The sequence below is a fragment of the Rhizobium sp. 16-488-2b genome (assembly GCF_017741815.1).
Taxonomy (GTDB): domain Bacteria; phylum Pseudomonadota; class Alphaproteobacteria; order Rhizobiales; family Rhizobiaceae; genus Rhizobium.
Window position 1 is genome coordinate 57,672 of sequence record NZ_JAGHMF010000045.1, and the last position, 49,847, is coordinate 107,518.

The window sequence follows — 49,847 nt, forward strand, 5'->3', positions numbered from 1 at the left end:
TCCAGAATTGTCGAAAGCGGTTGCTCGGTCGTCATCATCTCGAAGGACCGCTTCTCCCCCGCCAGAAGGATTTCAGCTCTCTTCAGGTCGTCGATATCACTTTCGGCGCCATAGCACCTCACGATCCGCCCCGTGGCGTCGCAATGAGGCTTCGCTCGTACGATGAACCAGCGGTACTCGCCATCATGCCGGCGCTTGCGTGCTTCAAGCCCGCTTACCTCGCGCTTGGTAACGATCCGATGCCATGTGGCTGCGGATTCAGCGCGGTCGTCCGGATGAAACACATACTTCCAGCCGCCGTTGCAAGCTTGCTCGGGAGTGAGCCCGGTATATTCGTACCATTCCTTGTTGAACCATTCATTGGCGCCGTTGGCGTCGGCACTCCAAGTCATTGAGGGCATGGTATCGTTCGCCATCCGGAACTCGTGCTCGCGCTCGGCCAGATTGGCTTTCTCCATCTCCAGTTCCGCGAACAGCTTTGCATTATCGAGCGCGATCGCGGCATGTGGCGCGATGGCCATTAGGGTGGCAATAGAATTTTCTTCCTTCCGTACGCTCGAAAGATGGAGAATGCCGATTAGTCGCGATTTCTTCACGAGCGGGAAAAAGTGTCCACCATGTTGGCGAAGACCATTCCCCTGGTCAGCAGTCCCAGCAGGTGCGCCATCCGCTGCGTTCACGGGCTCGAGCGTCCGGGTTACCTCGAGAATAGCGGCTCTGGAGAACTCTTGCCCACTATCCTGCTTGCGCTCGACAACGAGAGTTACTTGGTCGTCGTGGCGGGATGCGGTAGCGGTGGTCGAGACGTCGTGGTTGTCCACATCGATCAACGTCGCCCGTTCCGCTCCAGATAAATCCATCGCCATTTTGAGGATGACCTCGAGTAGAGGACCATAGCCGATTGTTGAGGACATGCTCTGCGAAATCTCGAGAACTGTTTCTAACCGACCGCGCTCGCCGGCTATTGGCGGCCGGTTCTGGACTTTGCTGGCCAAGAGGTCTGGATAGGCACCTTCAAGCTGCGCAACTTTGCCTTTGGCGTCCCATCGGAGGTAGCAATCTCTTGCCCTCAGTAGGTGGGATTTTGCCGACTGCTCCATGCCGGATGCGTGATAGAACCGCGCGGCCACTTCGCATGCTAGTGCCTCGTCCGCCAGCAATCCGAACCGCGCCGCAGCATCGATTGCCTGCTCGTAGAAACGCTCAGCTCTCTTCGCATCTCCATCGATGCGAGCGATCTCAGCTAGGCCAAGTAAATGCTTGCTCTTAAAGGTTTCGGGGCACGTATCAGCCCAACGGGCGAGCCAATCGACATGTCCCACGATGACGGCCCGGTCCGCCTCAGAACCGTGATCGTACATCGCTGCGAGAGCTAGCGCTGAGAAGAAATGGAAACCGACGAGTTGCAGGTGTCCCGTGCATGACCAGACAAGATCTGAAATGCGGCTTACCGCATCCACTGCCCCAGCGAAATCACCGTAGGTATATGAAGCTTGAGCCTTCAGTATCCAGTAGAAGCAGATGTAGGTCGGGGTCTGTTCTGGCACGAACCGGGCTTCGAAGCTGCGAACATCGAACCCACTGTTATCGAACACATCTGAGGTCCCTCTCCCGAACATCATCGTGGAGACGAAAGCCCTCTGTGAGTGGAGCGCCATCAGCGGCGCGGCGAAGCTCGCTTTTTCGACGAAGCGCACGGAGTTGTCGAGTTCCTTCGATACGTTACGAAGGCCATCTCCTTGAGCTAACATGTAGGCGATAATGCGCACGTGGGCGTAGCAGGAATACGGGATATCGTGGCTCGTAGCCGCTGCCGCGATGCACGACTTGGTCAGTTCCATGACCGTTCGCAAGGGACGGGCCCATACCGCTACAAGTTCGATGTAGCTGATCGCCTTGACTTCGTGCTCACGGAAGCCGTGAAGGTTCACGAGGCTTCGCGCAGCCTCACAAAACTTCAGGCCATCCTGGTAGCGACCGAAGTGGTTGCTGAGAAAAAAGCCGAACAGACCGAAAGCCAGTACGGCCGCTTTCGTGATGCCATGGTCAAAAGTCAGGTTGACCATGTGGCTGAGCGTGACGCCCAGCAGTCTTTCGTCAGTCAGTTGCGCGGAATTCGTCATGGCAGAGAGGACGCTGATTACCGCCTCCACCTCGGGGTTCTCCATCTTGGGGAGATAGACGAGCTCTTCTACCGACCTTCCATACAGTCGCTCCCACACGCTGATGGTGGCGGCCTCCAGTTCAAGCTGATCTGGCCGCAATGGGATTACCAGACCGAATTCGCTCAGGCAGGACAGAGCAACGGAAACGCTTTCCGGGACCTCCGATCTACGAAGATGCCAGTCTATTTGCAGGCAGCAGACCGCGGCCCTTTCAACCCTGGTGTTCGCCAGCGTCAATGCAGCTAGAATATCTCGCTGCGATGCCGGAAGATCCGCGGAAGCCAGGCTGGACACGGCGTTCGCCAATGCCTCGGCGAACTTTTGTCGACCCTCGGCGTCGACGATCAACGTTTCACGATCTTCGGGTTGACTGGGGAATTCGATCTGAGATGACATCCGTTCGCCCTGGGGCCGCGCCTCTCGGGCGCAGCTGACTCTAGTTGTGGCACTAATAGCAGCGATTACGAGCTGTACCTATCTCCATTGCGAAGAAAATGCCCGCGCGGCACTGCCCATCTGGATGACCCATCATTTCCCAATAGCCATCTGGACCCGCGAGGTGCAAGTCGAAGAAGCTCAACGCACACAGAGCCCTTTCCAAGCCTATGGGATGAAAGGGACGCACAGTCTTGTACGAAACGGGTACGCATCTATGTTGTCGGCTGAACCGTACGACGAATAGGACGATGCGATCGTCAAATACTGATGACGGCAATCCCCTTAACGATGTCCCGAGCTGCCGAGCGCACATTCGACCGGCAGAGATCGCTTCCGTTCCATAGACTATCTATGACCATCCTGGCATCCTACACCTACCGTAATGGCAAGCGAGCAGACGAGGTCCTGCTCAATTCCACAAGCTTTAAGTCGGTAAACGGCGAGTTCGTTTGGATTGCGCTCTCTTCACCGACGCCGGATGAGCTCGAAGCCTTAAAGACGATGTTTGCTCTTCATCCCCTTGCAGTAGAGGATGCTTTTGCTGGCAAGCAGGTGCCCAAGATCGACGTCTACGGTGATCAGCTATTCGTCGTGGTCAAGACCACCTACCTCGAGGGCGACCGGATTGCCTATGGCGAAGTGTGCATCTTCGTCGGCAAGGGGCATGTCATCTCGGTCCGACATGGCCCCGAAAAATCTCATCGGTCACTGCGTGAACAACTCGAGCAGTCGCCTCAGCTTCTTTCGCACGGTCCGGACTATGTGCTGCACGGCATCATCGATTTCGCGGTCGATGGCTACCTTCCTATCATGGAGACGATCGAGGACCGGGTTTTGGAACTCGAAAAGCATATCCTTTCCTCGTTGCTCGATCCTGACCAGATCAGGCGCATCTTCCGGATGAGACGCCAAGTGATCAAGTTCCAGCGAGTACTCGGTCCAATGGGTGAGCTCGCCGGGAAGCTCACCCACCTGGACCTACCGTGCGTCAACATCAACGCCCGTCCGTTCTTTAGTGACGTTCACGACCATATCAGACGCGTCGAGGGCCTTGTCGGAGGGCTGCGAGAGATAATGACCTCGGTGTTTGAAGCCTCAAGCCTTCTTGAGCAGCAACGCCAGGGCGCAATTACCCGGCAACTGGCTTCCTGGGCGGCAATTCTAGCGGTACCGACGGCAATCGCCGGGATCTACGGTATGAATTTCAAGAACATGCCGGAGCTGAAGACGGAATACGGGTACTATGTCGTGCTGAGCGTCGTCGCTGTATTATGCACGCTCCTTTACCTTCGGTTTCGCAGGAGCGGTTGGCTTTAGATGTGCTGCCGGTCACGCGTCGCGCGCCCCCGGCCAGGTTGCCTGCAACGGCCAACGCACCCTCCCCCGCAGGTGTCGAGATTTACAAGAAGCAAGTTCTCGATGCGCTTAAATCCGCAGAAATCCTGGATGATCACCATACTACCCGCCGACTGATCATCCACTTTCACCCAATGGAGAGCGCTATGACTGAGAAAAGCCTTACGACCGCCGCAGGCGCGCCCGTGGTCGATAATTTCAATATCGAAACAGCGGGCCGCCGCGGCCCGGCCCTATTGCAGGACGTATGGCTGATCGAGAAGCTCGCCCATTTCGATCGTGAGGTCATTCCAGAACGGCGCATGCATGCCAAAGGCGCCGGTGCGCACGGAACCTTCACCGTCACCCATAATATTCGGCAGTATACGAAAGCCGCGGTTTTCTCCGAAATTGGCAAGCAGACACCAATGTTCGTCCGGTTTTCGACGGTTGCCGGCGAGCGTGGTGCGGCCGACGCCGAACGCGACATCCGCGGCTTTGCAATGAAATTCTACACCGAACAGGGCAACTGGGACCTCGTTGGCAACAACACTCCCGTTTTCTTCTTCCGTGATCCGCTCCGTTTCCCCGACCTGAACCACGCCATAAAGCGCGACCCACGTACCGGGATGCGAAGCGCCGAAAACAACTGGGACTTCTGGACGCTTCTTCCGGAGGCGCTGCACCAAGTCACGATCGTCATGTCTGAGCGCGGTATTCCGCAAAGCTTCAGGCACATGCACGGGTTCGGATCGCATACCTACAGCTTCATCAACGCAGAGAATGAACGGACGTGGGTAAAGTTCACCTTCAAGACGCAGCAGTCGATCCAGAATCTCTCGGACGCGGAAGCCACTGCACTAATCGGGGCCGACCGAGAAAGCCACCAGCGCGATCTATTCGAGAGCATCGAGCGCGGGGAATTCCCACGGTGGAAGATGTACATTCAGGTGATGAGCGAGAAGCAGGCGGCCTCGCATCGGCACAACCCCTTCGACTTGACCAAGGTCTGGCCACATGCGGATTATCCGTTGCACGAGGTGGGCTATTTCGAACTCAACCGCAACCCTGAGAACTTCTTTGCCGAGGTCGAGCAAGCCTCCTTCACTCCCGCCAACATAGTGCCGGGGATCAGTTTTTCGCCGGACAAGATGCTGCAGGCGCGTCTGTTCTCCTACGGTGACGCCGCCCGTTACCGCCTCGGTGTGAACCATCATCAGATCCCGGTAAACGCTCCGAAATGCCCAGTCCATTCGTATCACCGTGACGGCGCGATGCGAATTGACGGCAACCATGGCGCAACGACTTCGTACGTGCCCAACTCGGCTGACCAGTGGGCCGAGCAGCCAGACTTCCGCGAGCCTCCACTGGCCTTGGAAGGCACGGCTGCCCACTGGGACCACCGGATCGACGAGGATCATTACGAGCAGCCTGGCAACCTCTTCCGAGCGATGTCTGCCCAACAGAGGACCGCGCTTTTTGAGAACACTGCTCGGGCTATGGCGGGCACTTCCGTCAAAGTCCAGGAGCGTCACATCCTCAACTGTACAAAGGCCGACCCAGCATATGGAGCGGGGATCGCCCGTGCGCTCGGCTTCGCCCTCAACAGCGCTGCCGAGTAGGTTTCGTCTCGACAATTCGAACGCCCGACGGTTTTGTCGGCGCTACGAATTAACGAGAGAAACCAGGAGAACGACGCTGTACAACGCACCGCGAGGTTCAGTGTCGTCGACGCCTAAGTTCCCCCGCCCTCGAGGGCGGGGATGACGGCTTGCCCGCCGCCGGCCCCCCGTACTCAGTAGGACTCGTCGCTAGCAATCCAGCTTCGGGTCCTTGGACGTCAGATACCGTACCAGATCACGGGCGTGGACGGGCAGCGCGGAGAAACTACGCGCACAGACGAGGAGGTGGCGCAGCGCCCAACCGTCTGATAGTGCGACGGTCTTGAATGCCATTTCGGCCTGATATCGCAACGCATAGACCTCGGGCACTATCGACAACCCGATACCGCTGCTGGTCATCGCGCAGATATCTTCAAAACTATCGAGTCGAACGCGCAGCTTGAATGGTTTCCCCTCCCTTGCAGCGTGCGATGCGAGATGCCCTTGAAGCGCGCTCTCAGCAGGAAGACCGACGAAAGGCTCGTCCAGGACTTCGCTAAACCTGACGCTCCCCCGTTCTGCGAACCGATGGTCGCCCGGTACGACGAGCACGAGACGATCTGTCTCGAAAGGCCAGGTTTCCAGCGTCCCGGTATCGGCCGTATCTGCCGCAATGCCGATGTCAGCGTGGGCGCCCGCCACCGCTGCAATGACATCGACGCTCTGCCGTTCCTCCAAGTCTATGTCGATGGTGGGGTGGTCGGCCAAAAATCCACGTAGAATTTCGGGAAGGTGAGCCATAGCGGCACGACCGGAAAACAGCGTTACTCGACCTCGAAGTCCGCGGGCGTAAAGTTGCAGATCTCCCCGCATCTGCTCCATCTGTCCAAGAACGATCCTGGCATGATGGACGAGCGCTTCCCCAGCGCCGGTTGCTCGAACACCTCGCGGGCCCCGATCGAGAAGCAGCACGCCGCTGGCCTCTTCCATACCCCTTATCCTGGCGCTCGCAGACGGCAACGCCATTCCCGCTTTTTCAGCTCCTTGGGTTATGCTCTCCGCGTCAACGACATGGAGGAACAGACGTAGATCAACCAAATCGAAGCGCATCGTTCCCCCCTGAGGACCCTTCGGATTTACCTAAGGGCCACGTTGTATCTCCCGCATTGTGCAAAGTCGCCCACTCGAGGAACCTATCATCGAAATTTTCCAGGGAGGGACGATAGATGGACGCTTCTGAGGCACTCTTGCGCGCGATTGCATGGAGACTGGCGCTGCTTTTGATAGCGGTCTTCGTGGCGAGAACCGTTCCAGATGGCAGGCCTGCTGAGGTGCATGCCCCTGCTTTACAGGACAGTTCGCTCAACTAGCGCCGCGACTTTTGAGAACTTCAGTGTTTGGGGAGCGGCTGTCTGCGAATGATGGCATGTGGAGGTCTGCCGATGTCGGCATGCGCATACAGAAAAGCGGCGGGAAGTTTCCGCCGCCGTAGAAATTCGATTCCTATTCACGCACTTTGGCACGAGGCCTTCAGCTGGCCAGCGGTACAGCGCGGGTGGCGGCCGCCTGGGCAAGCCGATCGGCCGCCTCTTCCGTCGTCCACAAAGCGTTGGCGAACCAACGGAAGTTTACCAGAGCCGCGAGATAGGCATCGCCCTCTGGAAGTTTGCTTCCGGCAGTGGCGTCTCGGACAACAGCAACCTCGAATCCTTTCTCGACGAAGTCTCGCAGATGGGACTCGACGCAGAAGTTCGCCGCCATGCCCGCGAGGATGACTTTGTCGACCCGCTTCTTCCGCAGCTGAAAGACGACATCGTTGGTCTGTGGACCCGCAATCTTGTGCGGCGATGCCACAATGGTTTTGCCATCCTCGATGTACTGCTTGTACTCGGGCATCCAATCGGCGCCGGAGTTGTCGAAACCTTCCAGCGAAAGCGGGTCGCGGCGGTCGAACATCCGTAGTTTGTGCATGAGCGTCTCGCCCGTGGCAGCGAAATCCCAGCGGTGATCGAACGGATAGTAGTAGTGGGGCGAAATGACCACCTCAATGCCGGCCTTCTTCGACGCTTCAAAAAGCTTGCCGATGTTCTCGACCGTATTGTGTTCGCTGATGCTTTCACCGAACGCGCCCCAGCCAGCGCCCTTAGGGCTAAGGAAGTCGATCTGCGGATCGGTGATGACCAGCGCCGTCCGCGCGATATCGACCTCGACGTCGGTCTTGGGCAGTGCGGGATTCTCTGGATCACGGTAGGCGATGGGCAATGGTTTTTTGGTCATTGAGGTTCCTTTTGCGAGATGCTGGCGCTTTGGTATCCATCGCTTGGAGTCTCCGGAGGGCGAAAGCTCTCCTCGGTAGATACGAGGTCATCTTCCGACGAGCAGCCTCACATCGATTGTACCATCCACCCTCCTTGCTCGGCGCCTAAGGAAATCTTGTCGAGAAGGGAGATGACCCGCTCGACTGTGACCTCATTTTCCGTTGTCGGCTCAGGCCATTGAGGTCAGACCGATGTATCGAACAAGCGCCGTCGTCATCCTCCTAGTTGAGGATCAAACGCTGAGCTCCATTCCGGTGTGCGCAAATGCTCCGTGATCGAATACACTCGCGCGTCGGAGGCCTGGGTCGACCCGCCAGCGAGCTGGTGCATTCTTGGACGGATGCCGTCCATGAGCATCTTTCCGTGCGAATGTTCGAATGACACGGGTGTCAAACCATTCAAGGGAATAAACCCGGTTATCGCAGGAGCGGCAGCAGGCATGCCAGATGCGTTCCATTCCTGCTTCCCGCGCTTTCTAGCGCTGTCGTACAAAGTCGATTGGATTTGCTGGCGTGCCACACGGGCAGCGTTGACCAAACTGTCACGACGGATCGCAGTTTCGTCTGCAATGGCGGCGTCGACAAGGTCCGGATCGATGCTGTCGAACGCCATCTTGAGGTGCGCGGCCTGCGCGAACGAATGTTCCACGTCGTTGAGAGGCGTGAAGACCTCTGTCACGCGTGTCACGCCATTGCGTTGTCTCTCCGCTGCCGCAGTCGACAGTTCGAACTGCATCTCAGGTGCTGTGCGAAAGTCCCGATCACGATGTAGAACGATGCGAGCATCGGGGCGCATGTCGGTGATCATGTTTGCAAGGAGCCGGGCAGCCGGTAGATTGCCGCAGCCGTTGTAGGAAATGACCGCGAGGTTTTCTGGTGCGCCGTTCGCCTTGGCCAGGGCAGTTACCGGTCTCGTTACCTTGTCTTCTGTCATCAAGATGACTGGCCGGGCGGCGTCGAATGCATCTGCGCCTGCAGACAATGCCCCGAGGGTCATCAGCACTGGGATTGCAGGTCGCTTCGTTTCATCGACAGGGACCTTTGCACCGTCGCTCATCCAGACAACCGCAGCGTCGGAATCATACATCAGTCTCTGGATCAATTGAGGCGAATGGCTGGCGAACAGAATTCGGGTGTTAGTCTCGGCGGCGACACCTCTCAGCGCTTCGTAGAGGCGGGACTGACTATCGGCGTGGAGGTGAGCGTCGGGCTCGTCAAGTAACAGAAGCGGCGGCGCGTAAAAGCAGGCGTACGCTATTATCTGGATCACCTGGAGAATCCCGGTCGATGCCATATCCAATGTCACCCTGGCATCAGGGGTCACGACATCGACTCTGACATATCTGTCGTGTTGGGGATCATGTTCAACGATAACTCTGGTGCCTGGGTAGCAGCGGTCAAGCAGCGTCGAAAACGTTTTCCATCCGCTGGCAGGGAGGAGGCCGATGTCGCGGCCGTTCCGCCAGACGCCCTTTGCCATTTCGTCCAAATCTCTCGTGAACAGATGGTCGAGCACAGTTCGCAGGTATAGGTTCGCGTCGCCGTGCATCACGGCTGCGTCCATAGCACCCTTCGTTCGCCACTCTTCTCTCATCGGAATCCCTGAAAGACCAGGCGTGAAGATCGAGAACGGGCGATCCCCATCCGCGAGCACTGCTGCAAGGTCGTTGTCGCCCTCGCGTGTCAACGAGATGTTGGCGTTTTTTCCCCGGCGTATCTCGACCTTCAGCTCTTTACTGTCTCCAGTGTCGACGTCGACGCCTCGGTAGGTGATCGAGTATCCGAGATTTTGAGTGGCCCTGTCGCCCCGGCGCAGGTCCAAAAGTTGAGCGGTCGGGCGAAAGAGCACCGAGTCATTCGAAACTGTCGCGCCGAAGGTCGCCGAGCCGCCGTTAGTGCCGCGAAAAGCTGCTTGCAGCACGGAGACGCCAAGCTGAGCTGCTTGAAGCGCGCTGCTCTTGCCGCTGGTATTGCCACCAACGAGAGCAGTGATAGGCTTCAAGTCAATTGATAGCGTCTCGATCCGCTTAAAATTTTCAACAATTATCTCGTCAAGACGGATCTGCATGCTTTGTCCCACTCTGGATTATTTTGAATTTCTTTGATGAAGGGGTAAGCCGACTGAACCGGCGAGCGTTAGCCTGCCCGTCTGTGCTACCCGTCACACGGAGCGAGGGCCTTTGTCAGATTACCCTCGTGTGCTTTGTGCGTCCGCCACACATCGTACAAGTTCATCCGCGTCGATAGGTTTATTGAGAAAATGGACCGCCCCGTTCTCGAGCGCTTTCATCCTCGTGACGTCGTCGTCGTGCGAGGTGACAAAAACGATTGGAAGCGTGATGCGCTGTCGCTGCAGTAGGGCCTGGAGCTCCAAACCGCTCATTCCCGGCAGGCGTTGATCCAGGACGAGGCATTTGACTTCGTCGTGACACTCCGAGTCGATGAACGCTTCGGCCGATCCAAAGGCCTTCACCTCGTATCCGTACGACGACATCAGGTCTGCATACGCAAGCCTGACCCCGTCATCGTCCTCAACTATTGCGATCGTTAGCAATTTCCGTGGCTCCAACGGCCTCTTTGGAACTCTACCCATGATAGCTTTGCGGAATACGGATGATACAAAGCATTCAGGGGCTTCTTATCCCAACGCGGCTAACGACTCTACAGACGAACGCACGGACCGGGAAATCGAGATCCAAATCTTCGGGCATCCAGTTCGCGAAATAACGAACGTGCGCGCGACCTTATCAGACGCCTAGCTCCCGTCCACCTAGCTCTAGGTATAGAGGCCTGCCGAAAGCTCTCGTGCATGATCATACAATAATGTCGAACATCATCGTCCTAGTTTGCTCCCACACGGCGACTGACGAGCCGCTCCACGCTGACAAATGAACGCGGAAGTCGAGGACGGCCGCCGAAAGGGAGTTAGAAAATGGACAACCTCAAGACGATCGCAAGCTACTCCGGAACTTTCAGGATCGGCGATTTCGTCGTCAACAGGCTGGGGTTCGGCTCAATGCGCCTCACGGGTCGCGGCATCTGGGGTCCCCCCGCGGATCGCGCCGAAGCGCTGGCCACGGTACGCCGCGCAGCCGAACTAGGGGTAAATTTTATCGACACCGCAGATTCCTACGGCCCAGACGTCGCCGAGGAGTTAATCGGTGAGGCCTTGGCGGGCCGCGACGACATTCTCGTTGCCACGAAGGCCGGCCTGCGCCGTCCTGGTCCGGACCAGTGGATGCCTCACGGTCGACCCGAATATTTGATCGAGCGTGCAAAGGGCAGCCTTAAGAAGCTTGGCGTCAAGCAGATCGGCCTTTGGCAGCTGCACAGGGTCGATCCACGCGTGCCTATGCAGGATCAGTTCGCCGCCGTACGGCAACTCCTCGATGAGGGCGTAATTGCGAATGCCGGCCTCAGCGAGGTTTCCGTTGAAGAGATCGAGGTCGCTTCCCAGTATTTCAAAGTCGCGACAGTTCAGAACCGCTACAATCTCGTCGACCGCGGCAGCGAAGATGTGCTCGATTATTGCGAAAGAAACGGGATCGGGTTCATCCCGTGGTTCCCATTGGCTGCCGGCGACCTCGCCCGCCCAGGTGGGGTTCTTGACTCGCTTGCCAAGCGCCACGCCGCGACAGCCGGTCAGATCGCGCTGGCTTGGATGCTCAAGCGGAGCCGTGTGATGCTGCCGATCCCAGGAACTTCAAAGGTAAGCCATTTGGAGCAGAACGTCGCAGCTGCGCGTATTCAGCTCTCCGACGACGAATTCCAGGAACTAGAGAACAACATCGGTTGATCTCCGCGCGTGCGGCAGATCGCGCCGGGGCACGCCGGCGGCCATTCGACGAGACGTCCGTCTTTCTCACTGAAGGGCGGATTCCGAAACCCTTCGCCAACAAGCTCGACGCTTGGCGTGGCAAGGGCCCCAGAAAAATTCGAGAAGAGCAAAGGATTATCTAATGGCCACCACATTGGAAGCCGCATCGACTGAATATGTCGAGGTGCAAGGGGCAGAGTTGGCGTATCGCCGAATCGGACATCGTTTCGCGCGAAAGCTCGTCCTTTTACAGCACTTCACCGGAACGATGGATTCGTGGGATCCGGCAGTCGTCAATTCACTGGCCGAGGTTAGCGAGGTCTTTGTGTTCGACAACGCCGGCGTCGGGTCATCCGGCGGATCGACGCCTGACAACGTTGAGGGAATGGCAGACTACGCCGAGGGTTTCATCGGCGCGCTGGGCCTCGGCGAAGTCGATCTTCTGGGCTTTTCGCTTGGAGGTTTCCTCGCACAGGTCATGGCTGAGCGTAAGCGTGTGGCGATCGGACGGATGGTCGTTGCCGGAAGCGCACCCGTCGGTGGCGAGGAGCATCTCCTCGAGGTTGTCGAGAAGGCGTTAGCGCAGAATGCCCCAGACGTGCGACTTCCACTGTTCTTCACTCCATCAGCAAGGAGCCAGGCAGCCGGAAAGGCTTTCATCGACAGGACGCTCGCTCGTTCTCACGATCGAGCTCCCGACAAGGGTGACTCGGTCAGCGATCCACAGGCCAAGGCGATTATAGAGTGGTGTGCGCGGACGGACCCAGACCATCTGTCGCTCAAGTCGATAGCGACCCCAACGCTTATCGTCCATGGCAGCGATGACACGATGTTCCCCTCCGAGAATGCCTACACCATGTTCAAGAACATGCCGGACGCTACTCTGGTTCTTTATCCGGACTCTGGGCACGGCGCGCTCTTCCAGCAGCCGGAGAGGTTCGTTGCGCATGTGAAGACTTTTCTCGAACTCTAAAAACCAACCAACTCGAAGGAATGCAACATGAACGCTCTCGTCAGCAAGATCATAGACGCCCATGGCGGTCTCGAAAAATGGAAGAAGTTCTCCCACCTCAAGGCGCGGCTCAGCCAGGGTGGCGCTTTGTGGACCCTCAAGGGTCAGCCCTCGACCTTGTCGGAGACCAGCGTGACCGTCGACCTCACGCGAGAGTGGGCGTCCCATTCGCCTTTCGGTCCAGACGCAAAGGTGTCTACATTCGAGCCCGGTCGGGTCGCGCTGAGCAATTCACAGGGCCAGATCCTCGAGGAGCTCCAAGACCCGCGCGCTTCGTTTGCCGGGCACACGCTTGAGACGCCCTGGAATGAGCTGCAGCTCGCGTACTTCGCCGGCTGCGCCATGTGGACCTACTTGAACATGCCGTTCCTGCTTGCCCGTGAGGGCGTCGTGGTGGACGAACTTTCGGACTGGGCTGAGAATGGGGAAACTTGGCACAGGCTCAAGATCACCTTCCCGGCAGATATCGTTAGCCACAGCTCTGTGCAGACAATCTACTTCGATGACGCGGGCCTGCTCAAGAGGCACGATTACGACGTCGAGATCGCCGGAGGCACTCCGGGCGCGCACTACATCAGTGGGTACACGGATGTACAAGGGATTATGATCCCAACGCACCGCCGCATCTTCCCGAGGCAAGCGGACGGTCACGCGATGGCGGAGCCCCTCGTGGTTTCCATCGATCTCTCCGACATTGTGCTGAAGTAAAGGACGGGACCGTTTAGGCGAACTAATCGTCTGGACGGTCCTCGCCCCACTCCCCCCTCCGCGACACGACCCGATCTTACAAGAATCGGTGCTGGGCACCTGCGACAGTCGAATAGCAAATCCAAACAAGGCCAGGGAGCGCGCCATGACCGACACGACAGATACCTACCTCGCCGTCCAGGCCGTCTCGCCTGGTAAGCTCGAACTCACCAGGAAGCCGATGCAGGCACCCGGCCCCGGCCATGTCCGTATCAAGATCGAAGCCTGCGGCGTGTGCCATTCGGATGCCGCAACTGTCGAAGGCGTCTTTCCGATTAGCTGGCCTCGGGTCCCAGGGCATGAGGTTGTTGGAAAGATTGAAAGCTTAGGTGCAGGCGTCGAAGGCTGGAACGTCGGCCAGAGAGTTGGCGTCGGCTTTCTCGCGGGCAGCTGCGGACATTGTTCCGAATGCCGTTCTGGACATCTTGTGAACTGCAAGAACCAAGAATTCACCGGCGTCCACCACGACGGTGGCTATGCCGAATGGATGGTAGCCAAGGCATCGGGGTTGATGTCGATCCCAGATGACCTAACCGACGTGGAGGCAGCGCCTCTACTTTGCGCTGGGCTCACAACGTTCAGCGCCCTGAGAAACTCCGGTGCCAAAGCCGGAGATGTCGTTGCTATCATCGGCATCGGTGGTCTTGGTCACCTCGCAGTTCAATACGCACGCGGCATGGGGTTCGAGGTGGTAGCGATCGGACGCGGTCCGGCCGTGGGCGAGCTCGCGATCAAGTTGGGCGCCCACCACTATATCGACAGCACCGTCGAGCCGGTGGCTGACGCGCTGCAGCGGCTTGGTGGCGCGGACCTAGTGCTGGCGACCGCTTCTGGTGGCAAGGGAGTGGCAGATTCAGTCAACGGGCTAAAGGCACGCGGAAAAACCATCGTCATCGGTGCGACAGCCGAACCAATAGAATTAGGCGCCGGCGACCTTTTCCTGAAAGAGCGTTCCGTCGAGGGGGCCCTCACCGGGGACCCAGCTACGGGCGACACAACGCTTCGCTTCAGTTCGCTCTTCGGGATTTCCGCGATGATCGAGGAAATCCCGTTGGAGCAGGCAGTTGAAGCTTACAACAAGATGATGCACGGCAAGCCCCGTTTTCGCATCGTTCTGACAATGGGTAAATAATCCCGACACAACAACCCACCCCGGCGGATGCGCCTGGGTGGGTGACTCGTGCTATTGCACAAGTTCACCTCGCCGACATGAGGCGAGGGAAGTCTGATGCGTATTGGACAGCTATGCCTCAGCTCTCGGCAAAGGCGCATCGCGCGGTATTTCAACTGCAGACCGGCCGTCACGCATTGACCGACACCACCGTCTCTTTTGCTTCGAGAGCCTCCTGACCTGTCTCAAGGGATAGGTCGGGCCACCACACAGTACAATTGTTACCATCCACCAGTCGTATATCGATTGCATGGGCAAGCCTTACGGCACCCATATTTTACCTTGGATCGACCCCGCGGAGATTTGCCCCGCTCGATCCCAAAGTGAGCGCAGGTGGACGATGACGATACTGCGATTTGCCGATTTCGAAATGGACGTTCCAGCTCGAAGCCTCAAGCGTTCCGGTCGCGATGTTCGGATCGGTTCCCGCGCTTTCGATCTTTTGGCCGCCCTGGCGTCAAACCAAGGAGAAATCCTGTCAAAAGCTCAGCTGATGGAGGTGGCCTGGCCGGAGACACATGTTGAGGAGAGTTCTCTGCGCGTGAACATCGTATCCCTCCGCAAAGCACTCGATGGTGGCAACCCATACAGCTTGATCGAGAATGTCGCCGGACGCGGTTATACGTTTACCACCCCTGTCACCAAGCTGGATGACAACCGAACAGCCGGGTCAGCGATACAGGCGTCGCGGGTAGCGAGCCTACCGCACACCTGCGCGCGCCTCGTTGGCCGCGGAACGCTCGTCTCGAAATGGGCAGACGAAATCGGTGCGGGCATCACGACGATTGTGGGACCAGGAGGGATCGGCAAGACCGTAGTCGCACTGCAGATGGCGCGCCTGTTGCAGGACACCTATGATAGCATTCAATTCTTAGACCTAGCGGACATGGCAACAACCGCATCTACGCCATTCGCCTCGGCCCTACAGGCGGAAAATCTGACGCCGGCCACTCTCCAGCTTGCGGTGGAGAGCTTCGGCGACAAGTCCAGTCTGTTGGTCCTCGATGGATGCGATTGCTTTGTTGACCGTGTCGCGCTGATCGCCGAATCCATTGCAGACAGGCTCCCCGACCTGGCAATTCTCACGACAAGCCGCGAGCCTCTCGGTATCATAGGTGAAAACGTGCTGCACCTACCAGGACTCGCTGTCCCCGCACCTAGGGAACAAATCGATGACGTTGCAGCGTTCAGCGCCGTCGAGCTCTTTGCCGAACGCGTGTCAATGGTCGCGGAGGAATATGCGATCGACGGACCGAGAGGCATCGAACTCGCCGCCGAAGTTGTCCGCAAAACGGACGGCAATCCACTAGCAATCGAGTTGGCCGCTTCTCGCGTCGCTGATCTTGGATTGGAGAACTTGGTTATATCCCTCGATCGTCCTCTGAGGACACTGCGTCGCGGAAACCGGACTTCTCATCCACGCCAGCAGACGTTGCGTGCAAACATCGACTGGAGCTACAACCTCCTCGATAAGAACATGAAGTCGCTGCTTGTGTCGCTTTCCGTTTTTGATGCAAATTTCACGAAGGACTTCGCGCGGGCAAATTTCTCCCCCAAATTCCCTCGGTCTGACTTCGAGGACGCGTTTGACGGACTGGTAGTCAAATCGCTGATCGCGGCTCAGCACCGTGACGGCACCTACGCACTACCCCGGCTCATTCGGGAATACGCCATCGAAAAGCATGCACAGTTCACGACAGCGACTTTCCCACTGTCGCTTGAAACGGATCGCGTTGACCGATCCGACCATCGACTTCCTCAAGCGCACCAGTTCCTCGCAACGCATAATGGGCAGCGCGCGCTTGCGCAAACTGACAATGCGGCCTAGCTGTCACCATTGGAGAGTGACTGCGCTTGTGCGAGCAGTTCGGCCTTTTTGACTAGGTCCGCGACCGATCGCACGCGCATTTTCTTCATCACATTCGACCTGTGCAGCTTCACCGTGACCATGCTGATCCCTAGCTGGCCCGCGATCTGCTTGTTCATGTAGCCATTTACGACGGCGTGCATCACCTCGACCTCTCTTGGGGTCAATGTCTCCCTAAGTTTCTCGACATCGGATCGGGTCCGAGACTGAGACCTGATTAGCCCGTCTCGCTTAATCGCTCCGGTCACGGCGTCGATCAAATCCTGTTCTCTGAACGGCTTTGTCAGAAAATCGATGGCTCCGGCCTTCATCGCCCTGACTGTCATAGGGATATCCCCGTATCCGGTCACGACGATAATCGGCATCCGGTTGCCATCCTTTTGTAAATCGGATTGGAAGTCCAAGCCGCTTGCCCCAGAAAATCGCACATCAAGAACGATGCAGCCGGGGGTGTCCAAGTCGTCCGCTTCAAGCAGCGCCTTTGGAGAGTCGTAAGCAATGGCATTCAGATCGATGGACTGGAAAAGGTCGAGCAGAGCAACCCTTACCGAGCTATCGTCATCGACTATGCGAATGAGAGGTTCTGACAACGATTTCTCTTGCACGGGCGATCCTCGGTCCACGGCGGCTCCAGCCAGAACGTACATCGCCAAAACCAGTACCGCCCATCAAGATTTAGCCCGAGAATATGACCGTTGCAATTGTACTTAGCGTACAGACTGTGGGAAACTCCTCGCAGACTAGCGTAAGCCCATCAATCCCCTAGAAGAGCCGCTGACCGCCGAATGTACGAGTTCCAGGAACCGCTCCGGTGAGAACGGCTTCTCGATGAATGCAAAAGCGCCTAACTTCATCAAATCCGCTGCCGCCGATCGCATAGCCCGCGCGGACATCACTATGACTGGGATCTCCATCTTGTTCGAACGAACTACTCGGAGGAGCTCTATTCCGCTCGTCCCCTGCATTTCGTAATCGCTGATTACGCAGTCGGATTCCCATGCGGCTGAAGAACTCAGGAAGCCGTCGACTTGACTGAAGACGCTTGTCAAGTAGCCGCTGCTCTTAAGAAGGTCGTCAATTGCAACCCTAATACTGGGGTCGTCGTCGATTATCGAAATCTTCGGGGATTTATTCAAAGCTATGCCTTTTCCGGATATTTCAGCTTATCGCAGCCTCTTGGCGCGAGTTCGCCACCCTGAACGCCTACCGCGGCGCCGAAGTTCCGGCGATACGTGCCAAATACGAGATCTGGATCACGTCGAATGTTTGAAAGCCCATATTTAACAACATTTCACATGCATCAGATCGGGATTTTGGTGAAGATCCGCATATCGTCAGCGGTAACCCAACAGCTCTCTGCGTCGAGCGTGGTTGACCGGTTGAGCCGTCTAAAGGGGATAGAAAGCAATGGCGAAAACAACTTTGGCAGTACCTGCGCAATGCAGTCCTGTTGCCAGTCGTTCGGCGGGCCAATTTAGTGCAAAGAGACGACCCCTCACCTCTTCTTCGACCATCAACGCAAGCGACTGATCCAAAGGTCGCCGGGCATGTCACTACTTCAGTTTGACGACTACGAGATCGATATCGAGCAACGACGTCTCTCCGAGAACGGCCTGCCATTGCGGCTCGGCGGGCGGGCGTTTGACATTCTTTCAGCCCTTGTCTCTCGGCCGGGAAATGTGATCACGAAGGAAGAGTTGATCGCCCACGTTTGGCCGGCGACCACTGTTGATGAGGGTGCGCTCCGGGTGCACCTAGTAGCTCTGAGAAAGGCTCTTGGCGAACAAGCGAGACATTTGATTGAGACCATACCTGGACGGGGTTATGTATTTTCGGGAAGTGTCAGGCAGATCTCGAGGAAAGAAACGACCTCTGAGCCACTATGGCCTGTGGCCCGGCATCTGGTAGGCAGCCTGCCCCGCATGCCGAAAAAGCTTATCGGAAGAGCGGAATATATCCGAGCCACGATCGAATTGCTTGAGAGGAGCCGCCTTCTGACGCTTGCAGGGCCAGGAGGGATCGGCAAGACGGCGATTGCTGTTTTTTGCGCGAACGCGATAGCGGAGAAAAAGCACGTCGTTTTCGTTGATCTTGCGACCCTTGCCGATGGCAACGTTCTCCTGCCGACGCTCGCGACACAGCTTGGACTGAGTGTCTTTGGTGACGACGTCCGTCCTGGCATAATCGCCGAACTGTCGAAAAGTCCCACGCTGTTGATCTTGGATGGATGTGAACGCATCGTTGATGCCGCTGCACATTTGACTGAAATAATACTAAGCGGATCGCCGACGACGCAAATCCTAGCGACGACACGCGAACCGCTCAGAACCTCGTGGGAGAAGGTAAGGCAGGTCGGGCCGCTTGCTTTTCCGTCGGGCCCAGACGATGGCAATTGTGCTGGAGCCTTCTCTGCAATGGAAATGTTTATTTCCCTTGCGGCTCTTGCCGGCGACAACGTCGATCTAACAGGGAGCAAGAACCTCGCACTCGTCGCAGATATAGTTCGTAGCCTGGACGGGATACCGTTGGCGATCGAACTCGCTGCTGCTCGCCTGTTCGATATGGACTTGCCTTCCCTGCAACGATCTGTGGCAGAGCCGATCGCCTTTCTCAGGCGCGGCCGCAGGACCGCTCCGCCCCGTCAGCAGACCATGAGGGCGACACTGGATTGGAGCTATTCCACGCTTTCCGATGCAGAGAAGGAGCTGTTGCTACGGCTCTCGGTCTTCGCCGGCACTTTCTCGACGGACGCAGCTTTCTCCGTTTCGGAATGGGAAGACGACCCCGACAGCTTCCATGAGGCGTTCGACGGCCTTTTCCTCAAGTCGCTCATCGTGGTCACCCAGCGTGGAGGGAGCTTCAGGCTGTTGTTGACTACCCGCGACTACGGGCGTGATAAGCTTGTAGATACGCAGTTCTTCAGATCGTGCAGGATCGCGCACGCCCGATATTGCCTCCAGCGACTTCGCTCAGCCACCGATGAATGGGGACGCAGTGATGCAGCTTCGTGGCGCGAGAGGAATGGCGAGATCGTCAACGATCTACGAGCTGCTCTTCAATGGACGCTCGGAGATGACGGTGACGAGGATCTAGGACTCGTCCTTGCGGCGGAATCCGACGCTCTCTGGGTCCAATTTGGCCTCATAGCGGAACAACTTGCAGTCTCCGAACGAGCGTTAAAGATTTTCGAAGCCCGTGGGATCGACGATACAAACCTCGAGGTGAAACTGCGACTACTGTACGCCGTCGCGCTCTACCATTCTAAGACCTTCGAGCGGAACGGTGAGGTCATCGATCAGTACAACAGGGTTCTGGACCTCGCCGTGGACCCTGGCGAGATCGCTATGTTGATGCGGGCTATAGCTGGGGCAGCGGCCATACATACGGCGAACGGTCATTACCAGAGCGCAATCGACCTAGTTCAGCGTTTTAGCAAAGAGTTCGATCGGATGCCCCCGCAGGCCAGAAGTCATCTCCTCAATCACAACTATCACTATATCGGGGACTTCAACAACGCTATGGAACATGCGCGCATCGCGCTCCTACCGCAAACAGAAATCCCCAGATCCCTACCGAACAGTGGAGGCTATTTTGACCTCCGCATCAGCGCCTTTTGCGTCATCGTCAAGACACACTGGATACAGGGTAGGTTTTCTGCCGCCAGAACGGCCCTTAATGAGACGTTGGATGAGGTGAGAGAAAAAAATCACGCAATTTCGACCTGCCTCTTTCTAGCGGCGTCCGCTTGCCCGACAGCGCTCGGGATTGGCGACATCGCCCTTGGGGAAAGTCTGGTCAAGATGCTCCGCGAGGCATCGACAAGAAACTCCCTTATGAGATGGAGGGCATGGGGAGAGGCGTACGAGGCGGTGATAGCGGCTGCAGCAAACAACGATCAGGTGGTATACGACCTAACTGTGTCTCGTCTAAAGGGCACTCCGTTCGAAAATTGCCTTGTCATAGGCGGTCGGCTGGCTAGTGCTTCACTCCTAGAGCGGATTACACCGGACGGTACCTGGTGTGGCGCCGAAGTCCTGAGGCTTCGTGGTGAGTTGCTAATGGCGACTTCCCCGATAGACGGACGCGCCCTGCTGCAGAGGGCCTATGAGCTGGCTGTAACGCAGTCCGCAAACACTTTCGCTTTGCGGTCCGCGACCAGCATCTATCGACACTCCGCGCCCGAAAGCAGGAGCGCTTCGAAAAGCGCCCTGCTTAGGGCGCTTGAGGCCGTGGAATACAGGGACGACGTCGCCGACGTGGCGAACGCCGCATCCTTTATCTAGCGCCGGCTCAGGGGGTCAGCTGTTGCGGTTCGACTCGAACAGGAACCACACGCGGCCTTCGGCATCATCGACCCAGCCCTCGACAAGGCTGGTTGTCGCGACATCGCGATGCTCAGAGGTCAACTCGTGGAGCTGCCGCAAGATGCCTATCAGTTGCTCGTTGTCGCTTTTGAGTTCAGCAAGCATATCCTCGGCCGTAACGAAGTCGGCATCGTTATCGAGTAGTCTCTGGATGCGCGCGATATGCCCGACGGACCGGAGCGTCATACCGCCAACTTTCCGGGCGCGCTCAGCGATCGCATCCGTCATTCCGATCAGCTGGTCGGCTTGATCGTCTAGCATTAGGTGAAAATCGCGAAAATGCGGTCCCGAAAGATGCCAGTGAAAATTCTTAGTCTTGAGATAGAGCGTGAACACGTCTGCAAGCAGCGCGGTGAGCGCGCCAGAGATGTCGTTACGCGCGTTCTGGCCGAGGTCGGTCGGGGTGTTGAGAGGAGCTTCTCTAATCGTCCGTGCGGAAGTCTGGTCCATTGCAAAATCCTTATTGGGTAGTGAAGTTTGAACCGCGGTGGCACGAAGCGTCCGGGTTTCGTGAAACCTGAACGGGAGAGGACGCAATTTCTTGGATAATCGCGCCCTCAAAAGCAGCCTCGCCACCTCTGAGCGTATGAATGTCTAGCGACAACAGAGGCATAAGGCGCTATCCATGCAGGTGTGGACGGTCATCGGGACGACCGGCTGTATGAGGGCTGGGGCTTATGACTGAACGGGTACGCAGAGTTTCCTTCCTGATTTTGGCAGTTGTGCTCGCTGCAGTGGTCTTTTTCATCGATAGCATTGCGGATTACGAATCTTCTGTGGCAATCCTCTATCTCGCCGTATTGGCGCTGGTTTCAGCGGTCGGCAACGCCAAAGAGGTGACTAGGGCCGCCCAAGCATGTGTAATCTTGACCGTTCTGGGTTGGCTCGTCGTGCATTTGGGCGACCCAAAATTCACGAGCATTCTGCGGTGTCTTTTCGCATGCATTGCGATAGGCGTCACGGCGGCCTTGCTTGTTAGCAGAAAGCGGCTCGAAGCAACTCAGCAAGATCTCGAACGTAGTCGCGCCGAAGTCGACCTTTTCGCGAATTCGGTTCCCTATGTCCTTTGGCGGTCAAATCCTCGGGGCGAAATCGAGTATCTCAACGCGAGCTGGACGGTCGTTACTGGATTGGACCGAGTTACCGTTCTGCAGGGGCAACGCTATAATGACGTCGTCCACCCCGATGACATTCCAATTCTCAACGAGACGGTGTCAGCCGCAGTTGCCAATAGAACCGTCACCAACCTCAAAGTGAGAATAAGGCAGGCAGACGGGGCCTACCGCTGGATGCAGATCTACGATAACCCGGCCTATTCGCCCCTCACTGATCAGGTCGAGCGTTTCGGGGGGCTTTCCGATGTCCATGACGAGGTCGTCGCGAAGCAGGAGCTTCAAGTAGTCCGGGATCAACTGGAGATCAGCAGGACGGAACTGATGAACTTCACGGACTCGGTTCCACAGATCTTGTGGCGGGCCGATGCTATGGGTAAAATCGATTTCGTCAATCGGCGCTATACCGAAATCACGGCAAGGGACGTTCAGACGGCCGTGGGCCTAGAAAATTGGTTGGACGACATACATCCCGACGATCGGGAACGGTTCGACGATGTCTGGAAGGACGCGATCTTAAACCGAAACGAGGTACGTGCGACCTACAGACTACGCCACGCCAGCGGCGAGTACCGATGGATGTCTTTGGTGGGCCGCCCCGTTCAGCTGAGCGAGTCCTCGGACGAAACGAGATACTATGGAGGCATCTCCGACATCCATGACGAGGTGATATCTCATCAGAAGGTAAAAGAATTAAACGAGACACTCGAGCAGCGCGTGGCGGAGCGGACGTCAGAGCTCCTGCGCACGGAGCAAAGATACATTGGCTTGTTCGACGTAAGCAACATGACGTTCGCAGAGATGGACTTCAGCGACGCCGAGAAGATGCTCGATGCGATCAAAGCGAGCGGCGTAACCGACTTGCGAGCGTATATGGCCGCCCACCCCGACGAACTGGCTAGCACCATCGGTGCCATCCGAACGACTAGGGTGAACGAAGCGTTGGCGCGCATGATGGGCTACGAGAGTGTCGCCGAGCTGGTGGCCAATCCTCCCGCCCAGAACGCGGAGGATGGTGCGGAGGTTCTGTTTCGCCAGTTAGAGATGTACTTTTACGGTGTCGACCACATAGATGGCCGAACAGTACTCGCCGGGAAAGAGGGTCGGCGAATACCTGTATACTTCACGGTAACCAGGCTGTCCGACGGACTTCATCTGTCCAGCCACCTCGATCTTTCTGAACAAGAGCGCATCGAGCAGATGCGCCAGGCTGCGCAGGCCGAAATGGCCCGCGCGAACCGCATTGCGACCGTCGGGGCGTTCTCGGCCTCAATTGCCCACGAACTGAACCAACCCATTACGTCGATGGTGTTCGACGCCCGAACTGGTATCCGCATGATAGCGCGCGAGAATCCCGACATGGAGGGAGTAGACCGAATCTTGCAACGCATGGAGAAAAACGCGCGACGGGTCTCAGGTATCGTTCAAAGGACACGAGAGAACCTCGTGGGGAAACGGCGGCCTGTTGAACCAATCAACCTCAAGCGTCTTGTAATGGAAACGCGCGATCTCATCGACCATGACCTGAAAACGGCGCATGTCGAGTTGGAGGTCGTCAGCGTGCGGTCCTTGCCAGAGATCATGGGGGATCCCGTCGAGCTGCAACAGGTTTTTGTCAACCTGGTAAACAATGCGGTCGACGCGATGCGTGGCCAGCATGGGGTACGTCGTGTCTCGATCGAGTTAGTCGCGAAGGATAGCTCTGTGGAGGTCCGCGTTACCGACACCGGGCCGGGGATACCCGAGGAATATATCCAGAAACTCTTCGAGCCGTTCTTCACGACCAAGGCAACTGGCATCGGGATGGGGCTCGAAATCTGCCGCTCTGCGGTGGCGGCAATGGGCGGGCAGCTCACTGTGGCAAATCTACCTGAAGGCGGTGCGCGCTTCAGCTTCGAGCTCCCTTTTGCAATCGGGCGTCCGATATAGAGTATCGCTTCCAAAAGCGTCGGGACACGCGGTCACGACGCTTTCTTACAAGATCTTCTCCTTCAACTGACATTCATTGACAGAGCCATCACGCCCGCAACCAAGCGCCCGCCCACCGCTTGGGCGCCGCGGACGCTGAGCATCGGTTGGCGAATTTAGCAACCATCGAGGACCAATGGGACTCGGGGGACGGGTGGTAGAGAGGATCAGATATGCAGGATGAGCGCCCGGAAGGTATTGAGCGCTACGATGACCCGGCAGGGGGCCGGGGCGCCCTCAAAGCGGTCGCCAAGACTTTGGCTCATCAGCAGGTCGTCGCGCAGGGAGCTGCAACGCTTCTCAAGGCGAACCAACCGGATGGTTTCGACTGCCCCGGCTGCGCTTGGCCAGATCCCAAGCATACCTCTTCATTCGAATTCTGCGAGAATGGCGCAAAGGCGATCACCTGGGAATCCACCGCACGTCGCGTTGAGCCGGAATTCTTCGAAAGCAACCCGGTGGACGATCTGTGGAACTGGACCGACCACAAGCTCGAAGACGCCGGTAGGCTGACGTCACCGCTCTTATACAACCGAAGCCGGGACCGCTACGAGGCCATCTCATGGGAAGACGCGTTTGAGGTCATCGCGGCGGAGCTTAACAAGCTGCCTGATCCGAATATGGCCGAGTTCTACACGTCCGGCCGAGCCTCGAACGAGGCTGCCTTCATCTATCAGCTTTTCGTCCGTGCCTTTGGGACCAACAACTTCCCAGACTGCTCGAACATGTGCCACGAGGCGACAAGCGTCGGCTTGCCCAAGTCGATCGGCGTCGGCAAGGGAACGGTGACGCTGGAGGATTTCGATCACTGCGACGCGATCTTTTCGTTCGGCCACAATCCAGGCACCAACCATCCGCGGATGATGACCACCCTGCATGAGGCCTCCCGCAGAGGCGTTCCGATCGTGGCCTTCAACCCGCTCAAAGAGAGGGCTCTCGAACGTTTCGCCGCACCTCAGAACCCGGTCGAGATGCTGACGATGTCGTCGACGCCGATAGCGTCCTCCTACAACCAGCTGCGGGTCGGTGGGGACGTAGCGGCCCTCAAGGGTTTGATGAAGGCGGTCTTCGAGCGAGATGACGAGGACATCGGGATTGGCGGCGAGGGAGTGCTGGACCGCGCATTCATTGCCGAGCACACGACCGGCTTTGAAGAACTGCGCAAAGACTTCCAGGAAACATCATGGGAGAACATTCTTGATGTCTCCGGCCTCACGAAGGCGGCGTTCGCGAACGCGGCTGACGTTTACATCCGGGCCAACAGCGTCATCGTCTGCTATGGAATGGGGCTGACCCAGCACGAGAACGGCACGGCCAACGTGCAGCAACTTGCAAATTTCATGATGCTGCGCGGGAACCTGGGGCGTAAAGGAGCCGGTATCTGCCCGGTTCGCGGACACTCGAACGTTCAGGGCGATCGCACCGTCGGCATCACGGAAATCCCCAGCGAATCCTTGATCGATGGGATGGAACGAGCGTTCGGCTTCCGGCCGTCGGCTGAAAAAGGGCACAATGCCATCGAAACCATCGAGGCAATTGCCGACGGTCGCTCCAAGGCGCTTATTTGCTTAGGCGGAAATCTCGCCGTAGCGATGGCCGACCCTGATGCGACGTTCGCTGCCATGCGTAAGCTCGATCTAGCCGTCCACATCGCGACAAAACTCAACCGATCGCATCTACTTGTGGCGAAAACGTCGATCATACTGCCCTGCCTTGGCAGGACTGATCTCGACACCCAGGCGTCGGGACCCCAGTCCGTGACCGTCGAAGACTCGATGTCGATGGTCCACGCGTCCAGAGGTTTTCTCAACCCACCCAGTCCCCTGCTCCGATCGGAACCGGCGATTATCGCGGGGATCGCCAAGGCAACGCTCGGCGATCGTCACGGGATCGATTGGGACGAGTTGATAGGTAACTACGATCGTATTCGCGAGAAAATCGAGATCGTCTTTCCCGAGTTTTACGACTTCAACACGCGTGTGCGCGTGAAAGGTGGCTTTAGGCTCGACGTGCCCGCTTCTTATCGCGTTTGGAAAACAGACTCCAAGAAAGCTGTTTTCCTGCTGCCCCCAAGTCTCGACGGCGATCGACTCGTTAAAGACCCATGGGCGCTGATGTTGACTACCATACGCAGTCACGACCAATACAATACCACTGTCTATGGCCTGGACGATCGATACCGCGGTGTGTTCGGCCGGCGGGACGTCGTCTTCATGAACAAGATGGACCTGGCTGACCGTGGGCTACGTGATGGTGACCTTATAGACCTGACTGCAACGCTTTCGAGCGAGCCTCGGAAAGCCCGAAAGTTTACCGTGGTCGAGTACAACATACCAAGGGGATCGGTGGCTGGCTACTATCCCGAGCTCAACGTCGTCATCGCGCTTGATCACTACGACCGCCTTTCCGGTACGCCTTCATACAAGAGCGTCCCCGTCCTAGTTTCCGCTGCCGCATGAGTTGGATGCGAACTACAGTTGATTTCGATTGCGGCGATCGTTTGAAGCTTACAGCGTATTTGCCGGAGGCTCCGTCAGGGGCGATTTTCTTGCTAACAGGCGGATTCCAGGGAGACGAAAGCGGACAATCGACGCTCGCCGAAAGCCTTTACAGCTCTGGTTTCGCCATCTTTTCGGCAAATCTCGCGCTTGACAGCGTTCTCAACGGCATGGCCCTAAACGACGCGGTCGCCGCAATCCGCTGGCTCTTGGCGTCCGAATACGAGTTCGAACGAGATCGCTTGGCGGTGATGGGGGTCGGCGTGGGCGGCACCGTCGCAATCGAGGTCGGCCTTCGGGAAGGGATTCCCGTCGTTGCGTGGTCAGCACAAATCGACTTTAGGGACTTCATGGACAATACGGCCAGTCTCGGCGACAGCGACCATCTGCGTAACTACGATGGCATGAACTGGGCAACGATTGTTGCGGCAGGCGAGCAGGTTCCGTTTCTTCGGGGCATCGTGCTATCCAGGGTCGCGAATAACCTTAGCCTTCTCACGTCGACCAGCCCGCTGACCCGCATCACGCCAGATGCCGGGCGAATGCTGCTTTTCAACTCGGCGAACGAGATCATTCCCTCCCGCGGGATGGCATCGATGCAAAAGGCGATGGCAGCTCAGGGAGTGCCATGCACCGTGAGTCTTTTGGAAGGAACCGAACACGGCGCCGAATACGCCCTCTCTGCGCTGCCAAGCACAATCCAGTTCTTTCGCGACCAGTTTTGTAAGGTCTGACGCTCTCCAATATTGCTCGAGTCTAGCCGGACGAACTGGCTGTCGGAGTAGCGTGCGATCTTCGGCTGGATGAGCGAACGGTTGGGCCGCAGGGGCGAAATAAGACAATCATGCTCCCTACGCGGAATGTACTCTTCATCGGCCCATCAACCAAGCCATTGAACAGCCACATGATTGAACAGCTAGTTTGGAACCCAATACTCCAGTTCTCGGTCCTGGTCTTGACGACCATTTCGATCCGCGTTGCCCTCGGCCGAAATCCCACAATCCGGTTTATCGTCAGCGTTTCTTTCTTCGCGCTTTTAACAGCCACTCTTTTATCGCACGACATCGTTCCCTACTCACCATCCCTCGGCGACCCGTTATTTTCCCGCAGGATAACCACCGGGCTTCTCAAGGCGGTGTGGTGGATCGGCGGGGCGGTGGTCCTGGTCAGTGCTGTCCGGCTCTTTCTCATTTTCGAGAACAACCCCCGCGAGGGACGACTTGCGCAAGATCTAATTGTCGGAATCATCTATCTCGGAGCGGGCCTCGCTTTGATAGCGAATGTCTTCAGTCTCCCTGTTGGCACACTGATCGCGACGTCTGGCGCTTTCGCGATCGTGTTGGGTCTCGCCCTACAGAGCACCTTAAACGACGTTTTTTCTGGGATAGCGCTCAACCTTGGGCGTCCTTACACCGTAGGAGACTGGATTGTCTTGGAAGGAGGCCTCCAAGGCCGTGTTGTCGAGACCAATTGGAGGTCGACCCACCTGGTCAACGGCACTGACGACCTTGTTGTTTTGCCGAACAGCACCTTGGCAAAGGCGCGCCTCGTCAATCTGACACGCCCCCAACAAACTCATGGCGTTTCGATAACCGTTCGGTTTCTCCCTACCCGCAATCCGGCGGCAATCGAGGAGACAATGCGGACCGTGTTGCTGAGCAGTTTCGCTATCTTAAAAACACCGCCTCCCACGGCGTTGGTCGTCGGCATCGACAGTCAGGCCGTGGAAATCGAGCTATCATTTCGAATTTCCGGATTTTCCGGCGCCGCCGCGGCAAAGAGCGAGATCTACGATCTGATATACCGTCACGCTCGGGCCAATGGACTGAAATTTGCCGGCCCGCGTGAAGCCTTCGTTCTCCCAGCCGAAGTATCATCGGAAGCACAGACAGCCAAGCATCCAGGAACGCCTTGGCGGCTCCTGGAGTCGATTCCACTCTTCGCCACCCTGACTGACGACGAGAAGGACGCTCTTGCATCGAGCATGACGCGTCGCACGTACCAAAAGGGTTCGACGATCGCTTCGAAGGGAAGCAAGCTCACGTCCTTGATGATCATGCGTACGGGGGTAGCAGCACGACAGCGTATGGAAGGCGGCCATTTGGTCGACTTGGCGCGACTGTCGCCGGGCGACCTTTTCGGTGAGCGCGGGGTTTTGATCGATGCCGCAGAGTCGGGGGATACGACGGCGCTCACCTTTGTCGTCATTTACGAGGTCAAGAAAGAGGATCTGGCAGCGGTCATGCGCGACCGGCCGGCTTTGGCGGAAGAACTCGGCATTCTTCTTTCACGGCGGATGCAGGAAGAGGAGCAGCTTTCTAACGCGAGCGCCCTGTCTCATGGCACCCATCCCGACACATTGGCCACGCGCATCCGGCGCCTATTCGAGATACCGCGGGAACTCGAACTGCCGTAGCGGCCGCCGGAGCGCCGGCGGCCGCTTTCAGCCGTTTACTTCACGTTCGCAAACAACATGTTCAGGCCTTCCGAAATTGTCGGGTGGGCAAAGATTCCGTCCCGGAGTACCGTGTATGGCAGGTCGCCGAGCATCGCCATCTGCACAACGCTCATGACCTCGCCCGCATTGACGCCCAACATTCCGAATCCGAGGATACGGTCGCTATCCTTCGCGATCAACGCCTTCATGAAGCCCTTACGCTGTGAAAGCGTACGCGCTCTCGGGACAACATCCATGGGCAGCCGGGCGACGCGGTAGTCGATGTTCTTGGAGTGCGCCTCGCTTTCGTTCAAACCCACCCTCGCAAATTCCGGGTCGATGAACACACAGTAAGGGATCATGCGACCATCAGTAGTTCTATCGCCGCCCTTGAGTTGAGAGGATACCACGCGATAGTCGTCGAGGGACGCGTGGGTGAACATCGGCGTTCCCGCGACCTCTCCCATTGCCCAGACGTCTTGAGCCGAAGTTCTCAGAAGGTTGTCCACCTTCACGAACCCTCGCGCGTCCAGTTCCACACCCGCCAGATCCAGGCCGATCCCGTCAGTCCGCGGACGTCGACCTGCAGCAACAAGCAGATGGGAGCCTTGGAAGACGCGGCCGTCAGCGGTAGTGATGCTCACCGCCTGCCCTGACTTCCCAGCTACAGTCGTCCCCGCGCCGTTTAGAGCTACATTCACGCCCTCGTTCTGAAGAACGTCGAGCAAGGCGGCGCTAACATCTTCGTCTTCTCTTGGAGCGAGGCGAGCGCCGTTCTCGATGATGGTCACGTCCGCACCTAGGCGACGGAATGCTTGGCCAAGCTCCATACCGATATAGCCGCCACCGAGGACGAGTAGATGTGTTGGCATATCACCAAGCTGGAGCGCTTCGACGTGGGTGATCGGCTCTGCTGCCGCTAGTCCGGGAACATCTGGTACGGCGGCGGTCGTGCCGAGGTTTATAAAAACCCTGTCGCCCGTCAACGTTCTGACGCCGTTGCCGGTCTCCACGGCAATCGTCTTCGGAGCGACGAACCGACCCCAACCGATCACCAGCTCGAAACCGCTGGCGTCGAAGCCAGTCTGGTTTAAGGCGACCATTTCCGCCACCACGCTAGCCGTGCGGTTGCGTACTAGATCGAGACTGGTCCGGACGTTTTCGGCATGCGTGCCGAATTCGGATGCTCTCCGGGTGGCGTGCGCCACTTCCGCGCTCCGTATCAAGGCCTTACTCGGTATGCAGGCGATATTGATGCAAGAGCCGCCGATCAGTCCCGCCTCAATCACAGCTACACGCTTGCCTGCCTTCGCCTGCTCGATTGCGAGGGTCTTGCCTGCCTTGCCACCTCCGAAGACGAGGATGTCGAAGTTTTCTAGTTGAGCCATTTTAGTCTCTCCTTGGAATTAATGTCCTTTCGGAGAAAATCAGCTGGCGATGGCGAGAGATTGTAAAATCGAGCCTATAGCGGAGACCCCTTGAAGACTGCCAGCAAGCCTGTGAGCCGAAGCCTTCAATCCATCGGAAAGAGAACGGAAAAGCGAACTCCGGACTGCGTTATGACGTGCTCCATTGATCCGTGCAGGAGGTTCTCGACGATTGTCCCCATCAATTTCGAGCCTTGGTTCGAAGCTGCGGAGCAGTCGGTTTCCGGTCCTCCGACCTCGTTCCACCAGAGGCCAATACCGCCTTCACTATATGCCCACCGAATCAGGATTTTCCCGGAAACGACGGAAAGCGCGCCATACTTGAGCGCGTTGGTGGCGAGTTCGTTGGCCAAAAGACCCAAAGCCAGCGCGACCGTGGAGCTCACCTCAATCTTTGGACCATCCGCCGATATCCGCGGCATGCCCGTGTCGTGGTAAGGAGAGAGAACTGTCGCCAAGAGCTCTCCCAAGAGTATTCCTGGATTTTCCTCGTGGTCGGTGTCCAAGAAATTATGCACTTCCGCCAACGTCCTAAGGCGTTGCGCGAATTCTGTCGAATGCTCCTTCGGAAGGGAAAGATTCGCGAGGCCGATTGCCGAGGCGTAGACGTTCTTAAGCCGATGCCGCGCTTCGTCGCGCACGAATGTTAGATGCGCCTGCGTCTCAGTTAGTTCCCTTAGATCAACGCACCGGGATATCGCCGCGGACGCCGCTCGCGCCAGAGTTTGCGCCGCCGCGATCTCACCACCAATCGCATCCGCCCGTCCGTCATCGAAATCGAATTCGGGAATTGGCCACGCTGGCAAACGAGGGTCCCTTAAGTGAGCCTGCTCGCCCTCGCCGACAAAAGACAGACTGTAGCTGGTCGAACGAGTTCTGCCCCCAATGCTCCCTGCGATCATGACGGCACTGGGATCGCGCGAAAGAGGAAGAGGTGGGCCTACGACTGGTGAAGATGCTTGTCCATCTCCGTTCTTCGTGAATTCAGAACGGATCATCGCGAGAGCCTCCGCCGAGAGAATCCGTCGCGCAGCGTTGCGCGCTATCTCAGCGATGTAATCGCCGTCGTTGGAGGCGGCAATCTGCACAAGCGCTTCAACGAGAATGGGGTAGGGCTTAGACATGTTCCACACCGTGTTCTAGTGGATGGCCGCATGGGCTGTTGATAGCACTATGGCTATGCCTTCACTTCCGGGCGGAATAGGACGATTCAGCTTTACGATAATTCGACGGCTTCACGGTTTCGATACCCCCTTGATCCCGCATCTGGGACCAAGCCTCACCTTCTAGGAGCACGACTGGATTCGCCAATATAGGGAGGAGCATTTCCGCGTATCGAGCAATCCAGACTTCGATGACAGGAGACGACATGCCTATAACCACCCCCCCGATGCTGAGGACGCTCGGCGCGCTCGAGCATCTCTTCGCCGCGTATGGCGAGGACGGCACGATGAACTTCACGATCGCTGCTCGCATTTCCGGCGCGCTATCGGAATCGGCAATTACCGCCGCACTCGCTAAGGTACAGGAACGGCACGTTCTTCTTAGAGCTTCGCTTGGATGGGGCGAGGATGGCGCCCATTGTTTCATGCTTTCGGAGCGGCCCATTCCCCTGTCAGTGATTGCGGCCCCGGCGACCAGTTGGGACAGGATTGCGGAAAGCGAAATGAACATGCCGCTTCTATCGGCCGACATCCCACTTGTCCGCGCCACTATGGCCTCCGAATCCGGTTCGACGATACTGTTCCTGACGTTCAACCACGCCGTTGCTGACGGCATGGCAGCTGTCTTGGTGATGCGTGAAGTGCTGACCGTATTGGGCGGGGCGAAGCTTTCTATCGCAGCCGAAGATCGGAGGCTCGAAGACAAGATCGGGCTAGAGGTGCCGCGATTTTTTCGTAGTTCTTCAGATTCCGTTGGAATTGTTGACACTGCTGCGCCGATCTCTTCCTCGACAGGTAGAGCCACCGTCGATGCTGTAGAGTTCGACAAGGATCGCTTCACGAGGCTTCAACAAACGGCGAAGTCCCGCGCAATGACGATAAACACCATGATCACAGCAGCACTCGGGCGAGCTCTGGTCTCGCTGAACGACCGATGGTCGGAAGGTGCCCTACGGGTGATGTCCCCGATCGACCTCAGGTCTGGGTTCGATATTCCGGATCATGTCGGTCTGTCCCTGTCGATCGCGATAACTCCGTTCGAGAGAAGCGCGACGGCGTTCTGGGACGAGGCTAGCCGGGTGCAGGAACAGATCGCCAGATTCCGAGATAAAAAGATGGCCTTGCGGATGGTCGATGACATTGCAAAGCGATGTTTCGCCGACGCCAGCTACGAAGCGACGAGACATCGGGTGCTCGAGCATGGCCCGTTTGACAGCGTGATGACGAACTTTGGGGTGTTGCAAGTCCCGACCAGTCTTGGCGATCTTGTCGTAGAGAAGATGTGGGCCCCCGCGCTTCGCTCGATGCCGGGCCAGGATGTGGTGGCGGCGGCAACGTTCGATGGGGCCCTCAGCCTTGTGCACACTTCCGTGGCGGGAACCGAAGGGTTGCTTGCGCGGATCGTTCAAATCCTTGAGGAAGCCTGACCTTTCATGGGCCGCTCGGCATTTCAGATGCCGGGCGGTCCAAAAGGAATGAATACGTCCCCAGCGACGCCGTCGGTCTAAAGACGGGACGTTAGCCCCCCGTCACACTCATATGACGGCGAACGGCTGGTTTTTCTCCCCTTCCAATCACAAAGTCATGTCCCCGCGGTTTGCGGGCGATTGCGTGGTCGATCACCCGTCCGAGCTCGTCGTCGTCGGCGCCCGCCCTCAACTCAGCACGGAGATCGACGGCATCGTCCTGTCCAAGGCACATGTAGAGCGTGCCCGTACATGTGAGGCGGACGCGATTGCAGCTTTCGCAGAAGTTATGGCTCATCGGCGTGATGAAACCAAGCTTACCGCCCGTTTCCGCCACCTCGACATATCTGGCTGGACCAGAGGTCTGGAAACCAAGAGGCTTCATCGTGAAATGGTCGGCAAGGTCTCGACGCAGTTCAGACAGTGGAAGATAAACATTGGTTCTGTCGTCGCCGACATCACCCATTGGCATCGTCTCGATCAATGTTACGTCCATGCCATTATTATGGGCGAAACGGACGAGATCCGGTATTTCGTGGTCATTGACGCCTCGCATCGCCACGACGTTCAGCTTGACCGTGAGCCCAGCTCCTAAAGCTCCAGAGATCCCGTCGAGTACTTTGGGGAGGTCCCCTCGCCTGGTTATTTTGCGAAAGCGATCGGCGTTCAGCGAATCCAAGGACACGTTGATCCTTCGAACGCCCGCATCCACCAGTTGCCTTGAATACTCTGCCAACTGCGAGCCATTCGTTGTCAGAGTCAGTTCGTCGAGGCCCGACCCGATCCTTCGCCCCAGCGCTTGGACGAGGTTCATAACCCCCTTGCGCACCAAAGGCTCCCCGCCCGTCAGCCTCAGCTTTCGTACGCCCTTGGAGATAAACAGCTCGCAAAGACGTTCGAGTTCGGCGAGCGTGAGAAGCTCTTCCCTCGGAAGGAACGTCATGCTTTCCGACATGCAATATGTGCAACGGAAATCGCAACGGTCCGTAACAGACACACGTAGATAGTTCACTCGCCGGCCGTAGCCGTCGATCATCCTGTCGATAGCCGGTTGTTCCATGCCTTATTCCGCCAACCTAGTGTCTATAAGTGAGGCGGATCAAACCGCTGCCTGCGAAAGTGGGAGCGATCTAATTCGTTTCCCCGTTGCAGAGAATATTGCATTCGCTAGAGCGCCTGCCGCAGCGGCCGTTCCTGCCTCACCGACACCGCCAGGCTTCTCGAGGCTCTTCACCTGATAGACCTCGACTTTGGGTGCTTCGTTTATTCGAAGGATTCGATAGTTGTCAAAATTGCTCTGATCGACGGTGCCACCGGTGAAGGTAACCTCGTTGAACATCGCCGTGCCAAGCCCGAACAAAACGCCCCCTTCCATCTGCGCCCTTACAGTATCCGGGTTGATGACGATCCCGCAATCGACAGCCAGGACCGAGCGCAAAAGTTTGACCTCCTTGCCAGGGACCACTTCGATCTCGAGAATATGCGCGAGATAGGTATTGAAGGCGAACTGCAAATTGACGCCCCGTCCGCGGCCTTCGGGAAGCTTCTCCGTCCACCCAGCCTTCTCGGCAGCCAATTCGAGTACTGCCAACGCCCGCGGGTTCTTGGTCAGCATCCGTCTCCGGAATTCGACGGGATCCTGGCCCGTCGCGTGCGCCATCTCGTCCACAAAGCTTTCCATCACGAACAGATTGTGGGTAGCGCCGACGCCCCGCCACCATGCGGTAGTTAGCCCTTCAGGCTCGTGGCGGACATAGTCCGCGAAGACGGACGCCTCGTCGTACGGCGTCTCGGCTGCGCAGTCGAGAGAATCGGGGTCGATGCCATTGACGAAGGCCGGAGGCGCCCAACGCGCCATCACGGACGATCCTGTGACTCTGTGCGTGCGACCGACTAGGCTGCCGGTATCGTCAAGCCCGGCCGACACTCGGTCGTAGTAGTACGGTCGGAAGAAATCGTGCGTGAGGTCTTGCTCGCGGGTCCAGACCAGTTTGACTGGATACCTTATATTGCGCAGGAGTTTTGCGGCCTGTTCTATCGTGTCGACATCGAGACGCCGTCCGAACGCGCCGCCCATGAGCTGATTGTTCACGGTCACTTTCTCGGGCGGAAGCCCCGTCGCGTCCGCCACTGCTTTCTGGGCACGGACAGGAACTTGGGTTCCCACCCAAAGCTCAGCACGGTCGTCTTCGATGTGAAGCGTGCAGTTCATGGGCTCGAGTGGAGAATGCGACAAAAATGGCGAACGGTAGATGGCCTCGAGTTTTGTTTTGGCGTTGCGTATCGCTTCGGGCGCCCCGTTGTCGTCGCGCACAACTACACCTTTTGTGAGCGATGCCTCATGCATGGCATTCACGATCGCTTCGGTCGAGACAGACGCATTCGGTCCGCTTTCCCAACTCAGCTCCAGCGCGTCAACGCCGAGCTTGGCGGCCCACATGTGTTCGCCGATCACGGCCACTGAGTCCTCAGTCCGGACGACGTCTCGGACGCCCTTGACCGCACGTGCGGCTTCTACGTTGATGCTAGCGATTCTGCCGCCTTTCACGGGGGCGATCGCAAGTGTCGCATAAGCCATTCCAGGGAGCCTGGTGTCGATCCCGTAAACCATTGATCCGTTGACTTTGGCCGGGGTGTCCAGACGCTTTGCTTTGGTGCCTATTAACCTGAACTGCGAAGGGTCCTTAAGCGGAACCTGTTTGGGGACATCGCGCGTGGCGGCGTCGGGCGCGACGTCGAGATAGCTTAACGTTCGGCCGGACGGACCGTGACTGATTACACCCCTTTCGACCCGGCAGGCGTCGGGGGAGACCCCCCACCGCTCCGCAGCCGCTCCTACCAGCATGATGCGCGCGGAGGCCCCCGCCTCGCGCAAGCGCACCCAATCCGACTGCGTTGACGTCGAACCGCCGGTCGCCTGATCGAAAAGGATGGGATCCATGTATTTTTTGAGGTCAGGAGGCGCGGCCTCGACACGCACCTGGTCGAGATCGACCTCGAGCTCTTCGGCCATGAGCATGGCACTTGAGGTGTAAATACCTTGACCCACTTCCGTGTGCGGCATGATCAATGTGATGCCGGCCTCATCGATTTTGACGAACGCGTTCGGTATGAACTTTGATTGCTCGCCAACCGCAGCCAAGGCGCGGCGTGCGTTTCCGGGTAGCTGAACCGCCAGAACGAGCCCGGCGGTCGCGAGCGCGGTCCCTCTGAGGAAGTTCCGACGAGATACAAGGTTTTCGATCATTGTCGTGAACTCACAATTCAACGGAATGGATGGCTTCGCGGATTCGAACATATGTGGCGCAACGACAGATGTTGCCGGCCATAGCGTCGTCGATGTCGGTATCCGTGGGACGCGGGTTATCTGTCAGGAGAGCAGTCGCGGACATGATTTGCCCGGACTGGCAGTATCCACACTGTACTACTTCCTTCTCAAGCCATGCTGCCTGGACCTTGGCTCCGATCGGGGTCTCTCCGACACCTTCGATGGTGGTGATCGGCATATCCTCGATCGCGTCCATCGTCGTTTGGCAAGAGCGTACCGCAACTCCCCCAAGATGGACCGTGCATGCTCCGCACTGCGCGATTCCGCATCCGTATTTAGTACCTGTCAGCCCGAGTACGTCGCGCAACACCCAAAGGAGCGGCATGTCATCCGGCACCTCGACTTCGTGAACTTGGCCGTTGATGGTCAGCTTTCTCATTGTCGCCTCTTCTCCGTGACTTTCCGGCATCCACGTGGCGTATCGGGAAGCCGGGCCGTCAAAACCGTCATCGCGCATGATGGCGGAGTTTGATTTTGCGGAATTGGACGATCCTGCACCGACGAACGCGCCCACCAATCGCGGCGCCAGTCCTGTGGCCTCCCGGTCAGGGGGACGCCAAGCCGGTCAGTAGCTTACCGATACATTAGAGCCGTGATCGGTTCCCAGGTGAGTGCCGGTAGCGAGGTAGTCCCATTGCCTAGTTTTTGCCACGGAAGCGTTCTTTCGCCACTTGAGGGGCGTAGTTCCGACAAGGCGCTTGAACACCTTTGAAAGGTGCGCCTGATCGCTCAGTCCACAGGCATGGGCTATCTGGCTGAGCGGCTCTTGAGTCGATGCAATCAGGTATTTTGCCGCCTCGATACGCCGAGAAAGAACGTAGTCGTAGGGTGGTCGACCAAACGTTACATTGAAACCTTTCGAAAACCTGCTCACGCTAAGGCGGACTTGCTCGCTGAGGTCGATGACGCGCAGTCTGGCGTCGACGTTCTCGTCAACATAACGGACGATTTTCTTCCGCTGCCATTCGGTGAGTCCGGAGGTGACCTTTCCTTTGATCGACGCCGCCGGACGAGCTTTTTCGTCTGCAACGCTCTGTTGGCGGGGCCATCCCTCGATCGCCCGGAAGTCAATCTCGGCCTGCCAAAACTGGGCGGTGCCGCTACGATCAAGAACGGTACTGAAAGAATGGGAGGTGTCCATCGCGATATCCTCGCTGCTTCGATGCAGGGAAGTTGCCGCACTAGGACGTGTGAAATCGAGTTATAGGATGTGAAAAGAAGTTATGACGTTCGATGGCAAACCATAACATCTCTCGGGAGCGGATTTTACAATACCTTCGAACTCCAGACCGCTAGCTGCAACGTAGGACCTAAGCGTTACGTAGGCGCCGGTTCCCGCAGATCAATACTAGCTCTATGAGGCATCGCGTGGACGTGGTGGGACGTAATCCAGATCGGGAGGCCACATCCCGCGTGGCACTCGTCACGCGGGCCAGCAGCGAAATCGGCATAGCGACCGTGCAGGCGCTTGCCCGGACCGGAACGGATCTGGCGCTTGCGGTAGAGACCGAGCCAACTCCGCATTTCATGGAGTCTCTTCGATCTTACGGCAGCCGTGTGGTATGGTTTCCCATCACAGGATCTCCGAACGGCGTACAGGCTACGCAGCTCGTTCGCGCAGTGATAGCGGCACTGGGACGTATCGACGTGCTTGTCGCCAACACGATCCGCCGCGTCGAAGGCCAGATCGATGACGAGGACGTCGATGAGGACGCGCTCGAAGATCAGATGGCTACCGACGTCCGAAGTGTAATCTCGATAATCAAAGCCGCGGCCAAGTCCATGAGCGACGGCGGTCGCGTCATCGCCCTCGGGTCATGCCTCGCTGACCGGGTAGGAACGCCGGGGCTTGCCGATTTTGCGGCCACCAGAGCGGCCGTTGCGGCTTTTTGTAAGGGAGCGGCACATGACCTAGGGCCCAGGGGCATCACCGTGAACGTCGTCCAGATCGGCGCGATTGAATCTCAGACGGATCGGGGGCTTTCCAGGGAGATGCTGGCTGCTGAGCGGGACGCCAACGCCCTTCGAAGGCTTGGCAGGCCTTCAGAAGTGGCCGACGCAATTATGTTTCTTGCTGGCCCCGGATCTGCGTTCATAACCGGAACCATCTTAAATGTAGATGGCGGCTATAGCGCGTAGCCTGATAATGGGATGACCCCGTCGTCGTCTGCGACAAGACGGGACGCTATGCATTTCACGAGACGGACCTGAAATCCGCCAGATTAGAGATTGATGATTCCGCGCTTGAGGCCAATCGCGACGGCGTGCGCTCTATCGTTCGCCGAAAGCTTGCTCAAAATGCTTTTGATATGACCTTTCACTGTCTCCTCGGTGATCGAAAGTACTGAGCCGATCTCGCGGTTCGAGTTGCCTTCAGCGACCAGGGCAAGGACAGACGTCTCCCGCGCGGTGAGAGACTCTCCGTCCGCATATGTCGCCAACGTGCTTGCGACCTCCGCGTCAACGTGGCGTCGTCCGCTCACGACCGACCGGATTGTGTTTATGAGGTCCTTCCTGACCGATGATTTCAGAAGATATGCCTGAGCTCCCGCTGCGATGGCTTTGCTAGCTAATTGCTCGAAGTCATACGTAGTCAGGATGATGACACGGGCGCTCGGATAAGCCTTGCGGACTTCCGTCAGCACGTCGATGCCATGCACCTTTGGCATCTGAAGATCGAGGAGCATTACATCCGGCTGAAGTTCGCTATAGCGCCGGATGGCCTGCTCGCCATCGGCCGCTTCGCCGACAAGCTCGATATCGGGGTGCGCAGCAATCAACGCCGCGAGTCCTTCTCGGATGAGGAGATGGTCGTCCGCGGTCATCACACGTATGGGGCGGGAAGCCATAGCCGTCAGCTGCCGCAACGGAAACACTGCGGCAATCGCAAGGTCTCACCGGGGCATTCGTGGCAGGGGACCGGCCAATATTCAGTCCGCAACGACATCGATCCAACTCCTACATTATCCGCGTTGCCGTATTCGATTTCGGCAAGGTTTGCCAGACTTGGCAATTCGTTGGCAAGGCTGACGTTGACCGTTGCAATCTTAGGTCGGGCGCATGTGTTGTCCACCCTCGAAAGAGTGGCGCCTTCGTGATGCAGACGCCGAGCGTCATCTCCCCTCACTGCAAGTGTGCGCTTTGACCTACCAAAATGGATAGGTATCAGCTCGGGCCGTATAAGTGTTAGCTCAACTTCGGAACGAAAACCTGAGGTAGGAAGCCTGTAGGGGTTGTGGGTGGAGCAACTTGGTTGGAGGAACTCTTCGCTCCGTTCTCAGAGTCGAGAACTTTTCGTATTGGACGCTGCGTCCGAACCTTCTGTCCACTTGGGCGGTCGATGCGACTAGTTCGACTTCCGGCCCGAAGCGACCACTAAAACAGCACGTCGGCTACCTCGCGGTGGCGCCTGATAGACTGCGCGGTAGAGTTTTGAGGGAGAGCAATGTCGGGCATCCAGAGCAAGATCGCCTATAGCCGTCACATCTGGGCGCAAAACGGCGCCAGTTCTTTGCCGCGAACGTTGAGGGGCCAGTCGTATGTGCGAATGCTGCCGTTTGTCCTCGCGGTCGCGATGTTGGTGTGCTGGTTGATAGTCACGAGGCCCGCTTCGCTCCTGGTGTCCTATTGGTCTCAGCCCTATGATTTCTTCGCGTTGGGGGCAATTGCAGTAGCTGCATTGTCCTGGTTCCTTTATCGCAAACGCCCGCGCATTCCGCGTGACTTGCCCCCGCTCCTCGACCATCGACAAGAACTTGCAGACTCCTTACCCCATGTAGTCTGGGGCAGCGACGCCAATGGGCGGTGCGAATTTCTAAACGAGCGATATACCGAGACATTTGGGATCTCGCACGTCAAAGCGGTCCGTGAACAACTTTGGGCCGATGTCATACATCCGGCCGATCGTTCCAAGATGTATCATGCCTGGCGCGCTGCAGTCGACAGCGGTAGCTCGAACTACTCTTCCTACGCACGCGTGCGCATGACTGACGGATCCTATCGATGGATGGAATCGAGCGGACGCTCTGTCACATCAACTGAATCCGGACAGGTCGTAAGATGGTTCGGAAGTCTTGTGGACGTTCAAAGTCAAGTGGAGGATCGCGAGACAATTTCGAGACTGCAGGCCGATCTCCAGACAAGTGTCGACGAATACGAAGAAACGCTTGCCGTCGCTGACGAGCGTGTTAGGTCGGTATTCGAGCCGAGGGCGCTGAGCTGGATTGAGTATGACGTAAAGTCCGCATCTCCGATCTCAGATGCGCTGAGGTCAAATGGCGTGTCCAACGTCACTCAGCATCTTGCCTTGCATCCTGCGCTGGCAGGCGAACTCAGGAAGAAAATCAGGATCCGTCGGGCGAGTGATAACGGAATTGCTGATATGCTCTCCGAATCCGACAGGACTTTTGGCGCGCACGATGTTGAAATTGCGATCCTAGCAGCCTTGATCAACCGCGCCCCGTCCACATGCGGAATGGCAGAACTGATCAACGCCGACGGCAAGTCGGCATCGTACCCTTTTTCGCTCTCGATCGCCGATAATGGGATTGCGATGGTGTCGTTCTTCGATACTAGAGGCTTTGCTGAGCGCATCGAGAAGGCCGGGCCGGCACGTCGGGAGCTCGCTACGGCGCATCGGATCGCATGCGCGTCAGCGCTTTCGACATCACTCGTTCACGAGATTAGCCAGCCGATCACTGCGATCACGCTAGATTTGGCGACGGTCAGCAGGCTCTTATCGCTGGGATCCGGAGGCTTGGACGCCGTTGCGAAAGTGATGGAGCGGCTTCGCTGGAATGCGAATCGCGTTGCGGAGATCGGAACAAAGACCCGCGATAGCCTCAGGCCGAACCGCCTCAACCGTTGGCCTGTAGACATCGTGGATCTAGCTGTGAGATCACGTGATCTCGTTCTCGGGCCACTCGACTTCAGGCGCGGAACCGTAACGATAACCGCAGATACCAAAATCTCGGCCATAGTGGCCGATCCTGTTGCCCTTAAACAAGTTATGTGCGCCCTTCTGCAGAACGCGTTGGAGGCGAGTGAATCCTCGGGGCGGCCGACCGCTGTTTCGGTTGAGATTTCGCGCTCCCACAGAGCGACTGAGTTGACAATTTCCGTGTCGGACCGTGGATCAGGGATACGGGAGGAGCACCTGCCACTCGCCTTCGATCCTTTCTTCTCAACGAAGCCTAACCGGTTGGGATTTGGCCTGACTGTCTGTCAAAGCATCGTTGAAGGTTTTGGCGGAAAGCTTACCCTCGGCAATAGGATCGGCGGAGGGGTTGTGGCGGAGTTTTCAATCCCGGTTGTTGACCCCGACGCGACTTTGGTGTCAGCGCCCGGTTGAATTGGCATCGACTGCGGCGGTATCCGAGCCTGATTGCCTCAGTCGATCTGGTAACCTGCTAGATGAATGACACTGGCGATTATGTCGTCGACGTCGCCTCCTTTGCTGAAGAACGCGGCGGCACCAACCTCCATGGCTTTGGCTCTTGTTACTTCGTCGTCCTGAGACGTTATGAATATGGTCTTGAAGGCAACATGTCTCTCTTGCAGCACACCTTGGAGCTCGAGGCCCGTCATCCCTGGCAGACGTTGATCCAAGATGAGACAGGCTATTTTCTGATCGACAATATGTTCTAGGAACTCTTCTGCTGTCGGGAACGCGACGGTATCGCAGTCATAAGAACAGAATAGATCGGCGTATGCGCGCCGTACGGCAAGGTCGTCTTCAACTATCGCGATTGGAGGGCGGGCCAGCGTTTTCATTTCCTCAGACTTGAGCCAATGGATTCCTTACAAGAATCCGACTCTAACGTACATCATGGGCGACAAGGTTGCGAGAAATCGATCGCAGCCGGCTTTCGGTCGTGCTCATCTTCAGCGACACCTTGGTTCCCTTACCCTCTTGGCTTGATATAGAGAGCTCTGCATCAAGGTTCGCCGCGCGCTCCCTGATACCGGGAATGCCGTAGTGACCTGTGTAGTGGGTCTGATCGGATCCGGTAGGCATTCCTCTCCCATTGTCGCTCACGACAATTTCCATGCGTGCACCCTCGAAGCTGAACAGGCACTCGATGTTATCGGCGCCGGAATGGAAATACGCATTCCTGAGGGCCTCGCGGCATATGTGTCTAAGTTCATCACGAATTTCGACTGGGAGTCGCGGCGCTTTACCTTCGATTTTGATCGAGAAGCGGGCGTCAACTCCGTCGGGCTGAAGAGACGCGAGTTCGGCAGCATCTTCCTCCACCAACGTCAAGATGTCGGTCGTGGCCTTTGTGGGATCGCGGAGAGACTGAATTGTATCCCGCCCCTCAACGATTGCGTCATCGCTCTTGAGTAGGATGATGTTTAGCATTTCCGACGCCTTCACGGGTTCTCCCGGAAGTAGGTTTCTCACCGCTTCGAGCCGATAGATCAGTCCTTGGAAGCTCTGTAAAAGCGTGTCATGGAGGTCTCGGGCGACGCGTGTCCTTTCGCCAAGCCGCTCCTCCAGGCGGGCGTTGTAGAGCATTTCGATTTGCATCATGCGCGCCTTGTAGACCGCAGCAATCGCCGCTATGGCCAGAAGGCATATCAGCGTGATGAACCACCAGGTATCCCACCATGGCGGAGATACCTGTATCGCCAACGAGCCGGATCCTTCCCAGTCTCCCCTCTCCGCGGCGGCTTCCACCACAAGCGTCAGAGCACCCGTCGGCAACGTTGCGAAGTTGATTGTTCGCAACGCCGCCGGCAGGATGTGCCAATCGGTCTCGAGAGGGGCGATTCGGTACCTATATCTCACGCCAGCTGGGTTTGAGAAATCGAATGCCGAGAAGCTTACTGCGAAGTTTTGATCATACCGAACGCGATATTCGGTGCCGGCATCGCGAAGCGGATAGAGAACAGATTCGTCGCCGATCCTCACGTCCGTAAATTGAACATTGTGCAAAGCCTCGGCGGATCGGACTCTCGACGGGCTTACGACCGCGGCTCCTGGGAACCCTGCAAAATACATGCGACCCTCTGTGCCGCTGCTGCACGCGTGCCATCCTCCCATGTCGTTGCCCGGCAATCCATCCGCACTCGTGAAATTTTGGAAGCTGGCTGTGGCCGGGTTCATCTTGGAAACGCCACGGTTCGTGCTAATCCATAGATTCCCATTGGAATCCTGGCGGGTGCAACTGACTGCATTTCCTGCCAGCCCATCCTTCTCGAAGTAAGCTTTGAATTTCCCGGTCGCCGGATCGAACGTGTTCAGTCCGTTGTGCGTCGCGATCCACAGGTGCCCATCGCGTGCGTGGAAGACGTTGTTGGTCGTGTTGTTGCTTATAGTGGTCGGATCGGAGGGATCGTGGCGGAACTCCTCGAACTCCTCTGTGGTCTTAGAGAACTTTACGAGCCCGACTCTCGAGCCGATCCAAAGATTGTTCTGGTCGTCCTCGTCGATCGAAAAGAGCTCTTTATTCAGATTGGTGTCAGCTCTGTAGGTCTTGAAGGTGAGCGTCTTGGGGTCGAGCCTGTTCAAGCCGTTCCAAGTTGCAAGCCAAAGTACTCGCTGGCGGTCCAGAAAAACCCGCGTCACGACATCGCTGCTAATCCAGTCGCGCCTTCCGCGTTCATATCTGAACGTTTGCGTCCTGCCAGTTTCCGGATCAAACGAAATCAGGCCAGTTCCAATTGTGCCGATCCAGAGCGTCCCGTCATCGGCCTCTACCATCGAAAGTATTTCCACCGACGTCCCGTTGCCGGCAAGGTCGAAAATCCGTAACTGCCCAGCCGGATCGATCCGCGTCAGCGCCCCGCCTGTACCCAGCCAAACGTTGCCCTTCCGGTCCTCTAGGATCGCGTTGACGAACGTCTCTCCAAGCTTATTTACGTGACCGGAATACGGCCAGACTTTTTGGAACGGCAATGGCTCGGGAGTGAAAACGTTTGGCGGGCTGGCATGTAACCCTGTCCAGATATTGCCTTGGCGATCTTCATAGATTTCAATTGCCCGGTTCTCTGACAAACTTTGAGGGTCGGTCGGGTCATTTACATACTGATCGAATGTGAAATCGTCCCGGTTGAACCTGAGCAGACCGGCGCCCATACTGACAAGCCACAGATCGCCGTTACGGGTTTCTATCATCTTGTAGATGCCGGACATTACCCCGTCGGCATTGCTGAATGAGATCTTCTTCACAGTGTTCGAAGCGCGATCGAAGAGCGCCAGCCCGCTCCCTGACCCCCAAAGAATCCAAAAAAGCCCCTTGGAATCCTCGAAAAACTGAAATTCCCTTGCCTCGATCCTCAACGGTATGCGGAGACTGACTTTGCCGCTTTCCGGATCAAATGCCTCGAGGCCGTTCCCGGTCGCCACCCAGAAGACACCTTCTCGGTCGGTCGCAGTCGACTTTATGTCGTCAGTGCTCAGGCCATCATCGCGACCGGGTATCTGCCCAAAACGTTTGACGGCGCCGGTCCTAGGTTCAAGGCTGTACAAGCCTTGTGACGTTGCCAACCATAGGATTCCGCTGCGGTCCTGGCTAATCTGCAGGACCGTCGGAGTAGATGCATCCAGCACGAAGTGCTTGAATTTGCCCGTCTTTCGATCGAAGGCATCGAGAAGCTGGTCTGTCCCAATCCAGATCGTTCCCTCGCGGTCTTTGAACGTGGAGTAAATGTAGACTCCACTCAGACTGTCTGGGTCGTCTCGATCGTGTTTGAAGACTTGGAAAGTATACCCGTCGAAGCGATTAATGCCATGCTGAGCGCCGAGCCACATGTATCCGTCGTCGTCTTGGATGATTTGTCCAACGCGGGTTTGAGAAAGACCTTGCGCCAGCGAAAGCTTGGTAAATTGGATATCGCTTTTCGGGACAAGTCGGCTCGTGATCACCTCAGGAAGAACGTTGGCCACGGGGACCGGCTGCTCCGCATGAGACCATGTGTTGTAGAACAGTGCGACGAAGATGGCTGTTGCAATCGCCAAGAACGATTTCCGCGGCAAACGCCGTTGTGACAGAACAGTGCGCAAGTCTCGGCCCCGAGGTGCGATTACAGTTGAGCGAATTATGTCGAAAGGCACGGCTGATACAAGCTGTGACTGGACCAACATCTCTCAGTGCTGGGTTGCCACGGTCTTCTTTGCACATTTTGGCGCCCGGTGGCGACGCCGACCGGCAAGACGACCTGCAAACAATCAGTGAGCCCCCTCTTTCGAGGGTGTGCGATCCTCCTTCTTTGCGACAATGTCCATTTGCAGGCTGTCGTTCCAGGTGGGAGCCGTAACCGTAAGGGACTGCGCAAATGGCAAATCTGAACGCGATGTCAGATAATCGTGCTCTTCCCGACCAGGAACGAGCCTCTCAACAATCCATTTCAGACAATCTCTCCGCTAATACGTCCCCACGGTCGACCGAACTCGTAGAGCTCCTCTACCTGCTGAAACTTGGCGTCAAGACCAATCTCCGCTGGATTGGAAGGACGAGGCCTGACATAGACGCAGCGCGCAAAACTTCCGCGCGATTGTGCGAATACGTAGATCGCCTCGAAATTCTAATCGCGTCAGCCAACCGCGGCTAGTGAGGCTGGCCTAACCGATAGTTGGCGGCATCACCTGGAAACCAAGGGGTTCCGGGTGAACTTGGCATGATTTCCAGAGTTCGGATGGCCGTTGCTTTCCATCCATACAGATGTGATACCCGTTCAGGAGATTAATTCTGGCGGGACTGCGGCTCCACGATGGCTGTTCTTAAGTTTGGTAGTTTTGAACTCGATTTGATCAATAAGACGTTGATGGAAGCGGGCAAGCCCTATCAACTCGGGAAGAAAGCGCTGGAACTACTCGTTGCGCTAGCCAGTCGCCCCGGAGAAATCGTTTCCAAAGAAGAGCTTCTAAGGGCTGCCTGGCCTACGACGACCGTGGACGAGGGCGCGTTACGTGTACACTTGATGACCCTCAGAAAGGCGTTGGTAGGGAATAGCGAGCAGCGATACATCGAAAACATTGCGGGGCGTGGCTACGTCTTTGTCGCACCGGTAGAGCTCTCCGATGTCGGATCGTCCGCTCCGGACTTGATGGAGTCGGCTGCCGAAAGCAATCTACCCCGTCTTGCAAGTCGGCTGATCGGTCGAGAGGATTTTATAACGACGAGCGTGGCCGCCCTCGCATCGACTAGGCTACTGACGATTTCAGGAGCAGGAGGGATAGGCAAAACCGCTGTGGCGCTTGAGATAGCCGCGCGTGTTCAGGCATCGAGACGGGTCGTCTTCGTCGATCTGGCGTTATTGAACGACATTCGATTGTTCATGCCCACGCTGGCGTCTCTACTCGGGCTGGTTCTTTATACCAATGACCACAGGCAAGCGGTTCTCAATTCACTTCAAGACAAAGACATACTCTTTCTGTTCGACAACTGCGAACACTTGATTGAGACCGTTGCGGCGGAAGCCGATCAGATCCTGAGGGCGACCAAAGGCGTGTCGATTCTTGCAACAAGCCGTGAACCGCTACGGATAGCTGGCGAACGTGTAAGACAATTGCCGTCCCTTCCCGTGCCCGACTTCGGAACATCGGCACAGGAGCTCTTGGCCAACCATTCAGTGCAGCTTTTCATTGAATCGGTCAAACTCGCCACCGATGTCACGGATTTTGGGGACGAAGATAGCCTGCAGGCTGCCGCCGCGATCGTCCGCGGGTTGGACGGCATACCATTAGCGATCGAACTCGCGGCGTCGCGAGTCAGCACCCTCGGCCTTGAACGTGTTCTAGGCTCCCTTGACGACCCGCTGTCAGTTTTGCGCAGGGGCCGGCGCACCGCTCCTCCGCGGCAACAAACCCTAAGGGCAACGTTGGATTGGAGCTACGAAAGCCTCGATACCGACGAGAGAGAGGTCTTCGCCGCGCTCGCCGTGTTCCCCGGAACGTTCTCGGAGCAGGCGGCGGAGTCTCTGATGAGAGAAAGGCTGTTCGGCGAAAGATTCGACAGTGCGTTCGATGGTCTCCTCCTCAAATCTCTTATCGCCGTCTCGAGTGGAGATGGTCGATACCGCCTTTTAGACACGACCAAAAGCTATGCGTTGGAAAAGCTCAACACGGGGGCCTTCGAGACCACCAGCCGTTCATCACACGCCCAATACTGCCGCGAAGAACTCGCCAGGGCCGACTACGATTGGCGAGGGCTTCCGACGATCGGTTGGCTTAGGCGTTATGGCACACTCATCAATGATCTGCGTTCCGCTATTGAGTGGGCTAGTTCACCGCTAGGAGACCTTGACCTTGCGGTAGAGCTCGTCGCGGTCTCCAACACAGTCTGGGTACAGCTCGGTGCGATGAATGAGCAGCTGATAGCGGTTGAGGATGCTTTGGAGAACCTCCCATTCACAAAACACCCAGGAACTGACGTCGAACTTCAACTAAGGATCGCGAGAGGAAGCGCGCTATATCATATAGGTGGCTTCCGAAGCGACGAGGAAGCAAGCGCAGAATTTCAACGCGCTACTTTGATCGCAGAAGCGCTTGGCAACCCAGGACGCATCATGCGCGCATATGGAGGGATGGCTGCGGTCGCTAGCTCGAAAGGTCGATACCTCCACTCGATCGCAATCGCGAGCGACCTGCAGCAACGGTTCCCTGGGGCGCAGAGCTATAGCCGGCTGCTGGAGCACAACTATCTCTTTCATGGAGATCTCAAATCCTCCCGTGAACAGGCTGAAATCTCTCTTCTCGAAGCTAGCCGCGCGGTCCGCACGACACAAAACTACGGAACGGGATACGATCAGGGGACGATAGCTAGATCGGTTCTCACGATGATCGATTTTCTGGAGGGCAACCTCGATGAGAGCTTCTCGGGCGTGGAGAAACTAATCGCCGACTGCGAGGGGCTAGGTCATTCGATTTCGACGTGCCTGATGCTTTGCCTGAGCGCGATGCCGATCGCTTATCTTGCGGGGCAGACAGAGACGGCTAGGGGCAGACTGACCGCGGCGAAGCGCGTCGCGCGAAAGGACATGTTGGTCAGATGGCAGGAGTGGGTCGATGGCTACGATCTTGTCGTGCCCGAGCAAACTCAGACCGAAGAAAAGCAGGCCGCTTTGCAGCAAGCGCTCCTGGAGGGCGTTGGAATGCGGCTCGAGTACATGACCGTCCTTGCCGGATGCAGGGCATCTCCTGCCGCAGTAGAGCGCGCATTATCGGGCGACGCCGGATGGTGCAGGCCGGAGCTACTCCGCTTAAAGGCGGTCTCGTTGATAAAGCGGGATCGCGCCCAAGCAAAAGCGCTCCTGGTCGAGGCAATCGATATGGCTCGATCGATGGGGGCGGTTATATGGGAGCTTCGTTGCGCGATCTGCCTCGTCCATTTAGCAGGCCCAGCTCAAACGGCATCGGCCAAGGCTGAACTTGCGTCTGTCTTGGAGAAGGTCGATTCAAGCCGCTCCATTTCCGACGTCGAGACAGCGCTGTCACTTTTGGCAGAGTAACGCACGTTGTGTCGCTCCGTCCGACAGAGGTGTGCGATCTTACAATGAACCAGCATCCGATGGTCGTAGAGAAAGGACGCGTTAAACGATCCAATCTCTAGCCAAGGAGCAATAGCATGAAGGATCTCTTAGACATCGCCATTGAAGCCCATGGAGGAATGGAGCAGTTTCAAAAATTCTCCTACCTCACCGCCAAACTACACCAGGGCGGCGTTCTCTGGGGGCTAAAGGGCAAGGCAGAGGTACTGGTGGACTGCCAGGTGAAGGTCGATCTCAAAAAAGAATGGGTATCGCATTGGCCATTCGCCCCAACCGACAACAAATCGGCGTTCACACCTGGCCGCGTGACAATCGAAACGCCCGAAGGCGCGGTCGTTGAAGAGCTTCTTGAACCCCGGAAATCTTTCGAGGGCTACGAGATGGAAACGCCGTGGAGCAACCCGCAGGTCGCTTACTTCTCGGGATATACGATGTGGACGTATCTGACGTCGCCGTTCATCCTCAAGCGTCCCGGCGTAGTTTGCAACGAGATCGAGCCGTGGCAGGAAAACGGAGAGACCCTGCGTCGCCTTCATGTTCGCTTCCCCGACGAGATCGCGACACACAGCACCGAGCAGACCTTCTACTTTAACAAGGATGGCATTTTGTATCGGCACGACTACGAGGTGGACATTCAAGGAAAGAACGCGGCCGCACGTTACCTCACGGATCCGGTGAAGGTCGACGGCATTGTTCTCCCCACGAAAATGCGCATCTATCCGCGCAAGCCGGACAACACGCCGCTTCCAGAACCGTTGATCGTCTCGGTGGACCTCTCCGAGTTTCATTTCGATTGAGATGTGCCGCTCGGTTCTTGCGGGCGCAAACGAGAAGGCCTCGGCGCAGAGGCCTCCACACTGCTGACAAACCCCTGGTCACGGCCAGGGGTTTTTGACTCACTGGATCATATGAAAGCAGCGTGCTTCCGAACAGACGGCTGCTAATGCGACCAAGCTCGATTTCTCGAAGAAGAAGGGTAACCGGTTGGTGTTGGCGCGAAGCGGAAGACCGCATTCGGCCGATACTGTTGAAAAACTGAGCGTTGTCGGCACCAGGCTGTCGTGATTCAATCGTCTTACTGATTTGCGGAGGATTGAGTGATGATGGGATGTCAGGCGG

General features: G+C 57.2%; 35 protein-coding genes (1 of these 35 only partly in view). 17 read left to right on the plus strand and 18 right to left on the minus strand.

Features of this window, described 5'->3' with window-relative positions:
- A protein-coding gene (locus tag J5286_RS30435) for a PAS domain-containing protein (protein ID WP_209193725.1) crosses the window boundary here: on the minus strand, positions 1 to 2,561 show its 5' portion. Its footprint begins 1,558 nt before the window's first position; only the first 2,561 of its 4,119 coding nucleotides appear in the window; it begins with the start codon at positions 2,559 to 2,561; its stop codon lies beyond the left edge, outside the window.
- Positions 2,562 to 2,954: 393 nt separating this feature from the next.
- On the opposite strand from J5286_RS30435, the gene J5286_RS30440 reads away from it, so the two are divergent.
- Positions 2,955 to 3,920, plus strand: coding sequence for a magnesium and cobalt transport protein CorA (locus J5286_RS30440; protein WP_209193726.1), 966 nt, complete (start codon positions 2,955 to 2,957; stop codon positions 3,918 to 3,920).
- A gap of 185 nt (positions 3,921 to 4,105) precedes the next feature.
- Positions 4,106 to 5,560, plus strand: coding sequence for a catalase (locus J5286_RS30445; protein WP_209193727.1), 1,455 nt, complete (start codon positions 4,106 to 4,108; stop codon positions 5,558 to 5,560).
- Between the two features lie 189 nt (positions 5,561 to 5,749).
- Here J5286_RS30445 and J5286_RS30450 read toward each other — a convergent pair whose 3' ends face one another.
- The 4 genes from J5286_RS30450 to J5286_RS30465 form a co-directional block, all read right to left on the minus strand.
- Positions 5,750 to 6,649, minus strand: a complete 900-nt coding sequence (locus J5286_RS30450; protein WP_209193728.1) for a LysR substrate-binding domain-containing protein — start codon at positions 6,647 to 6,649, stop codon at positions 5,750 to 5,752.
- A 420-nt stretch (positions 6,650 to 7,069) separates the two neighbouring features.
- Entirely contained in the window at positions 7,070 to 7,816 is a 747-nt protein-coding gene (locus J5286_RS30455; protein WP_209193729.1) for a cysteine hydrolase family protein, read from the minus strand.
- 254 nt (positions 7,817 to 8,070) lie between these two features.
- Positions 8,071 to 9,924 carry an AAA family ATPase gene (locus tag J5286_RS30460; RefSeq protein ID WP_209193730.1) on the minus strand — a complete coding sequence of 618 codons (1,854 nt, stop codon included), beginning with the start codon at positions 9,922 to 9,924 and terminating at the stop codon, positions 8,071 to 8,073.
- 120 nt (positions 9,925 to 10,044) lie between these two features.
- Positions 10,045 to 10,449, minus strand: a complete 405-nt coding sequence (locus tag J5286_RS30465) for a response regulator transcription factor (RefSeq protein ID WP_209193731.1) — start codon at positions 10,447 to 10,449, stop codon at positions 10,045 to 10,047.
- A gap of 339 nt (positions 10,450 to 10,788) precedes the next feature.
- Here J5286_RS30465 and J5286_RS30470 point away from each other — a divergent pair, with 339 nt between their 5' ends.
- The 5 genes from J5286_RS30470 (at position 10,789) to J5286_RS30490 (ending at position 16,431) form a co-directional block, all read left to right on the plus strand.
- Positions 10,789 to 11,652: an aldo/keto reductase gene (locus J5286_RS30470; protein WP_209193732.1), complete on the plus strand. Its 864-nt coding sequence runs from the start codon at positions 10,789 to 10,791 to the stop codon at positions 11,650 to 11,652.
- Between the two features lie 163 nt (positions 11,653 to 11,815).
- Positions 11,816 to 12,646 (plus strand): alpha/beta fold hydrolase, encoded by an 831-nt coding sequence (locus tag J5286_RS30475; RefSeq protein ID WP_209193733.1) that lies wholly within the window; start codon positions 11,816 to 11,818, stop codon positions 12,644 to 12,646.
- Between the two features lie 27 nt (positions 12,647 to 12,673).
- Positions 12,674 to 13,393, plus strand: a complete 720-nt coding sequence (locus J5286_RS30480) for a hypothetical protein (protein WP_209193734.1) — start codon at positions 12,674 to 12,676, stop codon at positions 13,391 to 13,393.
- 145 nt (positions 13,394 to 13,538) lie between these two features.
- On the plus strand, positions 13,539 to 14,564 hold the full coding sequence (locus J5286_RS30485) for an alcohol dehydrogenase catalytic domain-containing protein (RefSeq protein ID WP_209193735.1): 1,026 nt from the start codon (positions 13,539 to 13,541) through the stop codon (positions 14,562 to 14,564).
- 379 nt (positions 14,565 to 14,943) lie between these two features.
- Complete coding sequence (locus J5286_RS30490) at positions 14,944 to 16,431, plus strand: ATP-binding protein (RefSeq protein ID WP_209193736.1); 1,488 nt, start codon at positions 14,944 to 14,946, stop codon at positions 16,429 to 16,431.
- Here J5286_RS30490 and J5286_RS30495 read toward each other — a convergent pair.
- Positions 16,428 to 17,117: a response regulator transcription factor gene (locus J5286_RS30495; RefSeq protein WP_209193737.1), complete on the minus strand. Its 690-nt coding sequence runs from the start codon at positions 17,115 to 17,117 to the stop codon at positions 16,428 to 16,430. The genes J5286_RS30490 and J5286_RS30495 overlap by 4 nt on opposite strands.
- Before the next feature lie 93 nt (positions 17,118 to 17,210).
- Positions 17,211 to 17,606 (minus strand): response regulator, encoded by a 396-nt coding sequence (locus J5286_RS30500; RefSeq protein WP_209193738.1) that lies wholly within the window; start codon positions 17,604 to 17,606, stop codon positions 17,211 to 17,213.
- A 411-nt stretch (positions 17,607 to 18,017) separates the two neighbouring features.
- Here J5286_RS30500 and J5286_RS30505 point away from each other — a divergent pair, with 411 nt between their 5' ends.
- Complete coding sequence (locus tag J5286_RS30505) at positions 18,018 to 20,753, plus strand: ATP-binding protein (RefSeq protein ID WP_209193739.1); 2,736 nt, start codon at positions 18,018 to 18,020, stop codon at positions 20,751 to 20,753.
- Between the two features lie 15 nt (positions 20,754 to 20,768).
- On the opposite strand, the gene J5286_RS30510 is transcribed toward J5286_RS30505, so the two are convergent.
- Positions 20,769 to 21,284 (minus strand): Dps family protein, encoded by a 516-nt coding sequence (locus J5286_RS30510; RefSeq protein WP_209193740.1) that lies wholly within the window; start codon positions 21,282 to 21,284, stop codon positions 20,769 to 20,771.
- 227 nt (positions 21,285 to 21,511) lie between these two features.
- On the opposite strand from J5286_RS30510, the gene J5286_RS30515 reads away from it, so the two are divergent.
- From J5286_RS30515 to J5286_RS30530, 4 genes are all read left to right on the plus strand, one after another.
- Positions 21,512 to 23,875: a PAS domain-containing sensor histidine kinase gene (locus J5286_RS30515; protein WP_209193741.1), complete on the plus strand. Its 2,364-nt coding sequence runs from the start codon at positions 21,512 to 21,514 to the stop codon at positions 23,873 to 23,875.
- A gap of 212 nt (positions 23,876 to 24,087) precedes the next feature.
- Complete coding sequence (locus J5286_RS30520; RefSeq protein ID WP_209193742.1) at positions 24,088 to 26,373, plus strand: FdhF/YdeP family oxidoreductase; 2,286 nt, start codon at positions 24,088 to 24,090, stop codon at positions 26,371 to 26,373.
- Positions 26,374 to 26,378: 5 nt separating this feature from the next.
- Entirely contained in the window at positions 26,379 to 27,146 is a 768-nt protein-coding gene (locus J5286_RS30525; RefSeq protein WP_209215413.1) for an alpha/beta hydrolase family protein, read from the plus strand.
- Between the two features lie 170 nt (positions 27,147 to 27,316).
- Complete coding sequence (locus J5286_RS30530; RefSeq protein ID WP_209193744.1) at positions 27,317 to 28,828, plus strand: mechanosensitive ion channel family protein; 1,512 nt, start codon at positions 27,317 to 27,319, stop codon at positions 28,826 to 28,828.
- Positions 28,829 to 28,863: 35 nt separating this feature from the next.
- Here J5286_RS30530 and J5286_RS30535 read toward each other — a convergent pair whose 3' ends face one another.
- Both J5286_RS30535 and J5286_RS30540 read right to left on the minus strand, forming a co-directional pair.
- Positions 28,864 to 30,237, minus strand: a complete 1,374-nt coding sequence (locus J5286_RS30535; RefSeq protein ID WP_209193745.1) for a dihydrolipoyl dehydrogenase family protein — start codon at positions 30,235 to 30,237, stop codon at positions 28,864 to 28,866.
- A 125-nt stretch (positions 30,238 to 30,362) separates the two neighbouring features.
- Complete coding sequence (locus tag J5286_RS30540) at positions 30,363 to 31,400, minus strand: sensor histidine kinase (protein ID WP_209193746.1); 1,038 nt, start codon at positions 31,398 to 31,400, stop codon at positions 30,363 to 30,365.
- A gap of 245 nt (positions 31,401 to 31,645) precedes the next feature.
- On the opposite strand from J5286_RS30540, the gene J5286_RS30545 reads away from it, so the two are divergent.
- The gene (locus J5286_RS30545) at positions 31,646 to 32,866 is read left to right on the plus strand and encodes a condensation domain-containing protein (protein ID WP_209193747.1); all 1,221 of its coding nucleotides are present in this window, start codon (positions 31,646 to 31,648) and stop codon (positions 32,864 to 32,866) included.
- A 91-nt stretch (positions 32,867 to 32,957) separates the two neighbouring features.
- On the opposite strand, the gene moaA is transcribed toward J5286_RS30545, so the two are convergent.
- The 4 genes from moaA to J5286_RS30565 all read right to left on the minus strand — a co-directional run bounded on the left by moaA (position 32,958) and on the right by J5286_RS30565 (position 37,374).
- Entirely contained in the window at positions 32,958 to 33,965 is a 1,008-nt protein-coding gene (gene moaA, locus J5286_RS30550) for a GTP 3',8-cyclase MoaA (protein ID WP_245206689.1), read from the minus strand.
- Between the two features lie 39 nt (positions 33,966 to 34,004).
- Positions 34,005 to 36,203 (minus strand): xanthine dehydrogenase family protein molybdopterin-binding subunit, encoded by a 2,199-nt coding sequence (locus J5286_RS30555; protein WP_348529310.1) that lies wholly within the window; start codon positions 36,201 to 36,203, stop codon positions 34,005 to 34,007.
- Entirely contained in the window at positions 36,163 to 36,612 is a 450-nt protein-coding gene (locus tag J5286_RS30560) for a (2Fe-2S)-binding protein (RefSeq protein WP_209193748.1), read from the minus strand. Before J5286_RS30560 ends, J5286_RS30555 begins: the two co-directional genes overlap by 41 nt.
- A gap of 186 nt (positions 36,613 to 36,798) precedes the next feature.
- Positions 36,799 to 37,374 carry a helix-turn-helix domain-containing protein gene (locus tag J5286_RS30565; RefSeq protein WP_209193749.1) on the minus strand — a complete coding sequence of 192 codons (576 nt, stop codon included), beginning with the start codon at positions 37,372 to 37,374 and terminating at the stop codon, positions 36,799 to 36,801.
- Positions 37,375 to 37,646: 272 nt separating this feature from the next.
- Here J5286_RS30565 and J5286_RS30570 point away from each other — a divergent pair, with 272 nt between their 5' ends.
- The gene (locus tag J5286_RS30570) at positions 37,647 to 38,372 is read left to right on the plus strand and encodes an SDR family NAD(P)-dependent oxidoreductase (RefSeq protein WP_348529311.1); all 726 of its coding nucleotides are present in this window, start codon (positions 37,647 to 37,649) and stop codon (positions 38,370 to 38,372) included.
- An 83-nt stretch (positions 38,373 to 38,455) separates the two neighbouring features.
- On the opposite strand, the gene J5286_RS30575 is transcribed toward J5286_RS30570, so the two are convergent.
- Positions 38,456 to 39,058 carry a response regulator transcription factor gene (locus J5286_RS30575; RefSeq protein ID WP_209193751.1) on the minus strand — a complete coding sequence of 201 codons (603 nt, stop codon included), beginning with the start codon at positions 39,056 to 39,058 and terminating at the stop codon, positions 38,456 to 38,458.
- Positions 39,059 to 39,678: 620 nt separating this feature from the next.
- Between J5286_RS30575 and J5286_RS30580 the strand changes: the two genes are divergently transcribed.
- On the plus strand, positions 39,679 to 41,583 hold the full coding sequence (locus J5286_RS30580; RefSeq protein ID WP_209193752.1) for an ATP-binding protein: 1,905 nt from the start codon (positions 39,679 to 39,681) through the stop codon (positions 41,581 to 41,583).
- 38 nt (positions 41,584 to 41,621) lie between these two features.
- Here J5286_RS30580 and J5286_RS31825 read toward each other — a convergent pair whose 3' ends face one another.
- Together J5286_RS31825 and J5286_RS30590 are read right to left on the minus strand one after the other, a co-directional pair.
- Positions 41,622 to 42,005, minus strand: coding sequence for a response regulator transcription factor (locus J5286_RS31825; protein ID WP_209193753.1), 384 nt, complete (start codon positions 42,003 to 42,005; stop codon positions 41,622 to 41,624).
- A gap of 43 nt (positions 42,006 to 42,048) precedes the next feature.
- Positions 42,049 to 45,198, minus strand: a complete 3,150-nt coding sequence (locus J5286_RS30590; RefSeq protein ID WP_209193754.1) for a sensor histidine kinase — start codon at positions 45,196 to 45,198, stop codon at positions 42,049 to 42,051.
- A gap of 752 nt (positions 45,199 to 45,950) precedes the next feature.
- On the opposite strand from J5286_RS30590, the gene J5286_RS30595 reads away from it, so the two are divergent.
- Together J5286_RS30595 and J5286_RS30600 are read left to right on the plus strand one after the other, a co-directional pair.
- A complete protein-coding gene (locus J5286_RS30595) occupies positions 45,951 to 48,689 on the plus strand; it encodes a winged helix-turn-helix domain-containing protein (protein WP_245206691.1) in 2,739 nt (912 codons plus the stop codon).
- Positions 48,690 to 48,805: 116 nt separating this feature from the next.
- Positions 48,806 to 49,525 (plus strand): hypothetical protein, encoded by a 720-nt coding sequence (locus J5286_RS30600; protein WP_209193755.1) that lies wholly within the window; start codon positions 48,806 to 48,808, stop codon positions 49,523 to 49,525.
- Positions 49,526 to 49,624: 99 nt separating this feature from the next.
- Here the strand turns inward: J5286_RS30600 and J5286_RS30605 are convergent.
- Positions 49,625 to 49,847 (minus strand): hypothetical protein (locus tag J5286_RS30605; RefSeq protein ID WP_209193756.1); only part of this gene is annotated, 223 nt, incomplete at its 5' end.

What these genes read in the sequence shown, in the direction of transcription:
- moaA (WP_245206689.1), bottom strand. Translation starts at nt 33,965, where the DNA reads ATGGAACAACCGGCTATCGACAGGATGATCGACGGCTACGGCCGGCGA.
- J5286_RS30515 (WP_209193741.1), top strand. Translation starts at nt 21,512, where the DNA reads ATGACTGAACGGGTACGCAGAGTTTCCTTCCTGATTTTGGCAGTTGTG.
- J5286_RS30485 (WP_209193735.1), top strand. Translation starts at nt 13,539, where the DNA reads ATGACCGACACGACAGATACCTACCTCGCCGTCCAGGCCGTCTCGCCT.
- J5286_RS30490 (WP_209193736.1), top strand. Translation starts at nt 14,944, where the DNA reads ATGACGATACTGCGATTTGCCGATTTCGAAATGGACGTTCCAGCTCGA.
- J5286_RS30575 (WP_209193751.1), bottom strand. Translation starts at nt 39,058, where the DNA reads ATGACCGCGGACGACCATCTCCTCATCCGAGAAGGACTCGCGGCGTTG.
- J5286_RS30455 (WP_209193729.1), bottom strand. Translation starts at nt 7,816, where the DNA reads ATGACCAAAAAACCATTGCCCATCGCCTACCGTGATCCAGAGAATCCC.
- J5286_RS30530 (WP_209193744.1), top strand. Translation starts at nt 27,317, where the DNA reads ATGATTGAACAGCTAGTTTGGAACCCAATACTCCAGTTCTCGGTCCTG.
- J5286_RS30510 (WP_209193740.1), bottom strand. Translation starts at nt 21,284, where the DNA reads ATGGACCAGACTTCCGCACGGACGATTAGAGAAGCTCCTCTCAACACC.
- J5286_RS30450 (WP_209193728.1), bottom strand. Translation starts at nt 6,649, where the DNA reads ATGCGCTTCGATTTGGTTGATCTACGTCTGTTCCTCCATGTCGTTGAC.
- J5286_RS30535 (WP_209193745.1), bottom strand. Translation starts at nt 30,237, where the DNA reads ATGGCTCAACTAGAAAACTTCGACATCCTCGTCTTCGGAGGTGGCAAG.
- J5286_RS30505 (WP_209193739.1), top strand. Translation starts at nt 18,018, where the DNA reads ATGTCACTACTTCAGTTTGACGACTACGAGATCGATATCGAGCAACGA.
- J5286_RS30465 (WP_209193731.1), bottom strand. Translation starts at nt 10,449, where the DNA reads ATGGGTAGAGTTCCAAAGAGGCCGTTGGAGCCACGGAAATTGCTAACG.
- J5286_RS31825 (WP_209193753.1), bottom strand. Translation starts at nt 42,005, where the DNA reads ATGAAAACGCTGGCCCGCCCTCCAATCGCGATAGTTGAAGACGACCTT.
- J5286_RS30600 (WP_209193755.1), top strand. Translation starts at nt 48,806, where the DNA reads ATGAAGGATCTCTTAGACATCGCCATTGAAGCCCATGGAGGAATGGAG.
- J5286_RS30525 (WP_209215413.1), top strand. Translation starts at nt 26,379, where the DNA reads ATGCGAACTACAGTTGATTTCGATTGCGGCGATCGTTTGAAGCTTACA.
- J5286_RS30440 (WP_209193726.1), top strand. Translation starts at nt 2,955, where the DNA reads ATGACCATCCTGGCATCCTACACCTACCGTAATGGCAAGCGAGCAGAC.
- J5286_RS30470 (WP_209193732.1), top strand. Translation starts at nt 10,789, where the DNA reads ATGGACAACCTCAAGACGATCGCAAGCTACTCCGGAACTTTCAGGATC.
- J5286_RS30475 (WP_209193733.1), top strand. Translation starts at nt 11,816, where the DNA reads ATGGCCACCACATTGGAAGCCGCATCGACTGAATATGTCGAGGTGCAA.
- J5286_RS30520 (WP_209193742.1), top strand. Translation starts at nt 24,088, where the DNA reads ATGCAGGATGAGCGCCCGGAAGGTATTGAGCGCTACGATGACCCGGCA.
- J5286_RS30565 (WP_209193749.1), bottom strand. Translation starts at nt 37,374, where the DNA reads ATGGACACCTCCCATTCTTTCAGTACCGTTCTTGATCGTAGCGGCACC.
- J5286_RS30560 (WP_209193748.1), bottom strand. Translation starts at nt 36,612, where the DNA reads ATGAGAAAGCTGACCATCAACGGCCAAGTTCACGAAGTCGAGGTGCCG.
- J5286_RS30460 (WP_209193730.1), bottom strand. Translation starts at nt 9,924, where the DNA reads ATGCAGATCCGTCTTGACGAGATAATTGTTGAAAATTTTAAGCGGATC.
- J5286_RS30540 (WP_209193746.1), bottom strand. Translation starts at nt 31,400, where the DNA reads ATGTCTAAGCCCTACCCCATTCTCGTTGAAGCGCTTGTGCAGATTGCC.
- J5286_RS30495 (WP_209193737.1), bottom strand. Translation starts at nt 17,117, where the DNA reads ATGTACGTTCTGGCTGGAGCCGCCGTGGACCGAGGATCGCCCGTGCAA.
- J5286_RS30555 (WP_348529310.1), bottom strand. Translation starts at nt 36,203, where the DNA reads ATGTTCGAATCCGCGAAGCCATCCATTCCGTTGAATTGTGAGTTCACG.
- J5286_RS30545 (WP_209193747.1), top strand. Translation starts at nt 31,646, where the DNA reads ATGCCTATAACCACCCCCCCGATGCTGAGGACGCTCGGCGCGCTCGAG.
- J5286_RS30595 (WP_245206691.1), top strand. Translation starts at nt 45,951, where the DNA reads ATGGCTGTTCTTAAGTTTGGTAGTTTTGAACTCGATTTGATCAATAAG.
- J5286_RS30480 (WP_209193734.1), top strand. Translation starts at nt 12,674, where the DNA reads ATGAACGCTCTCGTCAGCAAGATCATAGACGCCCATGGCGGTCTCGAA.
- J5286_RS30445 (WP_209193727.1), top strand. Translation starts at nt 4,106, where the DNA reads ATGACTGAGAAAAGCCTTACGACCGCCGCAGGCGCGCCCGTGGTCGAT.
- J5286_RS30580 (WP_209193752.1), top strand. Translation starts at nt 39,679, where the DNA reads ATGTCGGGCATCCAGAGCAAGATCGCCTATAGCCGTCACATCTGGGCG.